Source organism: Agrobacterium sp. InxBP2 (assembly GCF_026191755.1).
In the GTDB taxonomy this organism is placed as follows: Bacteria; Pseudomonadota; Alphaproteobacteria; order Rhizobiales; family Rhizobiaceae; genus Agrobacterium; species Agrobacterium pusense.
In genome coordinates this window covers 228,561-281,517 of sequence record NZ_JAINDY010000022.1, presented here as the reverse complement: position 1 = coordinate 281,517, position 52,957 = coordinate 228,561, and the positions used below count along the sequence as shown (strand labels likewise).

65 protein-coding genes and 1 riboswitch (2 of these 66 only partly in view) are annotated in these 52,957 nt (G+C 60.4%); of the genes, 25 read left to right on the top strand and 40 right to left on the bottom strand.

What is annotated here, in order from left to right; genetic code table 11:
- From K7A42_RS06660 to K7A42_RS06640, 5 genes are all read right to left on the bottom strand, one after another.
- Positions 1-238, bottom strand: the 5' portion of a protein-coding gene (locus K7A42_RS06660) for a GNAT family N-acetyltransferase (protein WP_006700062.1). Its footprint begins 260 nt before the window's first position; 238 of the gene's 498 nt are visible here — the first part of the coding sequence; its start codon is at positions 236-238; its stop codon lies beyond the left edge, outside the window.
- Between the two features lie 103 nt (positions 239-341).
- A complete protein-coding gene (gene trhA, locus K7A42_RS06655; RefSeq protein WP_282455014.1) occupies positions 342-1,010 on the bottom strand; it encodes a PAQR family membrane homeostasis protein TrhA in 669 nt (222 codons plus the stop codon).
- Positions 1,011-1,327: 317 nt separating this feature from the next.
- Positions 1,328-1,648, bottom strand: a complete 321-nt coding sequence (locus K7A42_RS06650) for a TraR/DksA family transcriptional regulator (RefSeq protein WP_006700060.1) — start codon at positions 1,646-1,648, stop codon at positions 1,328-1,330.
- A 122-nt stretch (positions 1,649-1,770) separates the two neighbouring features.
- A complete protein-coding gene (locus K7A42_RS06645) occupies positions 1,771-2,181 on the bottom strand; it encodes a universal stress protein (RefSeq protein ID WP_004440622.1) in 411 nt (136 codons plus the stop codon).
- Complete coding sequence (locus K7A42_RS06640; RefSeq protein WP_223216925.1) at positions 2,138-2,473, bottom strand: hypothetical protein; 336 nt, start codon at positions 2,471-2,473, stop codon at positions 2,138-2,140. Before K7A42_RS06640 ends, K7A42_RS06645 begins: the two co-directional genes overlap by 44 nt.
- Between K7A42_RS06640 and K7A42_RS06635 the strand changes: the two genes are divergently transcribed.
- Together K7A42_RS06635 and K7A42_RS06630 are read left to right on the top strand one after the other, a co-directional pair.
- On the top strand, positions 2,456-3,316 hold the full coding sequence (locus K7A42_RS06635) for a VOC family protein (protein WP_282455013.1): 861 nt from the start codon (positions 2,456-2,458) through the stop codon (positions 3,314-3,316). The two genes, K7A42_RS06640 and K7A42_RS06635, sit on opposite strands and share 18 nt — an antisense overlap.
- An 85-nt stretch (positions 3,317-3,401) precedes the next feature.
- On the top strand, positions 3,402-4,562 hold the full coding sequence (locus tag K7A42_RS06630) for an AI-2E family transporter (RefSeq protein WP_004440617.1): 1,161 nt from the start codon (positions 3,402-3,404) through the stop codon (positions 4,560-4,562).
- A gap of 76 nt (positions 4,563-4,638) precedes the next feature.
- Here K7A42_RS06630 and K7A42_RS06625 read toward each other — a convergent pair whose 3' ends face one another.
- The 4 genes from K7A42_RS06625 to K7A42_RS06610 all read right to left on the bottom strand — a co-directional run bounded on the left by K7A42_RS06625 (position 4,639) and on the right by K7A42_RS06610 (position 8,184).
- A complete protein-coding gene (locus K7A42_RS06625) occupies positions 4,639-5,724 on the bottom strand; it encodes a bifunctional transcriptional activator/DNA repair enzyme AdaA (RefSeq protein WP_282455012.1) in 1,086 nt (361 codons plus the stop codon).
- A gap of 258 nt (positions 5,725-5,982) precedes the next feature.
- On the bottom strand, positions 5,983-6,708 hold the full coding sequence (locus tag K7A42_RS06620; protein ID WP_137068465.1) for a polysaccharide deacetylase family protein: 726 nt from the start codon (positions 6,706-6,708) through the stop codon (positions 5,983-5,985).
- Positions 6,709-6,769: 61 nt separating this feature from the next.
- Positions 6,770-7,678, bottom strand: a complete 909-nt coding sequence (locus K7A42_RS06615; protein WP_282455011.1) for a dihydrodipicolinate synthase family protein — start codon at positions 7,676-7,678, stop codon at positions 6,770-6,772.
- A 104-nt stretch (positions 7,679-7,782) separates the two neighbouring features.
- The gene (locus K7A42_RS06610; RefSeq protein ID WP_004440606.1) at positions 7,783-8,184 is read right to left on the bottom strand and encodes a DUF930 domain-containing protein; all 402 of its coding nucleotides are present in this window, start codon (positions 8,182-8,184) and stop codon (positions 7,783-7,785) included.
- 223 nt (positions 8,185-8,407) lie between these two features.
- On the opposite strand from K7A42_RS06610, the gene K7A42_RS06605 reads away from it, so the two are divergent.
- Positions 8,408-10,507: a S9 family peptidase gene (locus K7A42_RS06605; protein ID WP_282455010.1), complete on the top strand. Its 2,100-nt coding sequence runs from the start codon at positions 8,408-8,410 to the stop codon at positions 10,505-10,507.
- A gap of 269 nt (positions 10,508-10,776) precedes the next feature.
- Here K7A42_RS06605 and K7A42_RS06600 read toward each other — a convergent pair whose 3' ends face one another.
- Positions 10,777-10,905: a hypothetical protein gene (locus K7A42_RS06600; RefSeq protein WP_272936966.1), complete on the bottom strand. Its 129-nt coding sequence runs from the start codon at positions 10,903-10,905 to the stop codon at positions 10,777-10,779.
- 84 nt (positions 10,906-10,989) lie between these two features.
- On the opposite strand from K7A42_RS06600, the gene K7A42_RS06595 reads away from it, so the two are divergent.
- The 4 genes from K7A42_RS06595 (at position 10,990) to K7A42_RS06580 (ending at position 14,921) form a co-directional block, all read left to right on the top strand.
- Entirely contained in the window at positions 10,990-12,000 is a 1,011-nt protein-coding gene (locus K7A42_RS06595; protein WP_045532485.1) for an ABC transporter substrate-binding protein, read from the top strand.
- A 252-nt stretch (positions 12,001-12,252) separates the two neighbouring features.
- Complete coding sequence (locus K7A42_RS06590) at positions 12,253-13,161, top strand: ABC transporter permease (RefSeq protein WP_004440601.1); 909 nt, start codon at positions 12,253-12,255, stop codon at positions 13,159-13,161.
- Entirely contained in the window at positions 13,154-14,257 is a 1,104-nt protein-coding gene (locus K7A42_RS06585) for a quaternary amine ABC transporter ATP-binding protein (RefSeq protein WP_004440598.1), read from the top strand. Before K7A42_RS06590 ends, K7A42_RS06585 begins: the two co-directional genes overlap by 8 nt.
- Positions 14,258-14,633: 376 nt before the next feature.
- Positions 14,634-14,921, top strand: a complete 288-nt coding sequence (locus K7A42_RS06580) for a hypothetical protein (protein ID WP_004440595.1) — start codon at positions 14,634-14,636, stop codon at positions 14,919-14,921.
- Positions 14,922-14,931: 10 nt separating this feature from the next.
- On the opposite strand, the gene dmeF is transcribed toward K7A42_RS06580, so the two are convergent.
- Both dmeF and dmeR read right to left on the bottom strand, forming a co-directional pair.
- The gene (gene dmeF, locus K7A42_RS06575; protein WP_282455009.1) at positions 14,932-15,951 is read right to left on the bottom strand and encodes a CDF family Co(II)/Ni(II) efflux transporter DmeF; all 1,020 of its coding nucleotides are present in this window, start codon (positions 15,949-15,951) and stop codon (positions 14,932-14,934) included.
- A 20-nt stretch (positions 15,952-15,971) separates the two neighbouring features.
- Entirely contained in the window at positions 15,972-16,244 is a 273-nt protein-coding gene (gene dmeR / locus K7A42_RS06570) for a Ni(II)/Co(II)-sensing transcriptional repressor DmeR (protein WP_003509296.1), read from the bottom strand.
- 129 nt (positions 16,245-16,373) lie between these two features.
- On the opposite strand from dmeR, the gene K7A42_RS06565 reads away from it, so the two are divergent.
- The 5 genes from K7A42_RS06565 to K7A42_RS06545 all read left to right on the top strand — a co-directional run bounded on the left by K7A42_RS06565 (position 16,374) and on the right by K7A42_RS06545 (position 19,490).
- Positions 16,374-16,721 carry a hypothetical protein gene (locus K7A42_RS06565; protein ID WP_004440589.1) on the top strand — a complete coding sequence of 116 codons (348 nt, stop codon included), beginning with the start codon at positions 16,374-16,376 and terminating at the stop codon, positions 16,719-16,721.
- Positions 16,722-16,781: 60 nt separating this feature from the next.
- Positions 16,782-17,195 carry a MerR family transcriptional regulator gene (locus K7A42_RS06560; protein ID WP_004440587.1) on the top strand — a complete coding sequence of 138 codons (414 nt, stop codon included), beginning with the start codon at positions 16,782-16,784 and terminating at the stop codon, positions 17,193-17,195.
- A 76-nt stretch (positions 17,196-17,271) separates the two neighbouring features.
- A complete protein-coding gene (gene pip / locus K7A42_RS06555; protein WP_244405137.1) occupies positions 17,272-18,219 on the top strand; it encodes a prolyl aminopeptidase in 948 nt (315 codons plus the stop codon).
- Positions 18,220-18,413: 194 nt separating this feature from the next.
- Positions 18,414-18,902: a GNAT family N-acetyltransferase gene (locus tag K7A42_RS06550; protein ID WP_003509304.1), complete on the top strand. Its 489-nt coding sequence runs from the start codon at positions 18,414-18,416 to the stop codon at positions 18,900-18,902.
- 21 nt (positions 18,903-18,923) lie between these two features.
- Positions 18,924-19,490 carry a type 1 glutamine amidotransferase family protein gene (locus K7A42_RS06545; RefSeq protein WP_282455008.1) on the top strand — a complete coding sequence of 189 codons (567 nt, stop codon included), beginning with the start codon at positions 18,924-18,926 and terminating at the stop codon, positions 19,488-19,490.
- Positions 19,491-19,660: 170 nt separating this feature from the next.
- On the opposite strand, the gene K7A42_RS06540 is transcribed toward K7A42_RS06545, so the two are convergent.
- The 6 genes from K7A42_RS06540 to K7A42_RS06515 all read right to left on the bottom strand — a co-directional run bounded on the left by K7A42_RS06540 (position 19,661) and on the right by K7A42_RS06515 (position 23,519).
- Complete coding sequence (locus K7A42_RS06540) at positions 19,661-19,975, bottom strand: hypothetical protein (protein WP_004440577.1); 315 nt, start codon at positions 19,973-19,975, stop codon at positions 19,661-19,663.
- Positions 19,976-19,978: 3 nt separating this feature from the next.
- Positions 19,979-20,692, bottom strand: coding sequence for a CbtA family protein (locus K7A42_RS06535; RefSeq protein ID WP_045532499.1), 714 nt, complete (start codon positions 20,690-20,692; stop codon positions 19,979-19,981).
- A gap of 10 nt (positions 20,693-20,702) precedes the next feature.
- Positions 20,703-20,885 carry a CbtB domain-containing protein gene (locus tag K7A42_RS06530; RefSeq protein WP_004440573.1) on the bottom strand — a complete coding sequence of 61 codons (183 nt, stop codon included), beginning with the start codon at positions 20,883-20,885 and terminating at the stop codon, positions 20,703-20,705.
- Positions 20,886-21,043: 158 nt separating this feature from the next.
- Positions 21,044-21,282: riboswitch (cobalamin riboswitch) on the bottom strand.
- A 46-nt stretch (positions 21,283-21,328) separates the two neighbouring features.
- Positions 21,329-22,249, bottom strand: coding sequence for a c-type cytochrome (locus K7A42_RS06525; protein WP_282455007.1), 921 nt, complete (start codon positions 22,247-22,249; stop codon positions 21,329-21,331).
- Positions 22,250-22,337: 88 nt separating this feature from the next.
- Positions 22,338-22,772, bottom strand: coding sequence for a c-type cytochrome (locus K7A42_RS06520; protein ID WP_006700046.1), 435 nt, complete (start codon positions 22,770-22,772; stop codon positions 22,338-22,340).
- A gap of 117 nt (positions 22,773-22,889) precedes the next feature.
- Positions 22,890-23,519 (bottom strand): LysE family translocator, encoded by a 630-nt coding sequence (locus K7A42_RS06515; RefSeq protein ID WP_282455006.1) that lies wholly within the window; start codon positions 23,517-23,519, stop codon positions 22,890-22,892.
- Between the two features lie 133 nt (positions 23,520-23,652).
- Here K7A42_RS06515 and K7A42_RS06510 point away from each other — a divergent pair, with 133 nt between their 5' ends.
- Positions 23,653-24,363, top strand: coding sequence for a helix-turn-helix transcriptional regulator (locus tag K7A42_RS06510; RefSeq protein WP_282455005.1), 711 nt, complete (start codon positions 23,653-23,655; stop codon positions 24,361-24,363).
- On the opposite strand, the gene K7A42_RS06505 is transcribed toward K7A42_RS06510, so the two are convergent.
- Together K7A42_RS06505 and K7A42_RS06500 are read right to left on the bottom strand one after the other, a co-directional pair.
- A complete protein-coding gene (locus K7A42_RS06505) occupies positions 24,352-25,197 on the bottom strand; it encodes a metallophosphoesterase (RefSeq protein WP_282455004.1) in 846 nt (281 codons plus the stop codon). The genes K7A42_RS06510 and K7A42_RS06505 overlap by 12 nt on opposite strands.
- Positions 25,198-25,452: 255 nt before the next feature.
- Complete coding sequence (locus tag K7A42_RS06500) at positions 25,453-26,055, bottom strand: superoxide dismutase (protein ID WP_006700042.1); 603 nt, start codon at positions 26,053-26,055, stop codon at positions 25,453-25,455.
- A 221-nt stretch (positions 26,056-26,276) separates the two neighbouring features.
- Here K7A42_RS06500 and K7A42_RS06495 point away from each other — a divergent pair, with 221 nt between their 5' ends.
- Positions 26,277-26,621: a hypothetical protein gene (locus K7A42_RS06495; RefSeq protein WP_072494151.1), complete on the top strand. Its 345-nt coding sequence runs from the start codon at positions 26,277-26,279 to the stop codon at positions 26,619-26,621.
- A gap of 6 nt (positions 26,622-26,627) precedes the next feature.
- Here K7A42_RS06495 and K7A42_RS06490 read toward each other — a convergent pair whose 3' ends face one another.
- On the bottom strand, positions 26,628-27,170 hold the full coding sequence (locus K7A42_RS06490) for a GNAT family N-acetyltransferase (protein WP_045532766.1): 543 nt from the start codon (positions 27,168-27,170) through the stop codon (positions 26,628-26,630).
- Positions 27,171-27,266: 96 nt separating this feature from the next.
- On the opposite strand from K7A42_RS06490, the gene K7A42_RS06485 reads away from it, so the two are divergent.
- On the top strand, positions 27,267-28,154 hold the full coding sequence (locus K7A42_RS06485; protein ID WP_282455003.1) for a LysR family transcriptional regulator: 888 nt from the start codon (positions 27,267-27,269) through the stop codon (positions 28,152-28,154).
- A 227-nt stretch (positions 28,155-28,381) separates the two neighbouring features.
- On the opposite strand, the gene K7A42_RS06480 is transcribed toward K7A42_RS06485, so the two are convergent.
- Positions 28,382-30,730: a methyl-accepting chemotaxis protein gene (locus tag K7A42_RS06480; protein WP_034495901.1), complete on the bottom strand. Its 2,349-nt coding sequence runs from the start codon at positions 30,728-30,730 to the stop codon at positions 28,382-28,384.
- 165 nt (positions 30,731-30,895) lie between these two features.
- Complete coding sequence (locus K7A42_RS06475) at positions 30,896-31,777, bottom strand: branched-chain amino acid aminotransferase (protein ID WP_004440555.1); 882 nt, start codon at positions 31,775-31,777, stop codon at positions 30,896-30,898.
- A 338-nt stretch (positions 31,778-32,115) separates the two neighbouring features.
- Between K7A42_RS06475 and tam the strand changes: the two genes are divergently transcribed.
- Positions 32,116-32,886 carry a trans-aconitate 2-methyltransferase gene (gene tam / locus K7A42_RS06470; protein WP_004440553.1) on the top strand — a complete coding sequence of 257 codons (771 nt, stop codon included), beginning with the start codon at positions 32,116-32,118 and terminating at the stop codon, positions 32,884-32,886.
- A gap of 247 nt (positions 32,887-33,133) precedes the next feature.
- Here the strand turns inward: tam and K7A42_RS06465 are convergent, their stop codons facing one another.
- Both K7A42_RS06465 and K7A42_RS06460 read right to left on the bottom strand, forming a co-directional pair.
- Positions 33,134-33,502, bottom strand: coding sequence for a VOC family protein (locus tag K7A42_RS06465; protein WP_282455002.1), 369 nt, complete (start codon positions 33,500-33,502; stop codon positions 33,134-33,136).
- A 48-nt stretch (positions 33,503-33,550) separates the two neighbouring features.
- Positions 33,551-34,258 (bottom strand): helix-turn-helix transcriptional regulator, encoded by a 708-nt coding sequence (locus K7A42_RS06460; protein WP_282455001.1) that lies wholly within the window; start codon positions 34,256-34,258, stop codon positions 33,551-33,553.
- A 186-nt stretch (positions 34,259-34,444) separates the two neighbouring features.
- On the opposite strand from K7A42_RS06460, the gene K7A42_RS06455 reads away from it, so the two are divergent.
- Together K7A42_RS06455 and K7A42_RS06450 are read left to right on the top strand one after the other, a co-directional pair.
- Complete coding sequence (locus K7A42_RS06455) at positions 34,445-35,368, top strand: bestrophin family protein (protein WP_022555805.1); 924 nt, start codon at positions 34,445-34,447, stop codon at positions 35,366-35,368.
- A gap of 111 nt (positions 35,369-35,479) precedes the next feature.
- A complete protein-coding gene (locus K7A42_RS06450; RefSeq protein ID WP_282455000.1) occupies positions 35,480-36,307 on the top strand; it encodes an aldo/keto reductase in 828 nt (275 codons plus the stop codon).
- Between the two features lie 25 nt (positions 36,308-36,332).
- Here K7A42_RS06450 and K7A42_RS06445 read toward each other — a convergent pair whose 3' ends face one another.
- From K7A42_RS06445 to K7A42_RS06435, 3 genes are all read right to left on the bottom strand, one after another.
- The gene (locus K7A42_RS06445; protein WP_282454999.1) at positions 36,333-36,944 is read right to left on the bottom strand and encodes a LysE family translocator; all 612 of its coding nucleotides are present in this window, start codon (positions 36,942-36,944) and stop codon (positions 36,333-36,335) included.
- 187 nt (positions 36,945-37,131) lie between these two features.
- Positions 37,132-37,971, bottom strand: a complete 840-nt coding sequence (locus K7A42_RS06440) for a helix-turn-helix transcriptional regulator (protein ID WP_282454998.1) — start codon at positions 37,969-37,971, stop codon at positions 37,132-37,134.
- A gap of 69 nt (positions 37,972-38,040) precedes the next feature.
- Positions 38,041-38,799, bottom strand: coding sequence for an SDR family oxidoreductase (locus K7A42_RS06435; protein ID WP_282454997.1), 759 nt, complete (start codon positions 38,797-38,799; stop codon positions 38,041-38,043).
- Between the two features lie 102 nt (positions 38,800-38,901).
- On the opposite strand from K7A42_RS06435, the gene K7A42_RS06430 reads away from it, so the two are divergent.
- Positions 38,902-39,333: a winged helix-turn-helix transcriptional regulator gene (locus K7A42_RS06430; protein ID WP_220330039.1), complete on the top strand. Its 432-nt coding sequence runs from the start codon at positions 38,902-38,904 to the stop codon at positions 39,331-39,333.
- Between the two features lie 6 nt (positions 39,334-39,339).
- Here the strand turns inward: K7A42_RS06430 and K7A42_RS06425 are convergent, their stop codons facing one another.
- Positions 39,340-39,732, bottom strand: a complete 393-nt coding sequence (locus K7A42_RS06425; protein ID WP_045532513.1) for a hypothetical protein — start codon at positions 39,730-39,732, stop codon at positions 39,340-39,342.
- Positions 39,733-40,044: 312 nt separating this feature from the next.
- Between K7A42_RS06425 and K7A42_RS06420 the strand changes: the two genes are divergently transcribed.
- A complete protein-coding gene (locus K7A42_RS06420; protein ID WP_278067288.1) occupies positions 40,045-41,616 on the top strand; it encodes a helicase HerA-like C-terminal domain-containing protein in 1,572 nt (523 codons plus the stop codon).
- 56 nt (positions 41,617-41,672) lie between these two features.
- On the opposite strand, the gene K7A42_RS06415 is transcribed toward K7A42_RS06420, so the two are convergent.
- From K7A42_RS06415 to K7A42_RS06405, 3 genes are read right to left on the bottom strand one after another with little or no spacing between them, the layout of a single operon-like run.
- Entirely contained in the window at positions 41,673-42,023 is a 351-nt protein-coding gene (locus K7A42_RS06415; RefSeq protein WP_282454996.1) for an Atu4866 domain-containing protein, read from the bottom strand.
- On the bottom strand, positions 42,020-42,496 hold the full coding sequence (locus tag K7A42_RS06410) for a carboxymuconolactone decarboxylase family protein (protein ID WP_282454995.1): 477 nt from the start codon (positions 42,494-42,496) through the stop codon (positions 42,020-42,022). The genes K7A42_RS06415 and K7A42_RS06410 overlap by 4 nt, the downstream gene beginning before the upstream one ends.
- A 10-nt stretch (positions 42,497-42,506) precedes the next feature.
- On the bottom strand, positions 42,507-43,229 hold the full coding sequence (locus K7A42_RS06405; RefSeq protein ID WP_282454994.1) for an SDR family oxidoreductase: 723 nt from the start codon (positions 43,227-43,229) through the stop codon (positions 42,507-42,509).
- A gap of 121 nt (positions 43,230-43,350) precedes the next feature.
- On the opposite strand from K7A42_RS06405, the gene K7A42_RS06400 reads away from it, so the two are divergent.
- On the top strand, positions 43,351-44,247 hold the full coding sequence (locus K7A42_RS06400; RefSeq protein WP_035209479.1) for a LysR family transcriptional regulator: 897 nt from the start codon (positions 43,351-43,353) through the stop codon (positions 44,245-44,247).
- A 39-nt stretch (positions 44,248-44,286) separates the two neighbouring features.
- Here the strand turns inward: K7A42_RS06400 and K7A42_RS06395 are convergent, their stop codons facing one another.
- From K7A42_RS06395 to K7A42_RS06385, 3 genes are all read right to left on the bottom strand, one after another.
- Positions 44,287-45,066, bottom strand: a complete 780-nt coding sequence (locus K7A42_RS06395) for a VOC family protein (RefSeq protein WP_037091688.1) — start codon at positions 45,064-45,066, stop codon at positions 44,287-44,289.
- A 93-nt stretch (positions 45,067-45,159) separates the two neighbouring features.
- Positions 45,160-45,648, bottom strand: coding sequence for a DUF1579 domain-containing protein (locus K7A42_RS06390; RefSeq protein WP_035209477.1), 489 nt, complete (start codon positions 45,646-45,648; stop codon positions 45,160-45,162).
- 29 nt (positions 45,649-45,677) lie between these two features.
- Positions 45,678-46,406, bottom strand: a complete 729-nt coding sequence (locus tag K7A42_RS06385) for a DUF899 domain-containing protein (RefSeq protein WP_035209476.1) — start codon at positions 46,404-46,406, stop codon at positions 45,678-45,680.
- A gap of 149 nt (positions 46,407-46,555) precedes the next feature.
- On the opposite strand from K7A42_RS06385, the gene K7A42_RS06380 reads away from it, so the two are divergent.
- The 3 genes from K7A42_RS06380 to K7A42_RS06370 all read left to right on the top strand — a co-directional run bounded on the left by K7A42_RS06380 (position 46,556) and on the right by K7A42_RS06370 (position 49,431).
- Entirely contained in the window at positions 46,556-47,002 is a 447-nt protein-coding gene (locus tag K7A42_RS06380) for a MarR family winged helix-turn-helix transcriptional regulator (protein WP_004440524.1), read from the top strand.
- 87 nt (positions 47,003-47,089) lie between these two features.
- A complete protein-coding gene (locus K7A42_RS06375; protein WP_004440523.1) occupies positions 47,090-47,512 on the top strand; it encodes a YciI family protein in 423 nt (140 codons plus the stop codon).
- A gap of 404 nt (positions 47,513-47,916) precedes the next feature.
- A complete protein-coding gene (locus tag K7A42_RS06370; protein WP_077986734.1) occupies positions 47,917-49,431 on the top strand; it encodes an ABC-F family ATP-binding cassette domain-containing protein in 1,515 nt (504 codons plus the stop codon).
- Between the two features lie 40 nt (positions 49,432-49,471).
- Here K7A42_RS06370 and K7A42_RS06365 read toward each other — a convergent pair whose 3' ends face one another.
- From K7A42_RS06365 to K7A42_RS06355, 3 genes are all read right to left on the bottom strand, one after another.
- Positions 49,472-50,233, bottom strand: coding sequence for an RES family NAD+ phosphorylase (locus K7A42_RS06365; RefSeq protein ID WP_035209472.1), 762 nt, complete (start codon positions 50,231-50,233; stop codon positions 49,472-49,474).
- A complete protein-coding gene (locus K7A42_RS06360; protein ID WP_004440515.1) occupies positions 50,193-50,576 on the bottom strand; it encodes an MbcA/ParS/Xre antitoxin family protein in 384 nt (127 codons plus the stop codon). The genes K7A42_RS06365 and K7A42_RS06360 overlap by 41 nt, the downstream gene beginning before the upstream one ends.
- 302 nt (positions 50,577-50,878) lie before the next feature.
- Complete coding sequence (locus K7A42_RS06355) at positions 50,879-51,301, bottom strand: organic hydroperoxide resistance protein (protein ID WP_003509379.1); 423 nt, start codon at positions 51,299-51,301, stop codon at positions 50,879-50,881.
- A 191-nt stretch (positions 51,302-51,492) separates the two neighbouring features.
- Here K7A42_RS06355 and K7A42_RS06350 point away from each other — a divergent pair, with 191 nt between their 5' ends.
- Complete coding sequence (locus K7A42_RS06350) at positions 51,493-51,951, top strand: MarR family winged helix-turn-helix transcriptional regulator (protein ID WP_004440509.1); 459 nt, start codon at positions 51,493-51,495, stop codon at positions 51,949-51,951.
- A gap of 54 nt (positions 51,952-52,005) precedes the next feature.
- On the opposite strand, the gene K7A42_RS06345 is transcribed toward K7A42_RS06350, so the two are convergent.
- Together K7A42_RS06345 and K7A42_RS06340 are read right to left on the bottom strand one after the other, a co-directional pair.
- Positions 52,006-52,731, bottom strand: coding sequence for a L,D-transpeptidase (locus tag K7A42_RS06345; RefSeq protein ID WP_004440507.1), 726 nt, complete (start codon positions 52,729-52,731; stop codon positions 52,006-52,008).
- A gap of 155 nt (positions 52,732-52,886) precedes the next feature.
- Positions 52,887-52,957: the final stretch of a L,D-transpeptidase gene (locus K7A42_RS06340; RefSeq protein WP_004440506.1), read on the bottom strand. 844 nt of this gene lie beyond the right edge of the window; the window shows 71 of its 915 coding nt (coding positions 845-915); its start codon lies off the right edge, out of view — the gene reads right to left on this strand; its stop codon occupies positions 52,887-52,889.

Genomic DNA, 52,957 nt, shown 5'->3' with positions numbered 1-52,957 from the left:
GATAACCGTCAAAAGCGCGCCAGTCACCATAGGAAGCGTAGCCCGCGACCTTGCCGTCCAGAACCGCGACGATGACGGGAAAGCCGCGCGACTTGCGGGCGGCGAACCAGTCCTTGCGATTGTCGAGATCGACCACCACCTCGTTCCAGATCGCCGTCGTGTTCACGACAGCGTCATTGTATATCTCCATGATGCCGGAGAGGTCATCAACGGTCGCGTCGCGAAGTTCCACGGTCATTTTCTTAGCTCCGCCTGGTTTGTGAATACGCGGCTTTGCCGCGCCTGCGCCGAGCCTTAAGCGATGAGACGGAGACATGTCCAGCGCCGCGCTCTCACGATCTTTACGAAGCCAGGGGAACGAGGCTGAAGGCGGTGACCACGGCAAAATAGTGGACCGCAGCGGCTGCGACCACAAAACCGTGCCAGATCGCATTTTGGAAGCGCAGCTTTTCCCAGACATGGAAGATGACGCCGAGCGAATATATGACGCCGCCGGCGACGATCAGCCAGAGCGTGACCGGCGCGAGATGCGACGACAGCGGCTCGACCACCATGACGCCGCTCCAGCCCATGGCGAGATAAAGGCCGATGGCGACCCGGTCGTAACGGCCGGGAAACAGGCATTTGAGAAGGATGCCGCAGATCGCAGCGAGCCAGATCAGCCCCAGCATGACCGCGATCATGGGATCGTGGATACCCCGCATCAGAAACGGCGTATAGGTGGCTGCGATGAGAATGAAGATCACCGAGTGATCCAGCCGGCGCAGGAACCATTTCACGTTCGAGTGCGGCCAGATATTATAGGTGAAGGAGACGGATAGGCAGACGACGAGACCGAGGCCGTAAATCCACGCCGCTGCAATGGCGCTGAGCGTACCCCATACCATCACGTAGAAAATCAGCGCCGTGGCGCCGATAAGCGCCAGCACGATGCCGACCCCGTGGACGATGCCATCGGCGACAATCTCGTGAAAATCATACTGGCGTCCGAACCGCCACAAATCGCTCATAGTCCAATCCTGTCTGCGTGCTTTCACCAAAGCATGAAGACAATATTAGACAGGAACAAGACAGCAGCCGGTTAATGGCGATCAAATTGCGTTCGGTGCTGTTGCGAAAGGAGAGGTCCTGGGTTGCCCTGCGGCCAGACCAATTGCCTGTGAAGCGAGCGGTATACACTTGTTTCTTCTCCCCGCCGGGGAGAAGTCAGCGGCAGCGGGATGAGGCGGCAGGGTAGATGTGTTCGGAGAGCTTGCCCCTCATCCGGCCCTCCGGGCCGCCTTCTTCCCAGCGGGGGGGAAGAAACCCAGCCACGCTTTCCCTGCCCTCACAACGCCGCAGCACATTCCTGACAAAACGGCGTATAGGGAACAGCCTTCAACCGATCCTCCGAAATCTCGCTTCCGCATTTGACGCAGGTGCCGAAAGTGCCCTTGGCGATACGCTCGAGGGCGGCGTCGATAGCGCGCAACTCATCCTGCCCCACCTGCCCCAGCTCGTCCAGCACCTCGTCATTGCTGCGTTCGGCGGCCCTGTCATCGTCATCAGGATTGCGCGGCTCTTCGAAGTCGGCCTCGATCTTATGCAGGCGGCGATAAAGCTCGCGCTGCCGGTCACGCAGGATTTTCTCGTAACTTTCGGTATTCATGGACTTTTCCTCCAGCCGATCTTCTTGTTTTGTCGCATTTCCGGATGGAAAACCGGATTCCACTTTTCCTGGAAATGCTTGGAGGGGCGGGAAACCCGCCCGCAACCCTAAAACGTCAAACCTTAGCGATCCACCAGCACCGAGCATTTGGCGTGGCGCACCACGCGGTCGGCGGTGGCGCCGATGAAATAGTTGCTAAAGTCAGGCGTGTGCGACGCGATGATGATGAGATCAGCCTTGTGTTCCTCTGCCGCAGCGATGATTTCCCGCGCCGGCGCGCCGCTTCTGATTTCATGGCTGCCGTTGAAACCGACCCTGGCCTTGAGGTCCGAGAGTTTTGCCTTGGCGTCCTTGATGGCGTTTTCGATGAGGTCGACAGGAAGGTCGATCGCCATATAGCCCGGCAGTTCCTCGACAACGTTGATGAGAACGATCTCGCCGTCGGGGTCCAGCAGTGCCTTGGCCTTTTCGAGAATCTTTTCTCCCTTGTCAGTGGCGCTGAGGTCTACCGGTACGATGATCTTCTTGTACATGGCTGTCTCCTTTGACGTGATCCGCCGTTGTGTCGGGCTCAAGCTCATATTTGCCGGCCGGCGCAGCCTTCACCTTGATCGAAGTCAAAGCCGAAGCCATGCCGGAACAGGGCATTGTCAACGAATAGTGGACAGTCAATCGCCAGCTGGTGATCTTTGCTGAACGACGAAACCAGCCCATATTCGCCTTCGACAAACGCCGCAAAGCGGCGAAGCCGATCTCGTCGGCAACCGGCCCACCCCTTGGCGCGTCGGAATCAATATGGAGATGATGATGAGTGAAATCAAACAATTCGCCCTGACGCGGCCGGCCTATGTCGGCCAGGCCCATCTCGTCGTTCACGATCTGCCGCGCGTCTCGGATTTCTATCAAAAGATCATCGGTCTTTCCGTTCTTGAAAAGAACCCGAGCGGCGAGGTGCTTGGCGTCGGAGGCCAGCCGCTGCTCACACTTTCCACCTCCAGCACGGCGGAACGCGCGCCGCGCAATGCCGCAGGCCTGTTCCACACCGCATTCCTGATGCCGAGCCGCGATGACCTCGCGCACTGGCTGGCACATGCCGCTCAGAACAATGTTCAGCTTCAGGGTGCGTCTGACCATCTGGTCAGCGAGGCCATCTATCTCGCAGATCCGGAAGGCAACGGCATAGAGGTCTATCGCGACCGGTCGCCGGAAGAATGGACCTACCAGCCGGATGGCACGGTGGAGATGGCGACAATCGGCCTCAATCTTCAGGCGCTTTACGACAGCGCCCCGAACGCGGCCTTCACCGGTGCAGCGGAGGGAACCGCCATCGGCCACATTCACCTGCAGGTCGGCAATATTCCGCAGGCAGATGAGTTTTATCAGGATGTGCTGGGGCTTAAGATCATGGCGCGGTATCCCGGAGCAAGCTTCTTCGGATCGGGCGCGTATCACCACCACGTGGCCGCCAATATCTGGAACAGCCGTGGCGCCGTGGCCCGCAGGGAGAACATGACCGGGCTTTCCGGTTACTCGCTGAAATTCAACGAGCCGGCCGCGCTCGAGACGGCTCTCGCCGCACTCGACCGGCTGGAAATCTCCACCGAAAGGCAAAGTGACGGCGTCTTTTTGAAGGATCCGTGGGGCATAGGGCTAAAGCTTTCCGCATAAACGCTGAACGGGGCGGCAGAAATTTCAGCCGCCCCGGAACCGCCGGATTTGTCGGACGTTAACCTCGTTATTGGGGGATAGTCCGATGAATGAGAATGCCAAGCCGGATCTTTCCGGCACTGCGGCCTTGCCAGTAGACAAGGCCGATCCGCTTGCGACACCCGCCTCTGTTTCACAGCGGGATGACGCGCGCAGTCAGCAGCCGCTGGGGCGGGAGGCGCTTGACGTTTTCGTTGCCTGGTCGGTCATCGGCATTTTCCTCATCATGTCCATGGCGGTCATTCACGAATTATCGATGATTCTGATGCCCGTCGTCATGGCTGTCGTCGTTGGCATGATCCTGGGCATCTCCGCCGAAAAACTGGCCTCCTACGGCATTCCGGGTGCCGGTGTCGCCATCATCCTGTCCACACTCGTCGCTGCGGTCATTTTTTTCGTGGTCAATTCCCTGATCGACCCGGTCTCACAGCTGGCATCGGAAGGCCCCGCCCTGATCGAGCGCAGCATCGACCGCTTCCTTCCTTACCTCGAAAATCTGCGGTGGCTGAATATTTCCGCGGCCACGTTCAGCATGGGCTCCATGTCGATGGAATCGCTGCTGTCGCGTAGCGGCGAAATCATTTCCCTGCTTGGCGCGAATGTTACGCCGGCCATCGTTCAGGGACTGATCTTCCTGGCGGCTCTTCTAATGTTTCTCTACAGCCGGCTGCGACTGCGCAAGGCTCTCATCATGGCCTTTCCGGCGCGCCATCAAAGGCTCAGAACCATTCGCATCATCGGCTCGGTGGAGAAGGTGCTGGGCACCTATTTTGCCACGGCGAGCCTCATCTACGCCGCGCTGGGTGTGACGATGATCGTGATCGCCTATCTCGGTGGCCTCGCCATGCCGCTTCTTTGGGGGCTTTTTGCCTTTCTTTCGAGCTTCATTCCGTTTCTCGGCATCACGTTGATGACAATATCGCTGACCGTCGCCGGTATCATCACGCATGACAACATGATCCTCGCGCTGCTGCCGGCGGGAGTGTTCTTCACCATCCACCTCTTGATGGAAAACCTCGCCTTTCCGGCGGTGGTGGGTCGCAACATGGAGATCAACCCCTTCCTCGTCTTTGTGATGATCATCTTCTGGACGTGGATGTGGGGCGCGGCCGGCGCCATGCTGGCCCTGCCGTTGTCGCTGATCGTCATGACGGTGACGCGCGAACTCTTCCCCTCCCGCCGGGTCGTGCCGAACCTGCCGGATTGAACGGCGGATACAGAGGCGGAGGGCGCGACGCGCCTCCGCCAACGGAAAATCTCCTGAAACCCCACAACCAGGCCGCTCAGGAAGCGAGCGGCATCTCGCGCACCTGCCCTTGCGCCATGCGACGCTCATGCTCGATCAGCCATTTCTTGCGCCACAGGCCGCCGCCATAACCGGTCAGACTGCCATCCGCACCGAGCACCCGGTGGCACGGCACGACGATGGCGATCTGGTTGGCACCGTTGGCGCGTGCCACCGCGCGCACGGCGGATGGCCTTTCCATGGCGGTTGCGAGTGCCGAATAGCTGACGATTTCACCCACCGGGATCTGCCGCAGGCTGCGCCAGACATCGCGCTCGAAGGGCGTGCCGTGGCCGGCAAGGCGGGTTTCGAAGGAGGCTGACTGCCCGGCGAAATAGGCCTTGAGCTCGGCTTCGATCTGACCTGTTACCGCCGTTCGGCCGAGCACCATGTCCGCGCCGGTGCGGCTCTTCAGCCGCTTCAGTTCGGCCGGAAGCGCCGGCCGGTCCGCGAATTCTAGCAGATGCAGGGCATGATCGTCGGCAATGGCGAGCATCGGACCAATCGGCGTATCGATCCAGTCACCCTTCAGGAACCCCCTGCCCTTCATGGCGGCGGGAGAGGAGCCGAAGAACTGGTTGATCGCGGCGCGGAAGCCGCTGCCGGAGTCGTAACCGGCGTCGATCTGCGCGCCGATCACCGCTTCGCCGGAAGCGATGCTTTCCACCGCATCGCCCAAGCGGCGCAATCTGGCGATTTCCAGAAAGCTCATGCCGAAACGGCGCTTGAAGGTGCGCCGCACGGTGGAGGGATCATGGCCAAGCGCCACCACATCCTCCTCACGCCAGCGCCGCGCCGGTTCGTTTTCCAGCGCCGTCAGCAGTTGCGTTACCGTTTCATCGGCCGTGCCATAGGAGAGCATCGGTTTGCAGCGCTTGCAGGGGCGGAACCCGGCCTCCAGGCATTCGGCGATGGTCTCGCGGAACCGGCAGTTTTCGACCTTCGGTTTGCGCGCCGTGCAGGTGAAGCGGCAGAAGATTTTGGTCGAGGTCACGCACACATAGGCCACGCCTTCATAGGCGGGGTCCTTGTTCACAAGGGCGGAATAAAGGGTTTCGGTGTCGGGGCGTTTGAACAACATCATGACGAAGATGCTAGCGCAATTTCGAACGGCACGCCGCCGAAAAACGGGCGTAGATGTGGGGGATGTTGTCAGCTCTTTTCTTCCGCGCCGTTTGAAGGAAAAGTCTGCGGCGTATTTCTTCTCCCCGCCGGGGAGAAGGTGGCGCGCAGCGCCGGATGAGGGGGCAAGGGCAGAGATATGCGGAAAGCTTGCCCCCTCATCTGCCCTTCGGGCATCTTCTCCCCGGCGGGGAGAAGAAACGGGCGGCAACCTTGGAGATCAATTCCCCGGCGGCGCGAAGGATGGGTCGTCCAGCCGCGTGAAAATCACACCGCGGGCTTTAAGCGCTAGAAGGCCCTTCACCACGCCTTCGCCCGCCTCGTGGGTGGGCTGGTTGATGTGGGAGATGATGACATCGCCATTCTTCGCCGCAGCGATATGCTTGGCCGTCGCGGCAGCGCCCAGCAGCGAGCCGCCATCGCCATTGACGGAGTAGCCCGCCACGCGCATGCCGAGCCGGTTGATGGTGGCCATGGACGAGCTTGTATATTTGGCCGTCGCACCCCGAAACCATTGCGGCTGGATGCCTGTGGCAGCGACGATGGCCTGACGACCGCCTTCCACTTCCTGCACGACCGCAGCTTCCGATCCCGCAGCAGCGATGCCGTAAATCGAAACGGGCTTGTCCACCGCCGGCACATGGTTTTCGCCGTGGTTTTCGATCTCGAACAGGTCGGGATTTGCCATCAGCACCGCGAGAGCCTCGCCATTATGCTTCAGCCAGCGGGCGGTCACGAAGATTGTCGCGGGAATACGTTCGCGAACGAGCGTATCGAGAATGCGGTGGTCGGTCTTGCCCATGCAGGCGTCGAGCGTCATCGCCACCCGCACCTTGCCATCATGCTGCGGCGACATTTTCAGCGACGGCTCGACAAGGCCGTTCGCCGCAAAGGCGGTCGCGGCGGCAGAGGCAAACAGGGCAGCGAGGAGGAGACGACGTATCATTTCTGGTTCCGCAATGTCATGCAGTCATGGTGTGTGGCAATCCGCCCGCAAAGCGCCCGAATTATGGCGCGGTTTCCAGCGCGGAGAGCGCCTCCAGCGCCTCTTCCACCCGCTGGCGTTCCGCACTCGTAAGCGGCAGGATCGGTCGGGGCGGTTCGCTGACCGTCAGCGACAGGATATTGGCGGCTGCATAGACCACGCGGATGCTGCCGAATTCCCTGAACAGCGCCCAGAGCGGCTGGAAGACCGCATCGAGCCTTTTTGCCTCCTCCGCATTGCCGGTTTGTGCCGCCCGCATCAATTGCAGCGCCGGAACCGGCAGCAGGCCGGCGATGACGCTGTACCATGTATCGCCGCCAGCAAGCGTGGCCTCGGCGCAGCCCCAGTCACCGCTATAGCCGATGGCGAAATCCTCCGACAGTTTGGGCCTGAGCCGCGCAAGCTCGCCCGCATAATCGGAATCAGCGGGCAGCGGCATCTTGATGGCGCGGATATTGGGAATATAGGCGAGCCGCACCAGAAGTTCGTCGCTGAAGGTGAAGCGGGTGGTCGTCGGGTTATTATAGATGGCGAGCGGCAGGCCCGTCGCACCCGCCACGGCGGCGAAATGGTGATAGGCCTCTTCCTGCGTCAGCGGCGTGTAGGAGACCGGCGCGAGCAGCAGCGCATCGGCACCGGCCGCTTCCGCATCCCTTGCCAGCGCCACGGCTTCATCGGTGCGCAAGGCGCCGACGCCCGCCATCAATATGCGCCTGCCCTTGAGGATGGCGGCGGCCGCTTCGATGGCGCGGCGTCTCTCCTCGCGGGTGAGATACATATAGATGCCGGTGCTGCCGAGAATGCCGACCGAATCAACTGCCGCGACATCCAGCCGCTCGATCAGGGCGGAGAAGGCTTCAACATCGACCCGCCCTGCCTCGTCTGCCGGCGTTATCGGAAAAGCAGAAAGTCCCTTGAATCGTCTCGCCATGTCTGTGCCCCTCACTTCGATCAGATGTCAGGGTTACAGAGCCGGTTGCGACGGGGCAACAAAGCGGCGGCTAAACGCCGGTTCGAAACCGAAAAATTCCGTGATCAGTCATAAAGATACAACTTCTTCCACTGCTCCTCGGGAATTTTGTCGCCCACACGGTAGTCGAAGGACTGGATGCTGAGACTATCGCTCTTCAGCTGACACTTGTATCTGAGCTTGTACCATTCGCCCGAACTTCTGAAGACCGCGCCCGGCGCCTTGATGGAGTTTTTTCCCACTTCCGGATCACCGAATGTATAGGCGATCACCTTGTCCGGCTTCATGCCCTTCTGCTCGGTTGCTATCCGCTCCATCGCCTCAATGTCGCAACGCTGCTCCAGACGCTCCTCGGGAGCAAGCGCGTTCAACTGCCGCATGACGCTGGCATCAATCGCAAAAGCGGGGGTAAGGGTCTGCAAGCCAAGGAAAAAGGCAGAAAGGGCAGCGGGAAGAAGCTTTCGCATGGGGTCCTGTCAGTTTTTTCGTTTGTTCTTGACGATGGATGGCGTGCCAGCGGGCGGCACGCATCATCGCTGATTTGCCGGATATTGCCAAAATGTGATCGAAAGCTGACGAAATTGTGCCCGAACGCCATTCCGCCTGTGGAGATTTGAAACTTGATCGGCCGCAAGCCCCGCTCTACATCTTGGTGCCGCTCAAGAATTTTTACAGGAAAGCGAGTTTCCATTGCCGATTTTCAAGAACCTGCCCGCCGCCCCGACCGCCGAAAAACGGCCCGTTCAGGATACGCATCACGGCATTACCCGCACCGATGATTACGCATGGTTCCGGGCCGATAACTGGCAGGCCATGTTCAAGGACACCTCCATTCTCGACCCGGCGATCCGCGCCCATCTGGAGGCGGAAAACGCCTATATGGAAGCGGCCATGGGCGACACCAAGGCGCTTCAGGAGAAGCTGTTCGAGGAGATGAAGGGCCGCATCAAGCAGGATGATTCCTCCGTGCCGGTCAATGACGGGCCTTATGCCTATGGCACGCTTTTCGTGACCGGCGGCGAGCAGCCGCATTATTTCCGCACCCCGCGCGGCGGCGGTGAGAAACAGGTGCTTTTGAACGGCGACAAAGAAGCCGAGGGCAAGGATTATTTCCGTCTTGCCGGTCTCGACCAGTCTTCCGATCACACACACGGCATCTGGGGTTATGACGACAAGGGCTCGGAATATTTCACCCTGCGCATCCGTAACCTCGAAACCGGCGAGGACCTTGCCGATATCGTCGAAAACACCGGCGGCGGCGGCGCATGGGCGCCTGACGGCAGGAGCTTCTTCTATACGCTGCAGGACGAGAACCACCGCCCTTCCAAGGTCTTCCACCATATTATCGGTGAGCCGCAATCGGCCGACCGGCTGGTCTACGAGGAGAAGGATCCCGGTTTCTTCATGGGTGTCGGTGCGTCCGTTCTCGATGATTTCATCTTCATCGACATTCACGATCATGAGACCAGCGAATATCGCATTCTCTCCACGAAAGACCTGACCGCCGAACCGGCTATCGTGGCGGAACGCGAAGAGGGCATCGAATATTCGATGTGCGAAGGCGGCGATGTCTTCTTCATCCTCACCAATGATGGCGATGCCAAGGATTTCCGCATTGTGGAAGCCCCGGTCACCGCACCCGGCAAGGAAAACTGGAAAGAGGTGGTGCCGCATGAGCCGGGCCGGCTGATCCTCTCCGTCGATGCCTATGCCCGCCATCTGATCTGGCTGGAACGCCGTGACGGCCTGCCGCGCATCGTCATCCGCGACCGCCGCACCGGCGAGGAACATTCCATCGCTTTTGCCGAAGAGGCCTATTCGCTCGGCCTGCATGGCGCGGCGGAATATGACACCGACGTCATCCGGTTCTCCTATTCCTCGATGACGACGCCGAGCCAGCTGTTTGATTACGACATGGTGACGCGCGAACGCACGCTTCTGAAGACGCAGGAAGTGCCATCGGGCCACAATCCTGATGATTACATCACCCGCCGCATCATGGCCCCTGCGCATGATGGTGAGCTGGTGCCGGTCTCCCTGCTTTACCGCAAGGACGTGGCGCTCGACGGTTCCGCCCCCTGCCTGCTTTATGGCTACGGCGCTTACGGCATCACCATTCCCGCTTCCTTCTCCACCACGACGCTGTCTCTGGCGGACCGTGGTTTCATCTATGCCATCGCCCATATTCGCGGCGGCAAGGACAAGGGTTTCGAGTGGTACGAAACCGGCAAGATGGAGCACAAGCAGAACACGTTCAAAGACTTCATTGCCGCTGCCGATCATCTCGTTCAGGAAGGCTTCACGTCTTACGAGCGCATCATCGCCGAAGGTGGTTCTGCCGGCGGCATGTTGATGGGCGCCGTCGCCAATATGGCGCCGGAGAAGTTTGCCGGCATCATCGCCGCCGTTCCCTTCGTGGACGTGCTGACAACGATGCTGGACGACACGCTGCCGCTGACGCCGCCGGAATGGCCGGAATGGGGCAATCCGCTGGAATCGGCAGAGGAATATGGCTGGATCGCCGCCTACAGCCCCTATGACAATGTCGGTGCGAAGCCTTACCCGCCGATTCTGGCGCTTTCCGGCCTCACCGATCCGCGTGTGACCTATTGGGAGCCGACCAAATGGGTGGCGAAGCTGCGCGAAAAGACCACGGGTGAAGCGCCGATCCTGCTCAAGACCAACATGGCGGCAGGCCATGGTGGCAAGTCGGGCCGCTTCCAGCGGCTGGAGGAAATAGCCTTCGAATACGCCTTTGCGCTGAAGGTAGCCGGCAAGGACGCCGTCTGATGCCCGATGCGGGCGGCCTAGGCTGCCGCCCGCATCGTTTCGCACAAAAATACCTCGCGAAAAAAGATTTCAGATTATTTTTTCCACAAATTGCGGCAAAAATTTCTTATTTAAACAAAACTTGAAATTATTGGGAATTTTTATTTCGATCTACTGTATAGTCGATATTTTCTACTGAATAATGAAATACATGCCATGTATTACCCGAACAGGAAAATAGCTCCATAGATCACCTGCATGGCTGCCCTGCGCATTGCCGCGTTGCATTATCACTTTTTGGCCGTATTATGCACGGCGTTGACATATTCATGCGCCTTTTCGCCGCAGTTTTCGCGGCAATCCCGCGGCTTGTTCTGCGGATATTCTCTCGCCGGATTTTCGGCATCTCCACGCGCCATGTCAGTTCGCCCTTGGCAATCCGGGCTTTGCAGTGCTCCCGCTTTGCCAAATGAAAACACTGCATCAGACTTGGAGGTCTCCTCATGAAGAAACTCCTGGCCTCGACCATTCTCGTAACGGGCTTTACCATCGCTGCCGGTGCAGCATCTTCCGCCAATGCCGCAGACAGCTGCGGCAGCATCACCATCGCCGAAATGAACTGGGCATCCGCCGGTGTCGCGGCCTACGTCGACAAGTTCATCATGGAAAACGGCTATGACTGCACGGTTAATGTCGTCAGCGGCGACACCACCCCCACTTTCACCTCCATGAATGAAAAGGGCCAGCCGGATATGGCGCCCGAAATGTGGGTGAACACACTTGGCACCCCCTACGAGGAAGCCGTCAAGAGCGGCAATCTCATTCAGGAAGTCAAAATCCTGAGCGAAGGCGGCGTTGAAGGCTGGTGGATTCCGAAATATCTCGCCGACGAACATCCAGACATCAAGACCGTCGAGGATGCGCTGAAGCATCCCGAACTGTTTCCCGCGCCTGAAGACGCCAGCAAGGGCGCCGTGTTCGGCTGCCCGCCCGGCTGGGGTTGCCAGCCAACTACCGCCAACCTGTTCAAGGCCCGCAAGGCTGATGAAAAGGGCTTTGCGTTGATCGATACCGGCTCCGCGGCCGGTCTGGATGGCTCTATTTCCAATGCCTACGAAAAGAAGCAGGGCTGGCTCGGCTATTATTGGGCTCCGACGGCCATTCTCGGCAAATACGATATGGTGAAGCTGGACGATGGCGTTCCGCTCGACCGCGCAGCTTACGACAATTGCATCGCCAAGCCCGATTGCGCCGATCCGAAGCCGAATGCCTATCCGGTGGCGGAGGTCTTCACCGTCGTGACCAAGGATTTCGCCGAAAAGGCGGGCCCTTCCATTGACTACATCCGCAAGCGGCAGTGGGACAACGACACCGTTGCCAAGGTTCTGGCGTGGATGGATGAAAATCAGGGCACCAATGAAGATGGGGCCGAGTATTTCCTCGAGAACCATGAGGAACTCTGGACGAAGTGGGTTTCGCCCGAGGTGGCTGAGAAGATCAAGGCTTCGATGTGACGGGATAATGGAGCGGGAAAGTTTCGGTTCTCAACCTTACCCCCCTCTGCCCTGCCGGGCATCTCCCCCACAAGGAGGGAGATCGGCTGGGCGCGCTATCACCGCTTCATCCTCAACCATCGAGATGGGCAAGGCCGTGCCGCAGGTCGATCTCCCCCCTTGTTGGGGGAGATGTCCGGCAGGACAGAGGGGGGTGATCCGCCCACTCCAACCTCGCGCCCACCCCAACAACCCAAAGGGAAAACAACAATAATGGCCCTCTGCACCTACCTGCCGGACCTGCTCTGCAAGTTCCCGGCAATCGACAACTCCACCATGCGCGTGGCTCGCAAAACCATCGATGACGGGTTTCGCGATATCGTGCGCAATTACGGCGATGCGATCGACGTCGTCGTTCACCCGCTGCAGCTTTTCCTCAATTCCTCGGAGCGTCTGTTCATCCAGACGCCGTGGATCATTACCATGCTGGTCATTCTCGCCATCGTGCATCTGGCCGGACGCAGCTTCAAGATCACAGGCGGCACCGCCATTTCCCTGCTGATGATCGGCGCGGTCGGCCTCTGGCGCGATGCCATGACGACGCTCTCCATCGTCGCCATCGCTACCCTGATCGCCATCGTCATCGGCCTGCCGCTCGGCATTCTGATGGGTCGTTCCGAACGCCTGCAACGCCTCATCAATCCCGTGCTCGACGTGATGCAGACCCTGCCAAGTTTCGTTTATCTCATCCCCGTGGTGGTGATTTTCGGCATCGGCAAGGTTCCGGGCCTGATAGCAGTGGTGATCTATGCCATTCCACCCGTCATTCGCCTGACCAGCCTCGGCATCCGCCTCGTTGATCGCGAAGTGCTGGAAGCGGCAGACGCCTTCGGCTCCTCCAACGGTCAGAAGCTGTTCAACGTGCAGCTGCCGCTGGCGCTGCCGACCATCATGACCGGCATCAACCAGACCATCATGATGGCGCTCGCCATGGTCGTCGTTGCCTCCATGGTCGGTGTCGGCGGGCTTGGCAAGAATGTGCTGCAGGCCATCAACAACCAGTTCTTCACGGTGGGCTTCCTGAACGGTTTCGCTCTGGTCGCCATCGCCATCATGTTCGACCGGGCGAGCCAGGCTTTCGGCAAGCGCCTGCAGAAATACCGCGAGGTCTCCCATGGCTAAAAGCATCGAAATCAGGAATCTTTACAAGATCTTCGGCAAGCATCCCGAGAAGTACCTCGAAGCGGTGCGTAAGGGCATGGACAAGGTCGAGCTGAACGACCGGCACAACCACGTTCTCGGCCTCAACAACATCAACATCACCATGCCGGGCGGCAAGATCACCGTCGTCATGGGGCTGTCAGGCTCCGGCAAATCGACACTGATCCGCCACATAAACCGGCTGATCGACCCGACCGCCGGCGAAGTTCTTTATGACGGCGAGGATATCTGCGGCATGAGCGCCTCGGCGCTCAGGCAATTCCGCCGCCACAAGACGGCGATGGTGTTCCAGAAATTCGGCCTTCTGCCGCATCGCACGGTACTCGAAAACAGCGTCTACGGCCTCGATATCCAGGGCGTACCGCGCAAGCAAAGCGAGGAAAAGGGCCGTTACTGGCTGGAGCGTGTCGGCCTTGCCGGTTACGAGGATTATTATCCGAACCAGCTTTCCGGCGGCATGCAGCAGCGTGTGGGCCTTGCCCGGGCGCTTGCCAATGACGCCGATATTCTCCTGATGGACGAGGCCTATTCGGCGCTCGATCCGCTCATCCGTGTGGATATGCAGACCATGCTGCTCGATCTGCAACAGGAGCTGAAGAAGACCGTTGTGTTCATCACCCATGATCTCGACGAGGCTTTGCGGCTGGGCGACCATATCGCCATCCTGAAAGACGGCGAAGTGGTGCAACAGGGCGACGGCCAGAGCATCATCCTTTCGCCGGCCGATGGTTACGTCACCGACTTCGTGCGCGATGTCAATCGTGGCCGCGTGTTGCAGGCAAACACTGTCATGGAGCCGCTGGAGAGCAAGCCCGAGGGTATGCCGGTCCCCGAGACCGCAACGCTCGAAACCATCGCCCGCGACATGTCGGAAGCCAACGAGACGCAGGCCCATGTGGTGGACGAGGACGGCAAGCCGGTCGGCAGCATCGGGCTCGACACACTGGTGGCTGCGATGGTGACGCCCGCACCGCAGGAGGTTGAGGCGGAGGTGAAGGCGGAGGAGCCGGAAAAGCTCCAGGAAACGGTTATGTCGGTGGAGAAGGAAACGGCGTAATCCGGCACCGGACGGATTGGCCGCGTCCGCGAGATTTCCTCTTTCCGTCATACCGGCCTTGAGCCGGTATCCAGCCAGCCCAAGTCCTTGGGCTGAAAGGACTCTCTCGCCGCGCAGACGCGCGTCGGCTGGATTCCGGCTCAAGGCCGGAATGACGGGAGTGAGGTATTCACGGCGCCAGAAATTTAAACTGGACTGCAATGCCGCGAGGGGACAAAGCTGGCAATTGCCTCCTGCCCCGTCTTCACTATGCCAAAACGAAGCACTACTTCGCCGGCTGTCAACCCTCGACAGTCGCTGCAGCGCAGCAAGCGCAAGTTTCGGACAAGTCGCCGCCGTTAACCATTCGTTAACTTTTGAACGCGGAATCACCGACATGCAGATCGAAAGCAATATTGGCGGATATAACTATCAAGGTCGCATCCGCGACATCGAAAAAGCTGGCAGCGCCCAAAGCGCGCCGGAGGAGCAGGCGGTAAAACGCGGCCCCGGCAACCCCACCGTTTCCAGCACCATTCTTTCCCAGTCGCTGGCCAATGTTCTATGGGCCGTCGGCAACGGCAGCGCGCCGGCCTATCAGGATGCGGCCACCGCCTCCCCCGAGGACAAGGCGGAAGCGCAGGCTGAATGGGTACGCAGCGCCTATTCGGAATATACCGAATAGGCGATTCCAATCAGCCTCTTGCGGGGCTGACTTCCACCGTCACATGCGAGAGTTCATGTATGGCGGCAAGTTTCTGCTTATAAAATGCCGGTGCTTTGGGCGCCTGCGAAAGGATCGCCACGATGGCGGCGTGATGCCCCGGCCCCACCTGCCAGACATGCAGATCCGTAATGCGATCCTCTTCCGTCTCCACGCTTTCACGGATTTCCTGCGGCAGATCCTCAGCCGGCGGCAGCGCGTCAAGCAGGGTTGTCGCCGTGGAGCGGATCAGGCCCCATGACCAGCGGGCAATCACCAGACCGCCAACGATACCCATCAACGGATCAGGGAACGACCAGCCGTTCCACTTGCCGAGCAGCAGCGCGACGATTGCCAGAACCGAGGTCAGCGCATCCGCCAGCACATGCAGATAGGCAGCGCGCAGATTATTGTCCCGGCCGCCCTTTGCCCCGTGCCCGGCATGGTGCTCGGCATGGGACCCGTGATCATGGTGGGCGTGGCTGCCGTGCCCGTGGTGGGCATGTGAGCCGTGGGCATGACCGTGGCCGTGGCCATGATCGTGGTGATGGTCATCCTTCAAAAGCACGGCGCTGAGAAGATTGACGGCAAGGCCGATGATGGCGACGAGGATGGCCTGGTTGAAATCGATCTCGACGGGACTGACGAGGCGCATCCCGCTTTCCACGGCAATCAGCAACGCCACCACCGCCAGCACGATGGCGCTGGCAAAACCCGCGAGATCGCCGAACTTGCCGGTGCCGAAGGTGAAGCGTGGGTTGCGGGCCTCGCGGCGGGCATAGAGATAAGCGAGTGCCGAAATCAGCATCGCGCCCGCATGGGTGGACATGTGCCAGCCATCCGCCGTTAGCGCCATGGAGCCGTACCAGTGACCGGCGACGATTTCCGCCACCATCATCGCCGCGGTCAGCGCGATGACCATCCAGACGCGCCTTTCATTACGCTCGTGGTTCTGGCCAAGGAAAACATGGTCGTGACCGGCTGCTGCGCGGTATTCGGATGTCGTCGTCATGTCGCTTAATCCTGTCGGTTTTACCGGATGTAGGTCTTCAGCACCTGGGCCAGCTCTTCCGCCGCCCGCGCCCGTTCGTCTTCATTTTCGGCATGCACCACGTGCTCGTGCAGATGCTCCTGCATTACCTCCCCCGTCAGGCCCGAAAGCGCGCCGCGTACCGAAGCGAGCAGCTGCAGCACCTCGCCGCAGGGCTTGGCATCATCGAGCGCACGTTCGACCGCTTCCATCTGCCCTTTCAGGCGGCGGATGCGGGCGAGAAGCTTTTCCTTGTTGCGGATGGTATGGGACATGGCCGACCTCATATACTATAGGGGGGTATAGTATATTTCCCATGTTTTTTGCGCAAGTCGTGTGAGACGCAATCCTCGCGAATGTTTCGGGCATTAAAAAACACCCATCAGAACTTAGGGGACTCAGTCATGACGACTATTGCAGCAACCAGCAGCATCAATTTCACCTCTCCTGCCCGGAGCATCGAGCCGGCGCGGAGCAGGGAGACACAGTCCACCACCGAGGCTTTGCAGGAGCTGACGCGGGCGGCCCATCGCGCCATTTCGGTAGCCGGCAATGTCGCCACGTCCGTGGCTCCGCTCGCCAGCGCTTCCGCGAGCCTTGCTGCGGCCCTCTGGAACATGGATAGCGGCGCCTCCGCCGCAACCGGCGTCAACGCTGATGTGGCCGCCTCCACACAGCCCGATATGGCAAGCCTCGAATCGCAGGTTCTGAAGGCGCTTGCCCAGGCACTCGGCGTGGAGGACGCCGCCTGACCCCATTGAACGACGGGCCGAAAAGCCATATCTCTAGAGACTGGAGATATGGAGAAAGCCATGCTGTCCATCGGTGAACTGTCCAAACGCACCGGCGTCAAGGTGCCGACGATCCGCTATTACGAGCAGATGGGCCTCATCCGCGAGGCGGATCGTTCGGAGGGCAACCAACGCCGCTACGAAAAATCCGATCTCGAACGGCTGGCCTTCATCCGCCACGCGCGCGATCTCGGCCTGAACATAGACGCCATTCGCGAGTTAATCGCGCTCAGCCAGCACCGGGAAATGCCGTGCGAGGGTGCAGACCGCATCGCCGCCGAACATCTTGCCGATGTGCGGGAAAAAATCGCCAGCCTGAAGAAGCTGGAACACGAGCTGGAGCGGATCGTCTCCCATTGCCACGGCCATTCCATCGAGGATTGTTATGTCATCCGCGCGCTTTCCGATCACGGCATGTGCGAGGGGGAGCATTGAGCCGAGAAGAGGCTGACATTCGAATGTCACCTGTACCCGATAATCGCCTCTTGCCCGCCTGAAAAAAGGACGTCAGATGGCCGAGCTCTTTTCTGAAATCACGCCATCAGACACGATTTTCCTTGATGTTTCCGAGGGCCATCGGCTGCACGTGACGATTGCCGGCAATCCGGCGGGGCGACCTGCAATCCTGCTGCATGGAGGGCCTGGTTCAGGATTGTCATCGACAGCGCGACGCTATTTCGATCCTGCCATTTTCCGCATCGTCCAGTTCGACCAGCGCGGCTGCGGTCAAAGCACGCCAAACGCCGCTGATAGTCTTGAGCATAACACCACGCATCATCTGATCGATGACATTGAGGCCATTCGCTGTGCCCTCGCGGTGGAAGACTGGCTGATCTACGGCAGTTCATGGGGTTCCACGCTGGCCCTCGCTTACGCACAGCGCCACACAGAACATGTTCGCGGCATGGTTCTGGCCGGCGTCACCACCACCCGGCAGAGGGAAATCGACTGGCTGTACAAGGGGCTGGCAATGTTTCTGCCGCAGCAGTGGCAGCGTTTCATCGCCGCGATCCCCGATGACATGTCCAGACAAGATCCGGTCGGCGCCTATCGCCGGCTTCTGAATGATCCCGATCCCGCCGTGCGCGCGACGGCCGCCTTAGAGTGGCACCTGTGGGAGGCGGGCTCGATCAGCGCGGAGGGCATTTCGGCCTTTCCGGAGAAATGGCGAGACAGCGTGTATATTCTCGCCCGCGCCCGCCTCTGCGCCCATTATTTCCACCATGCGGCCTGGCTGGATGATGGCGCGCTCCTGCGCAACGCCGGAGACCTCGCCGGTATTCCCGGGATACTCGTTCAGGGCATGCGCGACTTGCAGGGGCCGCCCGTCACCGCTTTCGAACTTGCCGAGGCGTGGCCGGGAAGCGAGCTTGTTACCATCGATGGCGCTGGCCATTCGACGGGCGATGCGGGCATGGAAGACGCAATCCTGTCGGCAATTGCGCGATTTGCGAATTGACCCGCTTGACAGACGGCGGATTCGGGCGCATTTCATTTTCCATGATCAACGAACGCGCACCCATCTCCTGCTCGTATTTTTGGGCCTTCCTCTAAGGGCGGCTCGACAGATCATATTGTCAACAAGCCGCCGTCAGGCGGCTTTGTTGTTTTCAAACGTCCTGACGGCACCGATAAGACCAAAGGACCGAAAAAATGACCGAAGATAGCTCCCTGACACTGGAAAGACCGCCCGTCGTCATCATCCGTGGCGCGCGCAAGACGGATCTGCCCGAACTCAACGAGATGATCACGCTGCTGGCCTCCTACCACGGCGATGCGGCGGCGATCACGCCGGCGAAACTGGAGCGCGACCTGTTCGGCCCGCTGCCCTGGGTGCACGGTCTCGTGGCCGAGGCCGATGGCGCGTTGATCGGTTACGCCCTGCTTCTGCCGCTCTACAGGGCGCAAGAGGGCCGCCGCGGGCTCGAACTGCATCATCTCTTCGTGCGCGACGGCCATCGTGGCCATGGCACCGGCCAGCATCTGGTTTCCCGGGCCCGCGATATCGCCAAGCGTCTCGGCTGCGACTATCTTTCCGTCAGTGCCACAACCGGCAATGTGGCGGCGCATCGTTTCTACGAAAACATGGATTTCGCGCCCCGCCCGGTGACCGGCATGCGCTATATGCAGTCCATCGCCTGATTAAAAAACACGGAGACGACCATGACACGGATCGCCATTGCGCTCGCCCAGGATTTTGCTGACTGGGAGCCGGCGCTGCTTGCCGCCGCGGCGCGCAGCTATCTCGGTGTCGAAATCGTCTATGCCACGCCGGACGGACGGCCGGTAACCTCGATGGGCGGGCTGAAGGTGACGCCGGATACATCCTATGACGCGCTCGATGCCGTTGACATCGATGCGCTGGTTATTCCCGGAGGCCTGAGCTGGGAAAAGGGAACAGCTGCCGATCTCGGCGAACTGGTGCGCCGGTTTCGCGAGAAGAACCGACTGGTGGCCGGCATCTGCGCGGCGGTAAGTGCGCTGGCAGGCACGGGCGTTCTGAACGCCGTTGCCCATACCGGCAATTCGCTGGCGTCGCACAGGGCCTATTCGGCCTATGGCGGCGAGACGCTTTACCGCGACCAGCCGAAAGCGGTCAACGATGGCGGCATCATTACCGCGGCTGGCAGCGCGCCGGTCAGTTTCGCGGTGGAAATTCTGAAAAGCCTCGGCCTCTTTGGTCCGGAAGCCGAGGCCGAACTTCAGGTTTTTGCGGCGGAGCATCGCTGAGGCATAGCCGCCTCGATTGTTCGCGCTCCCCTACTCCCCGTCATTCCGACCTTTAGCCGGAATCCAGCTGACACGCATCTGCGCGGCGAGATGACTTCTTTCAGCCCAAGGACTTGGGCTGGCTGGATTCCGGATCAGTGCCGGGATGACGGAGGTGAGAACAGCGATGATTATCGCTGATCCAGCACCCGGCACACACGTGCTGCGTGATCGCCGCCTTCCCCGGCAATCGCCCGGCGAATATCGCGGCTGTTCAGATGCAGGCTGCGGCCGGCGGGTAAATTTGCACGTTTGATCTTGGCGAGTGCCGCCGCCACAAAGGCGGCCTGATGGTGTTGGAAAAAGGCAAGAGCCGCCTCATCCGCCGGGCTCGGGCCCAGCACCGCCTTGAAGGCGAGACGATGCACGGCGCAACAAGCGCCGTGACCGGGAACTGCAAAACGCAGCGCATCGAGTTCCTCACTCCAATCCGCTGCGTCCTCCATGACTTAGGCCGACTGGAAGCGCTTGAGGAAAAACGTGCTCAATGTTCCGAGCAAAGCCCAGAAGACGAAGCTCGTAACCGTAGCGGCGACGATGAACTGACGCTCCAGCGGCAGCGGTGCCAGTGCATGTTCGCCTTCCGGCGGCAGGGGCGCACCCACCACATGCGGCGCGACGATCAGCACCAGCGCAAGGACGATGGCCCAGGGTTCGCGACGGAAGGCGATCAGCGCGATGCCGCCGGCTGTTGCGGCAACGGTTGCGAGCCACCAGATCTGCCGTGCCTCAAGTGCTGCGGCGGGGCTGCCTGGCAGTTCCGGCGGCAGGCCGATCATCGGGGCGAGCATGACGGCGGCAAATCCGGCAACGCCCCACAAAAGCCCCTCACGCCAGCCGCCATTGGTGCCGCGCAGCGAAATCAGTCCGGTCAGCACCAACGCATAACCGATCGCAGTCAGGACATTGGCGGCAACCGTATAGGCAGTGCGTTCGAAACCATCGGCCGGAGCCCAGGCCTCTTCATTGTGCTCGTGGGCGGGGACCACAGCACCGGGCGCCGTGGCCTCGTGGCTGTGGGCAGCTTCACCGCCCGCGCCCTCATAGGTCTCTGCCTGAAGGATGAGCGGCGTGGTGCCGAAGGCCTGCATGGCTGAAACGGCTAAGCCGCCGAGGATGCCGACGAGAACGGCGGTAAAGACGATATTGCGAAAAGACGACATGACATTCCCCTCAATGGCAGGGGAAGGCATTGGCATGACGGGTGTCATGGGCGGCATTGTGAACGGCTTCCACATGCGAGAAACCGACAAAACCGACAACGAACAGGCCAAGCACGATCGCCGTCAGCGATTGCGCGAAGCTGCCCGTTTTTGCTGAAACGGCTGAATTGGCCGTATTCTGGTGGATGGACATGGTGACCCCTCTCCGGCGCGACCCCGCGCCTCTGGATGCGGTCGAACGGCAAAGCCATGCGACCGCCTGCGATACACTTCACCACGGGGATACGAGACTGACACAGGGGGCATCGATCTTGCCACCCTGACATTCCGCTCTTCCGGACACCCCGCCGGCATGGACATTTCCGTGATGGCAGGTCTCCTGGCTTACGGGTCAAAACCTGAAACACCTTCCCGGCATCACCTCGCCTCAACCGGAAACGCCGGTTCGGTCGAAGGGTCTGCCAGTGGCATTTCGTTTCAGGCTCTCCGCTCACAGTTGCGGGGGCAGCCACGAATGAGGATTTCTCCCTATCGTGTTCCCTTTTCACCTTCCGGAACGCCCGGAAGGAACCATCACAGGGTTGTTATCCGCCGCGTGGGGACGGGAGTCAATGGGCACGCATGCCAACGGGACCCTCAGCGCGCCGGGATCGCCTTCAGATAAGCGGCGATCGCGTCGCGGTCCTCGGCTGTCAGATGCGCCATGTTCTGCTGCACCTTCACCATGGAACCGCCGACACTGTCGAATTCCGGGGTGAAGCCGGTTTCGAGATAGCTCGAAATATCGGCCTCGGCCCAGCTTCCGATGCTTTGCGAGCCAGGGGTAATGTCCGGAATGCGGCCTTCGCCTTCCGGATTGGGGCCGCCGGCCAGCCACTTGCCCTTCAGGAAGCCACCGAGCGCATTGCGCGGCGTGTGGCATTCGCCGCAATGGCCCGGACCTTCCACCAGATATTGGCCACGCAGAAGTTCGGCATTGGCATTGGCCAGCTCGACGCGCGGCGGTGCCGAAGGGTCGAAATACAGGAACTTCCAGCCGCCGAGCGCCATGCGCATGTTGAAGGGGAACGGCAGATCGTGGTCGGGCGCATCGTTCTGGCTCGCCGGCAGGGCCTTCAGATAACCGAAGAGGTCATTGATGTCCTTCTGCGTCATCCGGGCATAAGAGGCATAGGGGAAGGAGGGATAGAGATGTTCGCCGTTCTTTCCCACACCACGCGTCATGGCATCGCCAAATTCCGCCAGCGTCCAGCCGCCGATGCCGTGCTGCGGATCAGACGAAATATTTGGAACATGAAAGGTGCCGAAGAGGCTTTTCAGTGCCTGCCCGCCTGAAAGCGTCAACAGCGCTTCACCCTTAGCATCCGGCGCGGCATGACAGCTTGCGCAGCCGCCCGCCCAGAACAGCGTCTCGCCATTGGCGAGATCCGGCTCACCGAGGCTCACCCAATGGCTGGGCGCCTGGCGCTGCGGCGCGGTCACCCATGCGAAAATCCCGTAGCCCGCAACGGCCGCGACCACGATCCCGCCCACAAGCTTCGTCCAAATGGAAGACATGCCCCTCTCCCCATTCTCCCCTGACAAGGTCAGGTGTCTTTCGTGACGGAAAAACGCCGCCCGGGAGCGGCGTTTCAAACTCGTTCGATTATTTCTTCAGGCGATAGGTCTGGTGGCAGGTGCCGCAATCGGCGCCCAACGTCTGCATGGCGGTGGTTACACCCGCCTGATCGGTGGGGAGATTGGCGAGAATCTTATCCGCATCTGCGCCGAGCTTGGCGGACTTGGCCTTGAAGTCCTCGAAGTTTTCCCAGATCGCGGGCGCTGCCGCGCTGCCGGTCTCGGTGCCGGCGGGGAACTGGTCGGGGAAAGCCTTGGCATTGGTGCTGATAGTCGTCACGGCGGCCTTGACGGCTTCGGCGTCGAAAGGCTTCTGGCCCTTGGAGATGGCGGCGAGCGCTCCCATGGAGCCACCGATCTGCTTCATCATGCCTTCACGTTTTTCGACTTCGCCGGCAGCATAGACCGCTCCGGCGCAAAGACAGCCGAACAGCGTGGCCGCTGCGATGGTTTTCAGTTTCATACACTCTCTCCTTGATTCCGGCGGGCGCCGGACGCTTGATGGAACGGCGCGAGGATGCCCTTTCCACATGGCGAAAAGAAGTCACATTGCGGTGAATTCCATCGTGAAAACAGAAGCCTAAGACAAGGCTTCCCACAATGTGAGAAGTGCTGCGGCAATCAGCATGAAACCGGCGATGCGGCCGATGAAGATCGTGGCGGCGGGAGAGGAAACGAGCCATGCCCGGCTTCTATCCGCCGTCAGCGCCAGCGCGCCATAAACGGTGAACTGCGTTACCGCCACCATCGCACCCATCACCAGCCCCTGCATCCAGATCGGCCCATAGGCGGGTTTGAGAAACTGTGGGTAGACGGCCATCATGAACAGGTAGGCCTTCGGGTTTGACAGGCAGGTCAACACCGCCCGCCAGAATGCCTTTTTCACCGAAGCGCTTGCCTCAGCCTCATCGCCGTTCACGACAATCGCACTGCGCAACAGGCCGATACCGATCCAGACCATGTAAGCCGCGCCGACGACAAGCAGCGGCAGGAACATAGACGGCATCCATGCGGCAAGCATGCCAACACCCAGCGCGCCATACAGCGAATGCACGATGCCGCCGGCGCTCATGCCCACGGCGGCGGAAAGGCCGGTTCTCCTGCCACCTGTCAGCGCGCTTGCCAGCACAAAGAGCATGTCCATGCCCGGCAGGATGATGATGCCGAACAGGACAACAAAGAAAAGCCAGAGATTTTCGGCATAAGTCATGTCAGTATCTTTCATACCGAATAGAGGTGCATTCGAGAAACCCCATGTTTCTCAATGTATTTTTCCGTTTATAGGGAACGCCAACTGACAGCGTTGTGTCAGTTGCGTGGGAAAATCCATCGGGAAGACGGCAATGCGCAAGGCCTCAAGACTGTTCGAGATCATCCAGATTTTGCGGCTGGCGCGCCGCCCGGTGACCGCGCAGACGATTGCCGACATGCTGGAAATAACAGTGCGCTCTGTCTATCGCGATATGGCAGCGCTTCAGACCATGCGTGTGCCCATCGCAGGGGAACGCGGCGTGGGGTATATTCTCCGGCCCGGTTTCAACCTGCCGCCACTGATGTTTTCCATTGAGGAAACCGAGGCAATCGTGCTGGCGCTCGCCATGGTCGATCGCACCGGCGATATGGAATTGCGCCGGGCCGCGAAGAAGGCGAGCGACAAGATTGCCGCGTCTCTGCCCGAACCGCTGTCAAAGACCCTTTCCGCCAATGCCCTCCACGCCTGGGGCAGCATCGCGCCGGCACCGGCAGGACTTGATCTCTCGACGGTCAGGCGTGCGGTGCGCGACGAGGAGACGCTGGAAATCATCTATCGCGATGAAGCCGGCGCGGAAACGCGGCGGCGGGTTCGGCCAATCGCGGTGATCTACTATTCCGAAACCGTGAATATTGTCGCCTGGTGCGAGCTGCGGCAGGCCATCCGTAATTTCCGCTCGGACCGGGTGCGTAGCTGCCAGGCGACCGGCAGTTTCTTCAAGCTCGAAGGCGAGAAGCTGCGGCAATTGTGGATGGCCGGCTGGCAGAGCAACCAGCCGGTCATCCCTTACTCACAGCCCTAAGAGGCGATCCTCCTCCCGCCCGAAACCGCGAATGGCGATTCGGTCGGCAAAGACATCGGCGATGGCGAAGGTGTTCTGGTCTGGCGTGTCGACCATGCCCTTGAAATTCACGAAATGTGTATTGCCCGATACGCCGTAATTGCCCTCATGGTTATGGCCGTTGAACCATGCGATGGCGCAAGGATGGGCGTTGAGAAGATCAAGGATGCGCGGCGCGTCCCACATGTTATGGGCGTTTTCCGGATAGACAGGGTAGTGGCACAGCACGATGACTCTTTCGCCCGCCGCATCCGCCTTTTGCAGAACCGCCCGCAGCCAGTCGAACTGCTCGTCGCCAAGCGAGGCGTTCCAGTCCTGCGCGTTGATTGCGCCTACATCCGAGAGGCGCTTCAGCCGCTCGGCAGCAAGGGTGCGACGCGGATCCCCAACCGGTGGGGCGAAAAGGCTGACGTCATTGCCATCAAGCACGGCGAAGCGGATGCCGCCGACGGTAAAATCATGCCAGGCGGCGGCCATGCCGAGGCGGGCGTGGACGCCAGGCAAATGCTCGGCGGCAACGGCGAAATCGTGATTGCCCGGCAGCAGGAGCGAGCGGTGGCGAAGCCGGTCGTAAACGGCAAGAATCGCATCGAAATTTTCAAAACCGCGATCGATGATGTCGCCCAGCGTCACGACGAAGGCCAGATCTTCGCGATTGAAGGCATCCACCGCCTCCGCGAGCTTTTTGGGACTTTCGCGATAATGACGGCCCATCTCGGGACGCGGATCGATATCGGCATATTGGGGATCGGCGACTATGCCGAAGGAGAAGAGAGGAGTTGTTTTTTCAGTCATGATGCGCCGCGATAAACCCGGCGGATGACAGGCTTGTGACAGGAGCAGAATATGCTCCAAAGCAAAACACCCGGCCTGAGAGCCGGGTGTTCAATAGGGGGTACCGCAAGCTTTCCGTCGCCATGCTCGGGCCTGTCCCGGCGCATCTGCTGACATCCCGTTTCAGGGAACATCCGCGGATCCTCGGCACAAGGCCGAGGATGACGTCGCGCAAGAGGTGGCTGCCTCGATCAGCAACCACGCTTGTCGCAAGCCTTACTTGGCAGCAGCTTCGTAACGCTCCAGGACGTAGTCCCAGTTGATGAGGTTATCGACGAAGGCTTCGAGGTACTTCGGACGCAGGTTGCGGTAGTCGATGTAGTAGGAGTGTTCCCATACGTCGACGCCGAGGATCGGTTCTGCACCGTGAACGAGCGGGTTTTCGCCGTTCGGGGTCTTGGAGATTTCGAGCTTGCCGTTCTTGACGGACAGCCACGCCCAGCCGGAGCCGAACTGCGTGGTGCCGGCTGCGATGAAATCGGCCTTGAACTTGTCGTAACCGCCGAGATCGGAGGCAATTGCCTGCTCGAGCTTGCCCGGCAGCTTGTTGCCGCCGCCGCCCTTCTTCATCCACTTCCAGAAATGAACGTGGTTGTAGTGCTGGGCCGCATTGTTGAAGAGACCGGCATTGGTGCCAAAGGACTTCTTCACGACTTCTTCGAGCGACAGGTCGGAAAGACCGGCTTCAGCTGCAAGCTTGTTGCCGTTGTCGACATATGCCTTGTGGTGCTTGTCGTGATGGAACTCGAGCGTCTCGCGCGACATGTAAGGTGCAAGCGCGTCGTAGTCGTAGGGGAGTTCGGGAAGTTCGAAGGCCATGGTTTTTACTCCTTTTTGCAGCGCGTTACCGCTCCTAGAAACCGTGTGAGCGGACCATAGGAGCGAAGCTCTGTTTGGGCAACCTGTGAATTATCAAAATGTTCCGCCAAAAGAGAAAATTCCTCTCGCGCCGGCCGCCACCATATTTGTTTCACATCGCTGGCGTACCGTTTTCCACCCTATCGGTTCGCTTTTGATCGAGATTGCAGGAAGGAAATTCCATGATACGCCCGATGATCCACACAGCCGCACTTCTTGTTGCCGTCTCGTCGGCTGTCCTGCCTGCGTCCGCATCTTCGGACGATGCGTGGAAGGAATTCGTGGCGGATGTGCAGACTGCCTGTCTTGCCGCAGCCGGAGACATGATCGACGACGCCAAGGCGGCCGTCGATCCCGTTGGCAGCGAGAATTACGGTCTTGCCATCCTGACCGGCAGGGCAAAGGGCGCGGATGTGACGGTCAGCCATATCTGCGTCTATGACAAGAAGACAAAGGCCGTGGAACTCGGCAGCGAACTTGCCGGCGATACGCTGAAGGTGGAAATTCCCGGCTCCACCAAGCCCTGACGCGGGTCAAAAACGCGGCGTGGTATCGCCTTCGCCCAGTGCGCGCTGCATCAGCACCGTGTCCAGCCATTGACCGTGTTTCCAGCCGATGGATTTGAAGGTTCCGACGTGCTCGAAACCGGCGGCGCGATGCACGCCGACCGAAGCCGCATTTGCGCTGTCGCCGATGACGGCGATCATCTGCCGGAAGCCGCGCACGGTCGCCTCCTTGATGAGCGCGTCGAGCAGCTTGCGGCCAATACCCATGCCTTTCATCGAAGGGTCGATGTAAACGGAATCCTCAACCGTCGCGCCATAGGCCGGGCGGGCGCGATAAGCGCCGGCATAGGCATATCCCGTCACCTTGCCGTCACGCTCAGCGACGAGATAGGGGAAATTGCCCTCCACCAGAAGGCGGCGGCGCTCAGCCATCGTTTCCGCCGTTGGCGGATCGATCTCGAAGCTGGCGCGGCCATGCAAAACGGCGTCCCGGTAAATTTCGGTAATGGCTGGGATATCCGCCTCTTCACAGGGGCGGATCAGAAGGCTGGAAACGGTGGAAAGGGTCATTCTCTTGTCCTGCGGATCATTCACGCCGTCATTGTGCATTGCGGCGCAGCCAAAATAAAGATTATCTGACTTATACAATCGATAAGGTTTTCTTTGATGATGGATCTCGACCTTCGGCAAGTGCGAAGTTTCATGGATGTGGCCGATCTCGGCAGCTTTTCCGCCGCCGCCGACAAGGCCGGAGTGACGCAGCCGGCCATCAGCCTGCACATAAGGCTGCTTGAAAAACAGCTGGGCGTGCGGCTGATCGAGAGGGTAGGCAGGCGCGCCCAGCCGACGGCGGCGGGCCGCGACTTCCTCATTCATGCAAGGCGGATTGCAGAAGAGGTGGCGCACGCCATCGATACGGTCGCGCCGCATCGCAGCGGGGTGACGGGACGCCTGCGCATCGGCACGGGCGCCACCGCCTGCATCTATCTCCTGCCGCCGGTGCTGGGCGATATCCGGCGTGCCATGCCGGGTATCGAGATCGTCGTGCAGACGGGCAATACCCACGATATCCTGCGGCTCCTGGAGGCCAATATGATCGACGCCGCCGTGGTGGCCCTGCCCGCCAGCGGTCGCAGCCTCGATATCAGCGACATCCATTTCGATGAGCTGGTCGCCGTCTTCCCGAAAGATATGATCGCGGACACAGGGCTGCTCACCGCAGATGTGCTCTCGACCAAGCCGCTGTTGCTCTACGAGGGCGGCAATACGCGCAGGCTGGTGGATCAATGGTTCGCTGCAAGCGGTCGTGCCGTGCAGCCGACGATGGAACTCGGCAGCGTGGAAGCCATCAAGAAACTTGCAGGCGCCGGGCTTGGCCTTGCCATCGTTCCACGCATGGCAGTGGAACAGGACGCCACTCCATCGGGGCTGCAATGGCGCTCACTCAATCCGCCGCTCGAACGCCGGATCGCTCTCGCGATGCGGCGCGACAAACACATGACTGCGCCGCTGCGGGCGCTTGCCGCAGCACTGCCGGATGTGCGGAAAAGGTGAAGTCCGCGCCGGTTGCGAGGGCCGGCTTCGACCTGTTGACGACATGGAACCGTACTCTCTCATCCGTCATGCCGGACTGGATCCGGCATCCAGCCACGGCGCGTCTGCGCCGTGAAGAGAGTTTTTCGCGATCAAGGACTTGATCGCGCTGGACCCCGGATCCAGTCCGGGGTGACGGAGCCCATAACCAAGCCTCCACCCACACATTCAGTCCACGAGTTTCGTTCTCAAAACTCCGTCCAGTCGTCACCCTTCACGGCCAGTGCCGCATTGCCGCGTGCAGCGATCGGGCGGGCTTTCGGGGCGGAGGTGACCGGCGCAGGGGCCGGACTTGCAGCGCGCTGCATCTGCCGCGCCGTCTCCCGCAGGGCCGAGGTCTGGTGGCCGAGCTGGAACTGCGCCAGCAGCGCCTGGAGGTTGGCGCATTCCTGTGCGAGCCCCGCACCGGCCGCATTCATTTCCTCGACCATGGCGGCATTCTGCTGCGTGGCCTGATCCATGTGGTTGACGGCGGTGTTGACCTCGGAAAGGCCGGCAGACTGTTCCTGTGCTGCGGTCGCGATGGCGTCCATGTGGCTGTTGACGGAAAGCACCAGCTGCTCGATCTCGGAAAGCCCGACGCCGGTATCGGCCACCAGCTTCACGCCTTCGCCCACCGCAACGGCTGACGTATTGATGAGCTGCTTGATTTCCTTGGCCGCATTGGCGGAGCGTTGCGCCAGTTCGCGCACCTCCTGTGCAACGACGGCAAAGCCCTTGCCGGCATCGCCCGCCCTCGCCGCTTCAACGCCGGCATTCAGCGCCAGAAGGTTGGTCTGGAAGGCGATCTCATCGATCACGCCGATGATCTGACCGATCTGACGCGAGGAATGTTCGATGCGTTCCATGGCGGCAACGGCATCGCGCACCACCTTGCCGGAAAGATCGGCCTTCGTCCGCGCTTCCCGTACCGTGTCGCGCGCTTCGCCGGCGCGTTTGGACGTGGCGGACACGTTGGCGGTGATTTCTTCCAGCGCGGCGGCTGTCTCTTCCAGGGAGGCGGCCTGCTGTTCGGTGCGGCGGGAAAGATCGTCGGATGCCGACGACACCTCGTGTGCGCCGCCATTCACCGTCTGCACGGACTGGCCGACGCTGGTCAGCGCTTCGCGAAGCTGGTGCACGGAGCTGTTGAAATCGTGCCGTAGCGCCTCGAATTGCGGCGCGAATGGCGTGGCGATCTCGCAGAGCATATCGCCCGAGGCGAGGCGGCGCAGGCCGCCTGCCAGCGAACCCGTCGCCTGGTTGAGCCGTGCTTCGGCTTCGGCCTCGGCACGCTGCTGCAGCTCGATGCGGTCGCGCTCGGCCTGTTCCCGGTTTGCGACGGCATCCGCCTCCAGCTGCCGATTGCGGATGGCGGCCTCACGGAAAACTTCCACGGCCCGGGCCATCTCGCCGATCTCGTCACCGCGTTTTGCGCCAGCGATATCGATTGCGAGATTGCCGCCCGACAGTGCCATCATGGCATTGGTCAGCCGGCTGATCGGCCGGGTGACGCGGCCGACGATGACGGCGAGCGAGACAATGCAGAGGGCGAGCGTGACCACGAAGACCGCGAGAAAGATCACCGCATCGGTGAAGGCTTCCTGTTTCGCCTTCTCGGCGTTGGCATCCAGCACGTCCATGGCGGCAGAAGCGATCTTGGCAATCGTGCCGAGATTCTCCGTGACGGTGGTGCGCCAGCTATCCATGGTAAAGGATGGCGTGCGGCCATTGTTCAGATCTTCGATGAGCTTGGTTCGCTGGGCGTTGAAATCGCCCTTGAAATAGGTCTTGTCCGCAGTGGCGTAGATGTCCTTGAGCGATTGCGGCGCCGATTCATGCGCCACGAGATCGCCCGTTGCTTTCCACGCGAAAGCCGCGCCGGCATCGAAGGCGCCCAGCTGCTGCATTTCCTGGGCGGTAAGAGGACGGTTCTGCGCCACAGCAGCGTTGAGGACAACGGTGGCGCTGCCACCAAGCGCGCGGGCGGACCAGCCGTAGGATCGCAGCTGAATGAGGCCTGTCTGGCCCTGATCCAGCGAACGGACGGCGCCTTCCAACGCAGTCGAGCCGGCTTCGAGAGACGCAAGGAAATCGGCGCCCAGCGTCATCACGGTCTTGTCGAGGCCGTTTTCGCGCCGATCAAGCGGCTGGGAAATATTGGCGTCCACCTTCTTTCGCAGGTCGACGAACTGTGCGTAGACATCGCTCACGCGCTTGAGCGGCCCCTGGAGCTTCGCATCTGCAATCGACGGAGACTGCGCGATAAAGGCCGTCATGGCGGCATCCACCTTCTGACGCGCCGCCTGCACGCTGGCGACGCTGCCCGCCGATTTCGAAGGATCGACAGTGAGCGCGGTGGCGCTGTCGCCGCGCTCACTGCGGAAATTCAGAAGTGCGTTGAAGAGAAGCTTGTCGAGCGCGACAAGCTGCGCAACCTCAGAAAAGGCGCTGGCGCGATTGACCGAGCGCCAGGCTTCGTTGCCGACCAGACCGGCAAGTGCAAGGCTGATGGTGAGAAAAAAACCTACAAGTACATTTCGAATGCTGAAAGACATCTGGCGGCCCCCGCTGCCCGGAAGTGAAGATGTCGCAAGCTACAATTCTGTTTTCTAAAATTGGATTAAATTACCCCCTGTTTTCAGGGTTTTTTTGCATCGCAAAAAATGGCCATGACCGACCGAATGTCTGTCATGGCCGTTTCACGCGAATAGATGCAGAATTCAGACGTCTGCGCCGAGACGTGCCCATTCCATGTAAAGATCAAGCGCCTTGCGGGCGACCGGGCCGGCCTGCAGCTCGCGGTCGTCGAGCTTCACGACAGGCGAAACCTTGGAATAGTTGCCGGAGCAGAAGATTTCGTCGGCCTCACGGAAATCCTCAACCGAAAGCGTCGCTTCCCGCACGTCAAAACCGGCCTGGCGCAGAAGACCGATCACGCGTGAACGGGTGATGCCGGCAAGGAAGGTACGGTTCGGGACCGGCGTGAGAACGACGCCGTCCTTGACCATGAAGATGTTGGCGGAGGCTGACTCCGCGACATTTCCGTTCATGTCCCGCATCAGGGCGTTGTCGAAACCGCGTGAGCGCGCTTCCAGAATCGCGCGGCCGCTATTCGGATAAAGGCTGCCTGCCTTCGCGTCCGTCATTGCCGTTTCCGGCGAAGGGCGGCGCAGCGGCGAGACGGTGAGCGTCAGCGGCTTGCCGGCGTCCATCGGCGCTTCGAAAAGGCAGAGCGCAAACCGGGTGGAACTGGCATCCGGTGCAACGACGCTGCCGGGCATGCCGTGTTCGGCCCAGTACATAGGCTTGATGTAGATCGCCATCTTGCCGTCGAATTTCTTCACGCCTTCGAGCGCCAGGGCCTCGATTTCCTCGGCGGTCATGGTCGGCTTCATGCCCATGTTGACGGCAGAGCGATTGACGCGCTGGCAGTGCAGATCAAGGTCAGGCGCGACGCCATCGAACCAGCGTGCACCATCGAATACCGTAGAGGCCAGCCACATGGCATGCGAGGTTGGCCCGATGAGCGGCGGATTGCCAGGCAGCCATTGACCGTCAACATAGGTCCAGGTGGTTGATCGGGGTGCGGTATCGACGCTCATGATGGTCTCCTGTCTCGAGCGTTTCCGTTCGGTAAAAAACGCTCCGTCTTTTTGTTCTGATGCATTGCCGGATGAGGAACGCTGTGCGCGCGCAACCGGGCATGTGCGGGAAATCGGCCGGAGTGAATGCCTCTCCCTCAATGAGGTCAAGTTTTAATTGCCGCGATTTCTGATTTTGATGGAAAATAACAAAGCAGCGGCCCCGCCAGGATGTTTTATGAGGCGAAACAAAAGGTTGGTGAATAGATTCATCACAATAATTCATCGATTGAATGATGGCGGGGCGATTTCGCCCATGCGATGCTGACGATCTGACGGCAGTCCGCAGGAGAAAAATCATGGCATGGTCCGCACAGCAATATCTGAAATTCGAAGACGAGCGGACGCGCCCGGCGCGGGATCTCCTGGCCCAGGTGCCGCTGGAGCGGGTGCTGAACGGCTATGACCTCGGTTGCGGTCCCGGCAATTCCACCGAGCTTCTGACAGACCGTTACGGCGTCAATGTCATCACCGGTATTGATAGCGATGATGATATGCTGGCGAAGGCAGCAGACCGGCTGCCGACCACCCGCTTCGGCAAGGCCGACCTCGCGCATTGGAAACCGGCGCAGAAGGCGGACCTGCTTTACGCCAATGCCGTTTTCCAGTGGGTGCCGGATCATCTCGCCATTCTTTCGCAGCTGATGGACCAGCTGGAAAGCGGCGGCGTTCTGGCCGTGCAGATGCCTGACAATCTGCAGGAGCCGACGCATATCGCGATGCATGAAACAGGTGACGAAGGCCCATGGAAACAGACTTTTTCCGATGGCCGGTTGCGGCGCAAACCCCTGCCCGCACCGTCGGATTATTTCAATGCGCTTTCACCGAAATCCGTGCGGGTGGATGTGTGGCACACGATCTATAATCACCCGATGAAAGATGCGGATAGCATTGTCGAATGGGTGAAGGGCACGGGGCTGCGCCCCTATCTCGCCGCCGCCGGCGAGGAGAACCGCGAAGCCTTCCTCGCCGACTATACGCGGCGTATCAGGGAGGCCTATCCGCCGATGGCGGATGGCCGGTTGCTTCTGCGGTTTCCCCGCCTTTTTGTCGTGGCGGTCAAGACGTAGGGCATCAGATGCGACGCGATTGTCACACGCGGACGCCTCCCCACCGCCCTCATTCCTGTGCCTGTCCCAGGAATCCAGCCAGCCCAAGTCCTTGGGCTGACAGGGCTCTCCCCGCCGCGCAGACGCGCGTCGACTGGATTCCTGTGACAAGCACAGGGATGAGGAGAGTGCGGAGCAGGACGTGCGGAATACCGCGTGCATGGACGAGGATGGCTTTATTTGACCAACCCGGCCAAACCGCTTGTCATCACCTCGCGAAGGCATAGACCCGGAGGCGATGGCTGTCCGGGTCGGCGGCCGTGAAGGTATAACCGAACTCCATTTTCGCTGGCTGCTGCAGCATGGCGACGCCTCTTGCCTTCCAGCTCGCGAAAGTCTCTTCCACCTGAAGGTCGTTTTCGACGCGGAAGGCGAGTTCGACGCCGCCGCCCGTAACAGATGCCTTCGGTTCCACCGTGTGCCGCGACCAGAGGCCGAGCTTCATGTCGTTGGCAAGGACGAAGAGGGAAAATGTCGGGGAGGCTTCGACGGGATCGACGCCCAGCAGGGCCTTGTAGAACTCGGTGCTGGCCGGCGGATTATCGACGTAAAGAATGGTGAAATCGGGGTGGGTCATGGTTGTTCTCCTGTGTTGCGGATGAACGGTTTCTAGACCCCGATGCTGTCAGTTTTTGTCAGCATGTTGCCGCCGCCGCTGTTTTTCCCGTTCGCGCCATTCTTTCAGCAGCACCTGGCGGCGGCGCGGATAACGGCCGTCGAGGGGACGAAAGCTTTCGATGCGGTCAGCCCGGAAACTGCGGTAGTCCTGCCGTGTCTCGCACCAGCCCAGCACCACCCGCACCAGATCGAAAAAAGCGAGTGCGAAAGGCCAGATAACCCGCTCCGTCACGTCCCCCTTTTCGTCGCGATAGGTGATGACGACCCTGCTTTCCCTGCGAATCGTATCGCGAATGGCCGCCAGATCGACATGGATGGCCGCAAGCCCCTGCCCCGGACCGACAAGCAGGGTGGAGTGATCGAGTTCCTCCCGCAGGGCTTCGGGCAGAACGGCGCCGATCTTGACGAGTGCGGCGCGCGCAGCCTCCGCCAATCCGGCATCGGCGCGGCCCGCCACCCAGCGCGAGCCGAGCACCAGCGCCTCGATTTCGTGCTGGGAAAACATCAACGGCGGCAGCAGGAAACCGGGACGCAGCACATAACCCACGCCCGCTTCGCCCTCGATATCGGCGCCCTGCGCCTGAAGCGTTGCTATATCACGGTAAAGCGTGCGCAGGCTGACGCCGGTCTTCGCGGCAAGGGCTACACCACTCACCGGCATGCGGTGGGAACGAAGAATCTGCAACAGATCAAGAAGCCGTTGTGAACGTGACACGCGACATTTCCTTCCACCCCGCACGGTCGGATCATCTATTGACGATGCCCGCGATAGACGCGTAGCGCTGCCAGCCGCCGTGCGCAACCACGCAAAAAAGGGTGGACAAGGCCGCCTAGCCAGCATGTAGATAGGTTAGGGATTTTCAGGCGCCCCCACCCGCCACAGGCATTTCGAGTTTCCACCATGATCGTTCGTCCAAAACCGAACCTGCTGCAGCTTTTCCTCATCGTGCGCGGCTCCATCATCGTCCGCATCTTTCCGCAGGTGCTTGCGGTTTTCCTGCTGTCGACGCTGGTGGTCTGGGCGCACAAGGATCGCCCGGATCTGGTGCCGGCGCTAAATGGAGCGCCGTTCTCGCTGCTCGGCATCGCGCTTTCCGTATTCCTCGGTTTTCGTGCCAATGCCTGTTACGACCGCTGGTGGGAAGCCCGCAAGCAGTGGGGCGCGCTGATTACCGTGGCCCGCACGCTCTCGCGTCAGACCGTGATGCTGGAAGGCCGGCAGGATGTGGCCGATCCCGTCACCCGCAGACGGATCACCGATCTTGTCATCGCCTTCTGTCACGCGCTGGTCTCACATCTGCGTCCGGCGAATGCGACGGTCACCACCGACCTCATTCCGGAGGACCTTTCGCTGACCTATGCCCGCAGCCGCAACAGGCCGGACATGCTGCTGCGGGAAATCTCCGGCGCCATCGTCTCCGCTCATGGCAAAGGCCAGATCAGCGATATACAGTTGCAGATGCTGGATGCGACCGTGCAGCAGATGGGCGCCGCACAGGCTTCGTGCGAGCGCATTCGCCACACGCCGGTTCCTTTCGGTTATTCGCTGCTGCTGCACCGGACCGCGCATCTTTTCTGCCTTCTCCTGCCGTTCGGTTTCACCGATCTGCTCGGCTGGGCGACGCCTTTCACGAGTACGTTGATCGCCTATACGTTTTTCGGCCTCGATGCGCTGTCCGACGAGCTGGAGGACCCCTTCGGCACCGGCCTCAACGCGCTGCCGATCAATGCCCTTGCCACCACAATCGAGATCAATCTGCGCGAGGCGATCGGCGATACCGACCTGCCGGCCGATCCGCGTCCGGTGGATTACGTGCTGATGTGACTGGCGTCGCCGGGTTGAAACCGATCGTGCGGATACCAGTTAATGAAAGACGGCTTCCATGCCCCCCGGCGTCCGCGCCGGCCATGTTTCAGCAAACAGGAGAGACATCCCATGTATGACGTCAGCGCAAATGGCGCGAACATTCCCGCCCTCGGTTTCGGCACCTTCCGCATTCCGGAAGACGATGTCAGGCGCATTCTGCCGGAGGCGCTGAAGCTCGGTTTCCGCCATGTCGATACCGCGCAGATCTACAAGAACGAAGGGGCGGTAGGCGAAGTCATCGCCAAGTCGGGCATTTCCCGGCACGATATATTCCTGACCACAAAGGTCTGGGTGGACCGCTATCGCCACGACGATTTTCTCGCTTCCGTCGATGAGAGTCTTGCAAAGCTGAAGACCGACTATGTCGACCTTTTGCTGCTGCACTGGCCAAAGAGCGATGTGCCGCTTGCCGAGCGCATGGGCGCGCTGAACGCGGTGCGCAAGGCCGGAAAGGCACGCAATATCGGCATTTCCAACTTTAACGTGGCGCTGACCGAAGAGGCGGTGAAACTGTCCGACACGCCGCTTGCCACCAACCAGATCGAATATCACCCCTATCTCGACCAGACGAAGGTGATTGCGGCTGCGCGCAAGCACGGCATGTCGGTGACAGCCTATTACCTGATGGCCGACGGCAAGGTGCCGAACGACACTGTTCTGAAGGATATCGGCGCGAGGCATGGCAAAACCGCCGCGCAGGTAACCCTTCGCTGGGCGGTACAACAGCCGGATATCGTGGCGCTTTCCAAGACGGCGACGGAAAGCCGCCTCAAGGAGAATTTCGATATTTTCGATTTTGCGCTCTCGGAAGAAGAAATGCAGGCAATCCATGCGCTGGCAAAGCCAAATGGCCGCATTGTCAGCCCCGGCCACCTCGCGCCCGACTGGGACAACTGAGACGACGGGGCCTTGCGGTCCCGTCTTATCGCTCGGTCAAGGCCAGCTTTGCCCCCAGCGCCACGAATGCGGCGGCGAAGCTGCGTCTCAGCCAGGCGAGGACCGCCGGGCGTGACACCACCTGCCACCGGACCGAGGCGGCAAAACAGCCGTAAAGCGCAAAGACCAGAAACGTCATGGCCATGAAGATCAGCCCGAGATCGACCATGCGCCATGTCGGCAAAGCTTCATCCGGCGCGATGAACTGCGGCAGGAAGGCAAAAAAGAAGATCGACAGTTTCGGGTTCAGCAGATTGATGAGGATCGCCTCACCGATGACGCGGGCGGCTTTTTGCGGCTGCCTCGTTTCATCGATCTTCAGCGCGCCATTCTCCTGCAGCGTGTTCCACGCCATGTAGAGCAGATAGGCGACCCCCAGATATTTGACCACGCTAAAGGCCAGCGCACTGGTGTGCAGGATGGCGGCAAGACCGGTGATGGCGGCGAGCAGATGCGGCACGATGCCGAGCGTGCAGCCGAAAGCCGCAATGACGCTCGCCCGCGCCCCCTGCGAAAGGCCGGCAGCCAGCGTGTAAACCACGCCGGTGCCCGGAGAGGCGGCAACGATGAAGGATGTGATGAGGAATTCGGGTGTCATGGTGGGTCTGTCCTGTGGGTGAAGGGCAGGAGCATGAGGGTGCGTGGGATCGTTGTCTTGGATGAAATTGCAGGGCCAAATCCGCACACCGTCACCCCGGCCCCCGAGCCGGGGTCCAGCGTGGTCAAGTCCTTGACCACGAAAGACTTCTTTCACGGCGCAGACGCGCCATGGCTGGATGCCGGATCTAGTCCGGCATGACGGAAGAGAGCGACGATCCGCCGCCCGTCGCCGCCCGGTAAACCGCCGGCGTCACCCCGAACTGGCGCAAGAAAACCCGGTTCAGATGGCTCTGGTCGGCAAAACCGGCAAGGAAGGCAACCTCGGCCGGCGGCTTACCTCCGGCCAGCGCGTGCCGGGCCAGATGGACGCGCCGCTGGAGAAGATAGCTGTGCGGCGTCAGGCCGGTTGCTTTTGCGAAGGCGCGCAGGAAACGGAATTGGCTCATGCCGGCTTCCGCGGCCAGATCGGCAAGGCGGAACGGGTGGGCAGGGTCGTCATCGATGCTGCTTTTCGCGCGCCTGATGGTGTCGGGCGAGGTCACCACGGGCGGTTTAGCCGCCGTCTCCATCGCAGCCGCCAGAAGCATCAGCAAGGTCTCGTCGCTGTGCAGGGTTTCGCCCGGTCGTTCCTTCGCAGTGACGGCGGAAAAGACAGCGTTGAACCGCTCCGCCAAAGGCCTTGCATCAACAGGATAGGCGAATTCGAAAAAGCCGCGATCCTTCTCACAGACATCGGCAATGACATCGCGCACGATATCGATGTCGAGATAGAGCATCCGCCAGGCGCGGCCGCCCTCCCCGAGCGGGATACCGTCATGTATCTCGCCGGGATTGACGGTGATGACCTGACCGGCGGCCGCTTCCACCATGCCACGGCCGGAAAGCGATTTCTGCGCGCCGCGTTCGATGACGCCGATACCGAATTGATCATGCATATGGCGTGGGAAAGAACGATCGCTATCCGCCGCTACGGCGACGACACCGGGCATGCTGGTTTTCGGCATCAGGAACCGGCCTTGGGCCATGAAAGCACGCACTCCTCAGATGGAGCGCGACGCTATCACAGGATGTCCCCATGCGACAGACGTTGCCGCTCAAGGATGCATATGGTTGATCATGGCAAAGACCTGATCGAAATTTCCGTTCTGCGCGGCAAACCGCAGCGGCTTGCAGCGTTCCACCACCACTTCCTTCTCGTCCGCACGATTTTCGAGGATATCCATGACCTCGGAAATGAAGGCATCAAGCGGCATGGCTCTTTCATCCTTCGCCTGCCCCTCACCCATCAGCGTCGTCTGCACGTAAGGCGGAACGATTTCGATGACTTCCACCGGCGTCTCTTCAAGCTGCTCGCGCAGAGCGACCGAATAGGCATGAATGGCGGATTTGGTGGCGCTGTAGGTGGGGGTCAGCACCATCGGCACGAAGGCGAGGCCGGAGGAGACCGTCAGCACCGTCGCGGCGGGTTGCTTGAGGAAATGCGGCAAAAGCGCCGCCGTCAGGCGGATGGGTGCAAGAAGATTGGTGGCGATGGTTTCTTCGGCCGTGTCCAGATAATCCGGGGCTGCGGCGATGTCTTCCGGCCGCATGATGCCAGCATTGTTGATGACGGCGTTGAGAGTGGGATGGGCCTTTACGACAGCCTCTGCGAAAGCGCGGATGCCAGCCGCGTCCGTCGCATCCATCACCATCGAGGCCATGCCGGGATTGGCGGCCGTCACCTCGTCGAGCACGGCCTTGCGCCGGCCGGAAATGATGACCCTGTTGCCGGCCTTGTGAAAGGCCTCCGCCAGAGCACGACCGATGCCGGAACCGCCGCCGGTGATGAGAATGGTATTGCCAGAGATTTTCATGGGAACATCCTTTGCTTGTTGGCTGAAGGAAGTTAGCTATGATACTCTCCAATCGAAAGTAGGCACCCAAAAGATTTATACTTACCAAATGGAGAGTGTAAGATGAAGCGGCATGCAGCCGACCCGGCCATCGAGAACCGGCGCAAGGTTCCGCCACCGACGGATACAGATCCGGCAATAGAGGCGCTGGTTCAGGACATCATTGCCAAGGTGGCCGACAAATGGACGATGCTCATTCTCGAAGTGCTGGAAGAGCACGGCACGCTGCGCTTTACGCAGATTGGCAAACATGTGGGCAATATCAGCCAGAAGATGCTGACGAAGACGCTGCGGCAGATGGAAAGCGACGGGCTGGTGCGCCGCACGGTGCATCCCGTCATTCCCCCACATGTGGATTATGGCCTGACGAACCTTGGCCGCACGCTGGGCAGCGCTTTTTGCGGGGTGTGGATATGGGCGGAAACGCACCATGCCGAAATAGAAGAGGCGCGGCGACGGTTCAACGAACAGCCGCCACGCCCCGCGATGGAATAGTCCGACTCAGGCGAACTGGCTGAGGCCCGGGACCGAGGCGATCACCTGATCGACGGTTTCATCGCCGGCATGCTGGCGGGCAGCGGCGATGGTTTCCTTGGCGAGGGTGGAAATCTCGCTCATGCCAAGGCCCTGGCTCATCAGCTGCTGGCCAAGCCCCATGATGCCGCCGCCGCCGATGGCGCTCATCAGGCCACCGAGCAGACCGCCGCCGCCGGCACCTTCGCCATTATACTGCGCCACCAGCTCGCTCGCGCCGGGAATGGCTTCGATCATCCGCGCGATCGGGCCGTCTGCAGCCTCGCGCTGGAGAAAACCGAGAATCATGCCAATGGCCTTTTCAGCCAGTTCAGGGTCGATCCCCGCCTTTGCGGCGATCTGATCCACGACTTCGTTCATTCTTGCCTCCTGTTGAAAAACGACGTCAACTTCTGCGAACTGACGTTAACGTCAACGTAAAACAATCTCATGTGGCATTCAAGCGGCCATGAGCGGTGCGGCAACTTTCATCAAGCGCTTTTTCTTCATCGCCATCAAGCAGTTGTTGCGCCTTGAAACTGTCCTTATAAGATCATCGCAACCAAACTATGAAAGGGCTGCTCCCTGCCGGAGTGTCCCTATCATGCCGGAACACTTTTAATTCGGACATGACTTTTGCAAAATCCGCCGCGATTTCAGGGGTCGTGTTTCAGCCGCAGGAGAAATTGGTCGATGTTGCAGGACGGACAGCTCTATATCGGCACCAGCCGCAATCCGGATGACAGCCTGAACAAGGGCGAATATCTGGAACTGAAATTCGGCAACCGCCACGGCCTCATCACCGGCGCGACAGGCACGGGCAAGACCGTGACGTTGCAGGTTCTGGCAGAAGGTTTTTCGAAGGCCGGCGTGCCGGTCTTCTGCGCCGATATCAAGGGTGACCTTTCCGGCATCGCAGCCGAGGGCGAAGCGAAGGACTGGGTCCAGAAGCGCGCCGAACAGATCGGCTTCACCGATTTTTCCTACGGCAAGTCGCCTGTCATCTTCTGGGATCTCTATGGCGAAAAAGGCCATCGCGTGCGTGCCACCATCGCCGAAATGGGGCCGCTGCTGCTCGCCCGGCTGATGGATGCTTCCGAGGCGCAGGAAGGCGTTCTCAACATCGCCTTCAAGATCGCCGATCAGGGCGGGCTGCCGCTGCTCGATCTGAAAGACCTGCAATCGCTCCTCAACTATATGGGCGAAAACGCAACGGAACTCTCCAACCAGTTCGGGCTGATTTCCAAGGCTTCGGTCGGCTCGCTGCAGCGCGGGCTGCTGGTTCTCGAACAGCAGGGCGCTGCCAATTTCTTCGGCGAGCCGGCGTTGAAGATCGCCGACATCATGCGTGTGGGCACGGATGGGCGCGGCACGGTTTCGGTTCTCGCCGCCGACAAGCTGATGATGAACCCGCGCCTTTACGCCACCTTCCTGCTCTGGATGCTCTCCGAACTCTTCGAAGAGCTTCCCGAGGTCGGCGATCCGGAAAAGCCGCGTCTGGTGTTCTTCTTCGATGAAGCGCATCTGCTGTTCAACGATGCGCCGCGCGTGCTGGTGGAGCGTGTGGAGCAGGTCGTGCGCCTCATCCGCTCCAAGGGCGTTGGCGTTTATTTCGTGACGCAGAACCCGCTCGACGTGCCGGAGACCGTGCTTGCCCAGCTCGGCAACCGCGTGCAGCATGCGCTGCGCGCCTATACGCCGCGCGAACAGAAAGCCGTGCGCACGGCAGCCGATACGTTTCGACAGAACCCGGCCTTCAACACGGCAGATACCATCACCACGCTCGGCACGGGTGAAGCGCTGATTTCCACCCTGCACGACAAGGGTGCGCCCTCCATCGTCGAGCGCACGCTCGTCAGGCCACCATCCGGCCGCGTCGGACCGCTGACGGATGCGGAACGCAAATCGCTGATCGATCTCAGCCCCGTCTCCGGCCAATACGACAGGGATATAGACCGGGAATCGGCTTTCGAGATTCTTGCCGCCCGTGCCCAGAAGGCGGCGGAGGCCGAGGCTGCGAAGCGTGCTGAAGAAGAAAATGCCCAAAACCAGTCCGACAACGCCTCCGGCCGCTGGCGCCTGCCCGGCTTCGGTGATGACGAACCTGCGCAAAATTCCAGCGGCTCACGCAACGGCGGCACGCGCCGTTCCGGCTACCAGCGCGAAACGGTGATCGAGGCCGCGATGAAAAGTGCTGCCCGTTCGGTCGCGACTTCGGTAGGCCGCGCCATCGTGCGCGGGATTTTGGGTAGTTTGAAGCGATAGTAACAAGCGCGCCGCCCGCTCTCGATGGAGCGGGCGGCGCTTGATTGGCGTGGTTATCACTTCTCGCGATAGAAGATCATGCCGCCGTGGTAGAGAATGTCGTCCACGAATTCGCCATCGGCCGTAAAGCCGGTGTCATCCCAATAGTCGATGTGGTTTCCCTTCACCTCATATCGTCCCTGATAGGCGCTCTTGCGGTTACCCCGCGCCTCGTCATAGCGGCCATTGGGCAGAAGTTCCTGACGAATGTGGCCATCGCCGGTGACCCACATGCCGACATACGGATGGTTCTGGATCTCCGCGTTTTCGGTCATGTTCACTTCCGTGGCGTTGCTAGATTTGCGGTTCTCCCCTTCGGCGGAAGCCGCCGCAAGCAGAAGCGCAACCGATGTCGATACGATGTTCATTGTCTCTCAACTCCCGTTGCGGCATTGGCGCGGCGTTCCTCGAACAGTTCCGCAAGCGTGCGTGATGCGGCGATGGCCTTTGGGAAGCCCGCAGGAACGGTGATGAGATAGATCATCTCCTTCAGTTCCTCGTCGGTTGCGCCCACATTCAGCGCATAGCCGGCGTGGACCTTCATCAGATCGCGCTCGCCAAGGGCCGCCATGACAGCGACGGCGGCCAGCTGGCGGGTGCGGTTATCCAGGCCCCGCCGCGACCAGACCTCACCCAGGGCATACCCTTCTGTTGCCTGCGCCAGGAACGGAAACTCCTGCCGCATGCGCTCCAGATTGGCCTGCGGCTGGCCATTGTTGAGGCTGCGGACGACCTCATCGCCGCGTTTCAAACGGTCATCCATGTGCTGCGTATTTGCGAGTGCGGCGGCAGATCCCGCGAGCATGGCAATCGCAAGCGCGGTCGAAAAAATGGCTTTCATGTCAATCTCCTCAGGCAGCGGTGGGGCGGACAACGATTTCGTTGACGTCCACATCGTCAGGCTGTTCGATGGCGTAACGAACGGCGCGGCCAATGGCATCGGGCTTCAGGGCGATGGCTCTGTAGCTCTGCATCAGTTCGGCAGCCGCCGGATCGGTGATGGTGTGGGCGAGTTCGCTTTCCACCACGCCGGGGTGAATGCAGGTGACACGCAGGTCGCGGTTTTCCTGCCGCAGCCCATCCGAAATCGCCCGCACGGCAAATTTCGTCGCGCAATAAACGGCCGCCGTTGGCGAAACCGCGAGCGCACCGATGGAGGCGATGTTGATGATGTGGCCGGAGGCACGTGCGGTCATCTCGGGCAGAACGGCCGCGACGCCATAAAGCACGCCCTTGATGTTGACGTCGATCATGCGGTCCCATTCATCGACCTTGAGCGACAACATCAGCGACAGCGGCATGATGCCGGCATTGTTGACGATGACGTCGATCTCACCGAAAGCCTTGCGGCCTGCCTCTGCGAAGGCCTCGACGCTCTGCCTGTCGGTGACGTCAAGCGCATGGACGACGACGTCGGCGCCCGTGCGGCGCAGTTCTTCGGCCAGCGACTCAAGGCGATCCAGCCGGCGCGCGCCGAGCACCAGTTTTGCGCCGGCGGCGGCCAGCTCTCGCGCAATGCCTTCACCGATCCCGCTCGATGCACCCGTGATGAGAACAACTTTGTTCAATGTCATGGCTATCTCCTTGCTGTTACGGTCGGCTTTTTCGAAATCGACCGTTGCAGGGAAGATAGCGCTCAGGCATTGTCGCGATAACCGCCTTAATATTTACCTCAATGGATAGAATTTCTAACCAATGAACATTGACCTCAATGCTGTTTCGACGTTCTGCCTTGTTGCCGAGGAACGGAATTTTCGCGCCGTCGCGGACAGGCTGGGCGTCACCCGCTCCGCTGTCAGCCAGACCATCCGCAAGCTTGAGGAGACAATGGGAATTGCGCTTGTCCAACGAACCACCCGCAGCGTGAGCCTGACGGAAGCGGGGCAGCAGCTTTACGCTGATGTCTCGTCTTCCATAGGCGCGATCTCGCAGGCGGCGCAGGCGGCCTCATCGCTTGGCGGCACGGTGCGCGGTCAGCTTCGGCTGGCGGTGTCGTCCATTGCAGAACGTTTCTTGTCGGGACCTCTGCTCGCAAGCTTTGCCGAGGCACATCCCGAAGTGCAGCTCGACATCGTCGTGACGGATGAAGAATTCGATATTGTCGCCGAGCATTACGATGCCGGCGTGCGTCTGGGAGAGCTCATTGAACAGGATATGATCGCCGTGCCAGTATCGGCTCCGCAGCGGCAGCTTGCCGTCTGTTCTCCTGGATACCGTAACAGTTTCGCCCTACCGACGCAGCCACGCGAGCTGATAGAGCACAGGTGCATTGGCTGGCGGCCCCGTCCCGGCGTTGCGCCATATAGATGGGAATTTGCCGAAAGCGGCCGGGAGTTTGCGGTGGCGGTGGAGCCTGCTTTCACCACCAACGACATGCAGCTGATGATCAAGCTCGCCTGTGCCGGTGCAGGCATTACCTTTGGCATGGAAGAGACATTCCGGCCCTATCTGGAGCGCGGAGAGCTTGTTTCCATGTTGGAAGACTATTCGCCCAGCTTCGCAGGGTTTTATCTCTATTATCCCAGCCGTCGCAACCTTGCGCCGAAGCTGCGGGCCTTTATCGATCATGTTCGCCTGTCGAGAGAGCGATGATCTGCCGGACGTTGCCCCGGCAGATCATCAGCAACAGACTTATTTCTTCTGCGAGACCAGCGAGAAATAGGCGCCCTGCGGATCGACGCAGTTAACGATCCAGCTGTCGCCGGGCACTTCCATCGGGCCGTTGACGACCTGTCCGCCGCCGGTGCTGACGCGAGTGATGGCGTCATCGATGCCATCCACATTGAAGTAATAACCCCAATGGCAGACGGGAACCTGCGGCATGCGTTTCATTATGCCGCCAACGGCTTTGCCGTTATGGGCGAAGATGCGGTACGGGCCCATTTCGCCCATGTCGAAATCATGGTCCTTGGTCCAGCCGAAGACATCGCCGTAGAAGGCCATCGCTTCATCGACATTGTCGGTGAAGAGTTCGTACCAGCCGACATGGCCCTGTTTCGCCTGCGTATCCTCAGGGAAACCGCCGGTTTCCATTGGCTGCGGCGTCATGATGCAGAGCACGGCGCCATAGGGATCGGCCACCACGGCAAAGCGGCCGATTTCCGGGATATCCTGCGGCGGACGTCGGATCGCGCCACCTTTTTCGGCAAAACGTTTTGCCGTCGCGTCCACATCGTCGACATCGACATAGGCCGTCCAGTTCGGAGGAATGCCCTGGCCCTTGTGCTCGTCGGTCAGTTCCATGACGCCGCCCATGCCCTTGCCGTCGGCTTCCAGCACGAGATAGGGCATTTCCGGCGAGCCGAAATCCTTGGTCTGCCAGCCAACGACATGACCATAAAAGCGGGCGGCCGCTTCCATGTCGGGTGTCATCAGCTCGACCCAGATGAATTTTCCATGCGTATCGGACATTGTCGTCTCCTATGGAGGGTTTGGCGGGTGTTTCGGCAAGCGCCCGCCGCAGGGCGCGGCGGCACGTTCGTTCAGATCAAGTCCCGGCGAGCTTTACGACTTGCGCCGGAACTCCGATGTCATGAAGGTCTTGAATGTGCCGTCCGGCTGCCTGACGCTGCCGGAGAAACTGCGGTGATTGTCATCATGCAGCACCAGCACGTCGTGATAGGTCGCGGTGCCGCCGGAACCGTCGAAAGCGGGGCCTTCCGCTTCCAGCGTCAGGGTCTTGCCGTCCTCTTCCAGCCAGCCCTTGTAGACCCAGAGATGCGTCATCATCGACCCTACCCAGGTGCCGACAAAATTGCCCTTGGCCGGATCGAAGCCGACCGTTATGACGGCCGTCATCCGGTCGCCGTCAGGCATCCTGCCGGAGCCTTCGCCGATGATCCACAACCCGCCGATGGAGCGGACGGTCTCCGTAAAACGCTGGTCCGGATCATCAGGATCGTATCCTTCATGGCCGGCAACCATTACCCAGTCGCCGACGAGCCTAGACAGGAATTCGTGTTCCTTCTGCGGCTTGACGCTTTCCATTTCCATTGTCGTCTCCTCCTCTCGTCTTGCCGTTTTCAGTGGCAGCAGGATGCGGCTTTCGGCGCGTCCTCATATTGGTCGTGGCGGCGCACCCAATCCATTACACCCTCTTCATTACGGCCTTTTGGCACCAGATCGAGCAGCATCAATGTGCCGAGCGTCTGCTCCGCGCCGCGGGCATAAGTGGAATAGGTGTGATAGATCTTGCCGTCCTCGCCCTTGGCGAAAACGCTGATGCCGTGCAGGTCCTTCAGGTCGCCATAGGGCGCCATGTCACGGTAATTATAGGTGATTTCGCCGCTTGCCATGTCCTCGTCGCGAAACGAGGCCTGATAATCGTAATTGAAATCCGTGCCTGCGGCTGAAACCCAGGGGAATTTCCATCCCATGCGGTTTTTGTAGCTTTCGATCTTTTCAAGCGGTGCCCGCGACACCGCGACGAAGCCAGCATCGCCATGCTTGAGATGGATCAGCGCGCCATCGACGTGGTCGGCGAAGAAGGAGCAGCCAACGCAGCCCTCCTCCCAGTCCGGCGCCAGCATGAAGTGGTAGACGATCAGCTGACTGCAATCACCGAACAGCTCCTGCAGCGATTTGGGGCCGGAAGGCGCGTCGAAGATATAATCCTTCGTCACCTCCTCCCACGGCAATGCGCGACGGGCTTCGTTCAGCCTGTCACGGGCACGGGTCAATTCCTTTTCCTTCACCAGCAGATCGCGGCGGGCCGCAAGCCACTCCTCTTTTGAAACGACGGGATGAGACATGATCTTTCCTCCTTGGATCCGTCCTTCACCTCGGCGCCGCTCCGTCCCAACGGCCGGCACCGCCTATTTCTGTGCTGAAAGGCAACAAACAGTCTGCAGAGCACCAAGTTCCGCTTGACTAATTAGGTTGATATCAACATATTTAGCGCATGTCAAACGTCAGCGTGATTCCTTTTGCGACAACCATTCTCGTGCGTGATTCCTGCCTGTGCCTGCATGCACAGCGTGCGGCACGGGCGCTGGCACGGCTGTTCGACAATGCGTTGAAGCCGGTGGGCATCAACAATGGTCAATTTTCGCTGCTGATGTCGCTGAACCGCCCGGAGCCACCGCCGATGGGCCCGGTCGCCAATCTTCTGGCGATGGACCGCACGACGTTGACGGCGGCGCTGAAGCCGCTGGAGCGGCGCGGGCTGGTCAGCATCGAACAGGACCCGAAGGACAAGCGCGGCAAACGGCTGCGGCTGACGGCTGACGGGATGGCCGTACTCGCCGCCGCGTTTCCGATATGGGAGCAGACCCATGCGGAAATCGAAGCAAAGATTGGAAGCGGTGACCCTGAAAGATTGCGCCGCGACCTCATCGATCTTGGCTGACAGGGGCGGAGCGCTCCGGCAAGACTGTCATCCGGTTGTCGCGCCGGAGAGCGAAACTGAACGAAACGCAATCCAGGAGGAATGATCATGCGTGCAATCGTTTTTGTAAAAGCCACAAAAAGCAGCGAAGACGGCGTGATGCCGACGACGGAACTGATGGAGGCAATGGGGAAATTCAACGAAGAACTGGTCAATGCCGGCATCATGCAGTCCGGCGACGGCCTGCACCCCTCCTCCAAGGGTAAGCGCGTGATCTTCGACGGCGACAGCCGCACCGTGATCGACGGTCCCTTCCCGCACACCAACGAGCTGGTCGCCGGTTTCTGGATCTGGAACGTGAAGGATATGGACGAGGCGGTGGAATGGGTGAAACGCTGCCCGAACCCGATGTTGGAGCGCAGCGAAATCGAAATCCGCCCTATGTTTGAAATGGAAGACTTCGGCGACGCGGTGACACCTGAAATCGCCGCTCATGTCGAAGAACTGCGGGCGCGTGTCGGCAACCAATGACGCCAGCGGGCCAAACGAGCCCGGCTGAAAGGATCAGGTGCGGCATCGACTAAATCTCACACCGGGTAGGCCTTGCCGCATCGGCCCTACCCACCCCTTCTCAAAGTGGGTTGCAACGGATCGCCGCCGCTGTTAATGGTCGGGCGGTTCAACCCGTTTCAAGAAAGGAGGCTTCGCATGGATATTTCCTGCTTCTGGCGCAATCGTCAGCTCTGCCACCTTTTTGCCCTGCGGACACGTTTGCAGGGCTGACCGGAACACCACCCTCTGGTTTGCCTAAAAGGCCGCGCAGGACGCAGTTCGTCTGCCATTGCGCATAGTTTCACGACGGATCACCGATAACCGAACCCACGTCCTGCACGCGCAGGCAACGGTGCGGGTCCGTCTTCGCCAGAGACGACATCATGACCATCATTACGCTGCGCAACCTCGGTATCATCCTTGGCAAACCGCTTTTTTCCAATCTCAGCCTCACCGTGAATGCGGGCGACCGCATCGGCATCGTCGCCGCCAATGGTTGCGGCAAGTCCACCCTGCTCAATTGCCTGGTGGGCGACATGGAGCCCAGTAGCGGCGACATCACCCGGCTGCGCGGGCTCACCCAGTCCATCGTGCGCCAAAATCCGCCTGCCGCCCTGATGGAGCTGACCATGCGGGATGCTGTGCTCTCCGCCCTGCCGGCGGATACGATCGATAGCGAAAGCTGGCGCGCAGACATCATCTTCGATGACATGCTGGTGCCGGAGCCGTTTCGCGAGCGTCGCCTGAAAGAACTGAGCGGCGGCTGGCAGAGGCTTGCCATGCTGGCCAAGGCCTGGATCACAGAGCCTGACGTGCTGCTGCTCGACGAGCCGACCAACCATCTCGACCTTGAAAAGATCAACGTGCTGGAAAGCTGGCTGGGCGCCCTGCCGCGCGACACGGCCGTCATCATCGTCAGCCACGACCGCGCCTTTCTCGACAATGTCACGCGGACGACGCTTTTCCTGCGGCCTGAGAACTCGGCGCTGTTTCGCCTGCCCTATGGCCGTGCGCGCGCGGCGCTGGAGGAGGAGGATGCCGCCGATGAGCGGCGTTTCCAGCGCGACATGAAAACCGCACAGCAGCTGCGCCGGCAGGCGGCCAAGCTCAACAATATCGGCATCAATTCCGGCAGCGATCTCCTGACCGTTAAAACCAAGCAATTGCGCGAGCGTGCGGAAAGGATCGAGGAGAAAGCGCGCCCTGCCCATATCGAACGATCCGCCGGCAAAATCCAGCTCGCCAATCGTGGCACCCATGCCAAGGTTCTGGTCACTCTGGAGGATGTTCCCGTCTCGACGCCGGATGGAACAGTGCTGTTCCGCACCGGCCGACAATTCATCCGCCAGGGCGACCGCATCGTCATTCTCGGTCGCAACGGTGTCGGCAAGACGCGGCTGATGTCACTGCTGCAGGCGGCGGTGACGGGTGATGGCCATATTCAGGAGGGCATCAAGGCCACGCCCTCGCTGGTGGCCGGATATGTCGACCAGTCGCTTGCCGACATCGATGACGACAGCACGCCGGCGACGCTTCTCTCGCATCGCTTCGACATCGGCGACCAGCGCATCCACGGCCTGCTCGCCGGCGCCGGCATCGACATGGAAATGCAGAAGCGCCGGATCGCCACGCTCTCAGGCGGGCAGAAGGCGCGACTTGCCATGCTGGCGCTCAGGCTGGCGGAGCCGAATTTCTACCTGCTGGACGAGCCGACGAACCATCTGGATATCGAGGGACAGGAAGCGCTGGAGGCGGAAATCATCAGCCGTGAAGCCAGCTGCGTCTTCGTTTCGCATGACAGGAGTTTTGTGCGGACGGTAGGTAACCGCTTCTGGCTGATCGACAAGCGCAGGCTGGTGGAAGTTGACGACCCGGAAGCGTTTTTCGCTTCCGCCTGACATCATCGGCCCGCCAAGAAGATGAAACAGAGAACGCCCGTCAGCCCAGCAGGCTGGCGAGGCGTGGATCACCGGCAAAATCCGCGGCCGAAAAACCGGTTCGCCGCATCGGGAATTCGCACAGCGCCTGCACCCCGGTTTTCGAAAGATGGATGCGCCAGCTCATCCGCTCCACCGGCGATTTTTCGGCGAAGGCCTTCGGCGACAGGATGGCAATGTTGAGGCCGCCTGCCGGATCGCGCACCGAGCGGTAGAGTATGGCCTCGATCCGGGCGAGACGCGCCTGATCCGCCAGTGTCTGACAAGCTTCGTAATTCGTGGGATCAGTCCACAGGGCCTCGTCACGGTTGAGTGCCGGTTCGGTCAGATGCAGCGCGGCATCGGTGGCGACGCGGGCGGCAAAGGCGGAATAATCGGCTGGATTGGCAGGCAGCGGCGTGCCAGGCGATTCGGCGTAGAACAGCAGCCGGTAAAAGGCCATTTCAGCAAGCGCCGTTTCCACCTTCGCGGCGGCGTAATAAACGCCTTCGGTATAGCCCGCGCGGCGGAACCGCGAGCCATGCGGATAGGCTGCGCCATAACGGAAGGGCGTCGCGAGAAGATAATCAAAACCGGCGCATTCGGGTGGAAACGGCCGCTTGCTCGCCTCCAGAATATCTTCCAGCAGCGATTGCTCTTCCACCGTATCCACCAGCTTCATGGTGGAAACCTGGTGCTGCGCCTCCACCAACCGCCAGTATTTTCCCGCCGCAGCGCGTTTTTCAGACAGGAGCGCGTCGGGCGTCCAGATAGGAGAGGACATCGATCAATCCGGTAATGGTAGTCAGCTTGTCGGCAGGTACGGCGCCGAGCGCCGTGTTATGATTGCGCAGCCAGCTTTTCGCCACGGCCTCGTCGCCGCCGGCAATCGCATCCAGCGAACGGAAAACCCGGATCAGCAACACAGCCAGTTCAAAAGATTTGGCACCCGGCTCCAGCAGGAAATCAAGCCGCTTCATACGCGACACCGTGGGCGCGGAAACGCCAAGAATATCCGCCGTGCGGGCGGCATTCAGGCCGAGCCGCTCCGCGGCGGCGATGACAGCCTTGGTGACGACCCTGCCTTGCGATGCGGGGTCCGCGGTGGCCTTGGTGTGAATATTCATGGGTCTATCCTTTCCTTGGAAAGAATATAGCACATTTCTTTCTGCAAACAAGAAGGGCGGAATGAACGCAGGAATGACGATCCACTGCCCAAGCCTGATATTTATCGTGTGCAGGGCGCCCCGCCCCGTCACCCCGGACTAGATCCGGGGTCCAGCGCGATCAAGTCCTTGATCGCGCTAGACTCCTTTCAAGGCGCAGACGCGCCGGGGCTGGATGCCGGATTTAGTCCGGCATGACGGAGGAGAGGTCGCGGTCCACTTCAAGCCGGGATGAACCCGCCCCACATTTAAGACCTGAAAAATCAGGCTACCGAGACCGGCACTTCCGTGGACGTGCGCATGGCGTGGCTGTAGGGGCAGACGATGTGCGCAGCAGCAACCAGTTTTTCAGCAACTTCGCGCTCGACACCAGGAATATTGGCCTTCAGCGAGACTTCGATGCCGAAGCCGCCGCCATCCTCACGCGGGCCGATACCGACGGTTGCCGTCACAGTGGTGTCTTCAGGAATCTTTACCTTTTCCTTGCCGGCGACGAATTTCAGCGCGCCGAGGAAGCAGGCGGAATAACCGGCTGCAAAAAGCTGTTCCGGATTGGTGCCGCGGGCGCCATCACCGCCCAGTTCCTTGGGAACAGTGAGTGTGACGTCGAGAACGCCGTCTTCCGACTTGGCGTTACCGGCGCGGCCACCGGTGGCAGATGCTTTGGTCGTGTAGAGAATTGGCATGACATTACTCCTTCGGGTTGGCGTTGAGGCTCTTATAGCGAACAATTGAATTGTGCGCAATATAATTTTGCACATTGAATGCGAATTCGTTTTTTGCGATAATTTTCACGAAATTTCGCCGCGCATCCATGCGGCAGGAACCGAAAGCGGGGGCCGATTGTTCCCTCCCCGGTTGATTTTGGAGCAGGAAAATGGGTGCAGAGGGCGACGACAAGAAGATGGAAAGCCTGCTGAGGCTGGACCAGCAGATATGTTTTGCGCTTTACGGCGCGGCGCATGCCTTCACAAGGGCCTACAAACCGCTGCTCGACCCAATCGGGCTGACTTATCCGCAATATCTGGTCATGATGGCGCTATGGGAGAAAGAGACCTCCACCGTCAAGGCGCTCGGCGAAATGCTGGGGCTCGATTCCGGCACCCTTTCCCCGCTGCTGAAAAGGCTGGAGCATGCGGGGTTGATCACCCGCAAGCGCGGGACGGTGGACGAACGACAGGTGCTGGTGGCCCTGACGCCAAAGGGCGCGAACCTTAAAAAAGAGGGCGTGAAGATCATGGCGGCAATCGGCAATGCCACTGGTTGCGGGCTGGAAGAGCTGGTGCAGATCCGCGACCGGGTGAATGCGCTGAAGGACAGCCTCACCCGACCCTGACGTAACAAAAAAGGCGGCACGGAGCCGCCTTTTTTCATATGAAGAAGTCGCGGCTCACTGCCAGACCACGACACGCGCCTTCTGCGGCACGCGGTCGTAGAGATCGATGACGTCCTGGTTCATCAGGCGCACGCAGCCGGAGGAGACCGCCTTGCCAATGGAGTTCCACTCCGGCGAACCGTGCAGGCGGTAAAGTGTGTCCTTGCCATTCTGGAAGATATAGAGCGCGCGGGCGCCGAGCGGGTTCTTCAGGCCCGGCGGCATGCCGCCGTTCTTGGAGGAATATTTGGTGAGTTCCGGCTGGCGGGCGACCATTTCGTCCGGCGGTGTCCACTTCGGCCATTTCTGACGCCACTGGATGACGCCCTCGCCCGACCAGGCGAAACCTTCGCGGCCAATGCCGACGCCATAACGCATGGCGCTGCCGCCCGGCTCCACCACGTAAAGGAAGCGCGAACGCGTATCGACGACCACGGTGCCTGGACGTTCGCCCGTCGGATCAACGACCCGCTGGCGGTAATAACGCCGGTCGATTTTCTGATACGGCACGGCAGGAATGACGTAACCGCCATCCTCGACCGAGCCGTACATGACGGCCAGTTCCGCATCGCTGACGCCGGACGAGAACATCTGGCGGAAATCGCTGCCAATGGCACTTGCCTGCTGGCGGATGGCGTCTCCCGTGCCCGATGAGGCGCAGCCTGCGAGAAGCGAAGCGGAAGAAAGGCCAAGAAGGGAAAGAAAGGTGCGTCTGGAAAGATCTGTGTCGGTGCTTGTCATAAGGCCGGTTTGTCCCACATTTCGAACGGCTAGATCGCCGTTGTACGTCATTTGTTCCGTATCATGCGTATTGCGAAAATAGTTAACCGACCGCTAAAAGCCAGTCACAAGCTGCTGGCGGAATGGGTCCCCTATCTCTTTCTTTTAGAACGTGTTCAGATAACCACAATCTGCGCACCCTGCGGCACGCGCTCATAGAGATCGATCACATCCTGATTGAGCATGC

Bases quoted from the DNA above. Each gene is read 5' to 3' on its own strand.
- K7A42_RS06380 (WP_004440524.1), top strand. From the start codon at position 46,556: ATGTCAAACGTCAGCGTGATTCCTTTTGCGACAACCATTCTCGTGCGT.
- K7A42_RS06585 (WP_004440598.1), top strand. From the start codon at position 13,154: ATGGCTAAAAGCATCGAAATCAGGAATCTTTACAAGATCTTCGGCAAG.
- K7A42_RS06480 (WP_034495901.1), bottom strand. From the start codon at position 30,730: ATGTCTTTCAGCATTCGAAATGTACTTGTAGGTTTTTTTCTCACCATC.
- K7A42_RS06420 (WP_278067288.1), top strand. From the start codon at position 40,045: ATGTTGCAGGACGGACAGCTCTATATCGGCACCAGCCGCAATCCGGAT.
- K7A42_RS06515 (WP_282455006.1), bottom strand. From the start codon at position 23,519: ATGACTTATGCCGAAAATCTCTGGCTTTTCTTTGTTGTCCTGTTCGGC.
- K7A42_RS06430 (WP_220330039.1), top strand. From the start codon at position 38,902: ATGAAGCGGCATGCAGCCGACCCGGCCATCGAGAACCGGCGCAAGGTT.
- K7A42_RS06560 (WP_004440587.1), top strand. From the start codon at position 16,782: ATGCTGTCCATCGGTGAACTGTCCAAACGCACCGGCGTCAAGGTGCCG.
- K7A42_RS06590 (WP_004440601.1), top strand. From the start codon at position 12,253: ATGGCCCTCTGCACCTACCTGCCGGACCTGCTCTGCAAGTTCCCGGCA.
- K7A42_RS06580 (WP_004440595.1), top strand. From the start codon at position 14,634: ATGCAGATCGAAAGCAATATTGGCGGATATAACTATCAAGGTCGCATC.
- K7A42_RS06500 (WP_006700042.1), bottom strand. From the start codon at position 26,055: ATGGCCTTCGAACTTCCCGAACTCCCCTACGACTACGACGCGCTTGCA.
- pip (WP_244405137.1), top strand. From the start codon at position 17,272: ATGGCCGAGCTCTTTTCTGAAATCACGCCATCAGACACGATTTTCCTT.
- K7A42_RS06360 (WP_004440515.1), bottom strand. From the start codon at position 50,576: ATGAATATTCACACCAAGGCCACCGCGGACCCCGCATCGCAAGGCAGG.
- K7A42_RS06410 (WP_282454995.1), bottom strand. From the start codon at position 42,496: ATGAAAGCCATTTTTTCGACCGCGCTTGCGATTGCCATGCTCGCGGGA.
- K7A42_RS06630 (WP_004440617.1), top strand. From the start codon at position 3,402: ATGAATGAGAATGCCAAGCCGGATCTTTCCGGCACTGCGGCCTTGCCA.
- K7A42_RS06495 (WP_072494151.1), top strand. From the start codon at position 26,277: ATGATACGCCCGATGATCCACACAGCCGCACTTCTTGTTGCCGTCTCG.
- K7A42_RS06595 (WP_045532485.1), top strand. From the start codon at position 10,990: ATGAAGAAACTCCTGGCCTCGACCATTCTCGTAACGGGCTTTACCATC.
- trhA (WP_282455014.1), bottom strand. From the start codon at position 1,010: ATGAGCGATTTGTGGCGGTTCGGACGCCAGTATGATTTTCACGAGATT.
- K7A42_RS06370 (WP_077986734.1), top strand. From the start codon at position 47,917: ATGACCATCATTACGCTGCGCAACCTCGGTATCATCCTTGGCAAACCG.
- K7A42_RS06545 (WP_282455008.1), top strand. From the start codon at position 18,924: ATGACACGGATCGCCATTGCGCTCGCCCAGGATTTTGCTGACTGGGAG.
- K7A42_RS06455 (WP_022555805.1), top strand. From the start codon at position 34,445: ATGATCGTTCGTCCAAAACCGAACCTGCTGCAGCTTTTCCTCATCGTG.
- K7A42_RS06625 (WP_282455012.1), bottom strand. From the start codon at position 5,724: ATGATGTTGTTCAAACGCCCCGACACCGAAACCCTTTATTCCGCCCTT.
- K7A42_RS06395 (WP_037091688.1), bottom strand. From the start codon at position 45,066: ATGTCCGATACGCATGGAAAATTCATCTGGGTCGAGCTGATGACACCC.
- K7A42_RS06615 (WP_282455011.1), bottom strand. From the start codon at position 7,678: ATGGCGAGACGATTCAAGGGACTTTCTGCTTTTCCGATAACGCCGGCA.
- K7A42_RS06350 (WP_004440509.1), top strand. From the start codon at position 51,493: ATGGGTGCAGAGGGCGACGACAAGAAGATGGAAAGCCTGCTGAGGCTG.
- K7A42_RS06525 (WP_282455007.1), bottom strand. From the start codon at position 22,249: ATGTCTTCCATTTGGACGAAGCTTGTGGGCGGGATCGTGGTCGCGGCC.
- K7A42_RS06550 (WP_003509304.1), top strand. From the start codon at position 18,414: ATGACCGAAGATAGCTCCCTGACACTGGAAAGACCGCCCGTCGTCATC.
- K7A42_RS06390 (WP_035209477.1), bottom strand. From the start codon at position 45,648: ATGGAAATGGAAAGCGTCAAGCCGCAGAAGGAACACGAATTCCTGTCT.
- K7A42_RS06405 (WP_282454994.1), bottom strand. From the start codon at position 43,229: ATGACATTGAACAAAGTTGTTCTCATCACGGGTGCATCGAGCGGGATC.
- K7A42_RS06385 (WP_035209476.1), bottom strand. From the start codon at position 46,406: ATGTCTCATCCCGTCGTTTCAAAAGAGGAGTGGCTTGCGGCCCGCCGC.
- K7A42_RS06635 (WP_282455013.1), top strand. From the start codon at position 2,456: ATGAGTGAAATCAAACAATTCGCCCTGACGCGGCCGGCCTATGTCGGC.
- K7A42_RS06355 (WP_003509379.1), bottom strand. From the start codon at position 51,301: ATGCCAATTCTCTACACGACCAAAGCATCTGCCACCGGTGGCCGCGCC.
- K7A42_RS06505 (WP_282455004.1), bottom strand. From the start codon at position 25,197: ATGACTGAAAAAACAACTCCTCTCTTCTCCTTCGGCATAGTCGCCGAT.
- tam (WP_004440553.1), top strand. From the start codon at position 32,116: ATGGCATGGTCCGCACAGCAATATCTGAAATTCGAAGACGAGCGGACG.
- K7A42_RS06375 (WP_004440523.1), top strand. From the start codon at position 47,090: ATGCGTGCAATCGTTTTTGTAAAAGCCACAAAAAGCAGCGAAGACGGC.
- dmeR (WP_003509296.1), bottom strand. From the start codon at position 16,244: ATGTCCCATACCATCCGCAACAAGGAAAAGCTTCTCGCCCGCATCCGC.
- K7A42_RS06365 (WP_035209472.1), bottom strand. From the start codon at position 50,233: ATGTCCTCTCCTATCTGGACGCCCGACGCGCTCCTGTCTGAAAAACGC.
- K7A42_RS06610 (WP_004440606.1), bottom strand. From the start codon at position 8,184: ATGCGAAAGCTTCTTCCCGCTGCCCTTTCTGCCTTTTTCCTTGGCTTG.
- K7A42_RS06530 (WP_004440573.1), bottom strand. From the start codon at position 20,885: ATGTCCATCCACCAGAATACGGCCAATTCAGCCGTTTCAGCAAAAACG.
- K7A42_RS06540 (WP_004440577.1), bottom strand. From the start codon at position 19,975: ATGGAGGACGCAGCGGATTGGAGTGAGGAACTCGATGCGCTGCGTTTT.
- K7A42_RS06445 (WP_282454999.1), bottom strand. From the start codon at position 36,944: ATGACACCCGAATTCCTCATCACATCCTTCATCGTTGCCGCCTCTCCG.
- K7A42_RS06490 (WP_045532766.1), bottom strand. From the start codon at position 27,170: ATGACCCTTTCCACCGTTTCCAGCCTTCTGATCCGCCCCTGTGAAGAG.
- K7A42_RS06600 (WP_272936966.1), bottom strand. From the start codon at position 10,905: ATGGCGCGTGGAGATGCCGAAAATCCGGCGAGAGAATATCCGCAGAAC.
- dmeF (WP_282455009.1), bottom strand. From the start codon at position 15,951: ATGACGACGACATCCGAATACCGCGCAGCAGCCGGTCACGACCATGTT.
- K7A42_RS06345 (WP_004440507.1), bottom strand. From the start codon at position 52,731: ATGACAAGCACCGACACAGATCTTTCCAGACGCACCTTTCTTTCCCTT.
- K7A42_RS06475 (WP_004440555.1), bottom strand. From the start codon at position 31,777: ATGAGCGTCGATACCGCACCCCGATCAACCACCTGGACCTATGTTGAC.
- K7A42_RS06535 (WP_045532499.1), bottom strand. From the start codon at position 20,692: ATGTCGTCTTTTCGCAATATCGTCTTTACCGCCGTTCTCGTCGGCATC.
- K7A42_RS06520 (WP_006700046.1), bottom strand. From the start codon at position 22,772: ATGAAACTGAAAACCATCGCAGCGGCCACGCTGTTCGGCTGTCTTTGC.
- K7A42_RS06415 (WP_282454996.1), bottom strand. From the start codon at position 42,023: ATGAACATCGTATCGACATCGGTTGCGCTTCTGCTTGCGGCGGCTTCC.
- K7A42_RS06465 (WP_282455002.1), bottom strand. From the start codon at position 33,502: ATGACCCACCCCGATTTCACCATTCTTTACGTCGATAATCCGCCGGCC.
- K7A42_RS06485 (WP_282455003.1), top strand. From the start codon at position 27,267: ATGATGGATCTCGACCTTCGGCAAGTGCGAAGTTTCATGGATGTGGCC.
- K7A42_RS06440 (WP_282454998.1), bottom strand. From the start codon at position 37,971: ATGGCCCAAGGCCGGTTCCTGATGCCGAAAACCAGCATGCCCGGTGTC.
- K7A42_RS06425 (WP_045532513.1), bottom strand. From the start codon at position 39,732: ATGAACGAAGTCGTGGATCAGATCGCCGCAAAGGCGGGGATCGACCCT.
- K7A42_RS06435 (WP_282454997.1), bottom strand. From the start codon at position 38,799: ATGAAAATCTCTGGCAATACCATTCTCATCACCGGCGGCGGTTCCGGC.
- K7A42_RS06620 (WP_137068465.1), bottom strand. From the start codon at position 6,708: ATGATACGTCGTCTCCTCCTCGCTGCCCTGTTTGCCTCTGCCGCCGCG.
- K7A42_RS06450 (WP_282455000.1), top strand. From the start codon at position 35,480: ATGTATGACGTCAGCGCAAATGGCGCGAACATTCCCGCCCTCGGTTTC.
- K7A42_RS06400 (WP_035209479.1), top strand. From the start codon at position 43,351: ATGAACATTGACCTCAATGCTGTTTCGACGTTCTGCCTTGTTGCCGAG.
- K7A42_RS06510 (WP_282455005.1), top strand. From the start codon at position 23,653: ATGCGCAAGGCCTCAAGACTGTTCGAGATCATCCAGATTTTGCGGCTG.
- K7A42_RS06650 (WP_006700060.1), bottom strand. From the start codon at position 1,648: ATGAATACCGAAAGTTACGAGAAAATCCTGCGTGACCGGCAGCGCGAG.
- K7A42_RS06645 (WP_004440622.1), bottom strand. From the start codon at position 2,181: ATGTACAAGAAGATCATCGTACCGGTAGACCTCAGCGCCACTGACAAG.
- K7A42_RS06565 (WP_004440589.1), top strand. From the start codon at position 16,374: ATGACGACTATTGCAGCAACCAGCAGCATCAATTTCACCTCTCCTGCC.